The sequence below is a fragment of the Caldithrix sp. genome (assembly GCF_056497305.1).
On sequence record NZ_JBSMDE010000145.1, the window covers coordinates 1 to 40,690 of the forward strand.

The window sequence follows — 40,690 nt, forward strand, 5'->3', positions numbered from 1 at the left end:
AGCCGCAACGTAACTCGAGCTTCAGCTCGAGACGTTGTAAGGGCGAAGCATTTTTTGCAAAGTCTTTCTCAAGAGCGATTTTAACTTTTACACAAAGAGGTTGCGCTAATTGGAACAACCTTCAGGAAAATGCTTCGCCCTTACGCCTAACGACGATTTCTCCGTTTTGTCCCGCCATTGCAGAATAGATCTTTTAATGGAAGTATTCTAAGGCAGCAAAGCCGCAACTAATAGCGTAGGAAGCTTTTTTAAACGTAAACCGTTAAAACGGTTTCCTATCTCGTCCTGACATGACGATCCATGTTTTTTGTGTTTTTGCTTTACCCACCGCTGACGCGGTGGGCTAATTTGTTTCGTCCCTACGGGACTTCTTAATTTTTTAGTGTCTCAGCATTAGCACAACCAACGTTTTATGTAGGAAGTTCAGGAGGAATATTTCCAAAGTAACATAGCCGCAAGCAAAAACAACCACAGAGAGCACAAAGATTTCGAAAAAAATAAAATTTATTGACATGTAAGGCTAGGACTCATCAAAGCGGCGCAATTTGCTCCCCCTTCCCTTTATTAAAAGAAGGGAAGGGGGCCGGGGGTTAGGATCTCCAACACAAAAATTTTCGCATCCCGCTGTGGCGGGAATAGATCTTTTAAGGGAAGTATTCTAAAAATTCATTTTTTCGTTTGGAACAAGTTGTTTTGTTTATTAAATTTTTTCTTTAACAAATGAGTCATTACGTAACGCAAAAGGAGATAACCATGAAACCTATTGAACGACGCCTGTTCTTAGATCGCTTTTTAAACTATGTCAAATTCGATACACAGTCTAGTGAGGAATCGGATACCTATCCCAGTACCGAAAAGCAGAAGGAACTGGGGCGCTACCTGGTAAAAGAATTGACCGAACTAGGTTTGCAGGATGTGGAAATGGATGAACACGGCTATGTGTTTGCCACCTTACCGGCAAATGTAGATTACCCAGTGCCCACCATTGGTTTGATAGCCCACATGGACACTTCGCCCGAAGTGAGCGGGGCCAATGTCAAACCGATCATTCACAAAAACTATCAGGGCGGAGACATTGTATTGCCCGGCGATCCGGAACAAGTATTAAAGCCGGAAATGAATCCAGCTCTGAAAGAATGCATTGGTCAGGATATTATTACCTCCGACGGCACCACCCTGCTGGGCGCGGACAACAAAGCGGGCATAGCTGAAATCATGGGCGCTTTGCAATATTTAATTGAAAGCCCCGACATCAAGCACGGCAAAATCCGCGTAGCTTTTACCGTGGATGAAGAAGTTGGCACTGGCACTAAATATTTTGATGTTAAAAAATTTGGCGCCGATTACGCCTACACCATCGATGGGGAATCGGCCGGCGAAATTGAAGATGAAACGTTCTGTGCGGATACGGCTAAAATAACCATTAAAGGCGTTAACGTTCATCCGGGTTACGCCAAGGGCAAGCTGATCAACGGCATTAAGATCGCCGCTGAAATTATCGAGCGTCTGCCCAAAGACTCCATGTCGCCCGAAACCACCGAGGGGCGCGAAGGTTACCTGCATCCGCACGCCATTAAAGGCGGAGTGGAGTTGACCGAAATCGTGTTTCTGGTGCGCGATTTTACAGTGGAAGGGCTCAAAGAGAAAGAGGCCTTTTTACAACAGCTTTGCGATGAAATGAATGAAAAATATGCTCCGGCCACTGCCACCTTAACCGTCGAAGAGTCCTATCGTAACATGAAGTACAAAATCGACGAAGACCCCAAAGTGGTAGAATACGCCATCGAAGCGGTTAAAAGAGCCGGTTTGCAACCCAAACAGAGCTTAATCCGCGGCGGCACCGACGGCGCCCGACTCTCTTACATGGGATTGTTAACGCCCAATGTGTTTACCGGCGGACACAATTTCCACAGTAAAAAAGAATGGATTTGCATCCACGACATGGAAAAAGCGGTGGAAACCATTGTGCATCTGGCTCAAATCTGGGCGGAAAAAAGCAAGTAAAAAAGTGTAGAAAACAATCTCGTTTCGTGGAAACTCTGCGAAACGGGATTGTTTTTATTAATAACCAAAAATTCATTCAACGGTCTGTGAAATTACAAACGGATCACAAAGCGTTTTGCTTTAATCACGGGGAATAAAAAGATGTTACAACCCATAGAAGTGGCGCTGGTTAACGATCAGTCCCTCACCATTCGTTGGAACGATAGCCACGCTTCGGTCTACTTTGCCGGGCACCTGCGTTTTAACTGCCCCTGCGCTGTTTGCGAAAAGGCCAGAAAGAGCGATCCGCAATCAACAGAATACCAGGAGCTGGTAAAAATAAGCCAGGGTGTGCGCTTTCAAAACTTCCGGATGATCGGTCGATATGCCATTGGTATTGAATTTAGCGATGGGCACAACCTGGGAATGTATGCTTACGAGTACCTGTATTCGCTCTGTCAATGCGACGCCTGCAGAAATGATGTGATTCGCATTCAGGGACCGGTAAGATAAAATCAGCATTTTGCAGCCATTAATGGTTGCAAAATGCCGAATTTTGTTTTAAATTTGGCCACTTCAAGCAATAAGCCACCGTAGCTCAGCTGGTAGAGCAACTGATTCGTAATCAGTGGGTCGCAGGTTCAAATCCTGTCGGTGGCTCACCATTTGGAATCCCGTCTGCCTGAAGCGACGGGATTTTTTTTTTTTGCCTTTTTTAATGGATCAGCTGCCTGGTTTGTGAAACAGCCTGACCTTTACGCTTTTGAAAAATCTTGTAATTAATGCTATCGCTCAGGGCTTGCAGACTGGCTTTAATGATGTTGTGCGACACGCCGACCGTGGACCAGCTCTTCTGTCCGTCGCTGGTTTCGACCAGCACGCGCACGCGCGCGCCTGTGCCGTCTTTTTCGCCCAGAACACGTACTTTGTAATCCACCAGATGCGTGCTGACAATTTCCGGATAAAAACGAATAATCGCTTTACGCAGGGCATTGTCCAGCGCATTCACCGGGCCATTCCCATCCGAAGCCGTGTGTTCAACTTCTTCGCCTACTTTCACTTTTAAAACGGCTTCCGAGTAATCGGTCTCTCCCTCATCCAGCATGACGTTGATCTTGGCGTAGGTTATTTCAAAGAAAGGACTGTAAGTGTTTAACTCCGAACGCAACAACAATTCAAAGGAAGCTTCCGCTCCATCGAACTGAAATCCCTGGTATTCCAGCTTTTTAATGTACTGCACAAATTTTTTACTGAATTCCCGATCATTGGCAATATCGATGCCCAGCTCCCGGGCCTTGTAGCGGATATTGCTCTGACCTGAAAGATCGGAAACCAGCACATGCCGGCGATTTCCAACCTGTTCCGGTGCGATGTGTTCGTACATGCGGCTGTCCTTTAACACCGAACTGACATGGATACCGCCTTTGTGCGTGAAAGCCGCTTTGCCCACAAAGGCCGCCCGATTGTTCGGCGCCAGGTTGGCCACTTCATACACAAAGTGCGAAAGATTGGTCAGACCTTGTAACTGCACCTGGCCCCTGGTTTGCATTCCCATTTTCAAGAGCAAATTGGGAATGATACTACACAGGTTGGCATTGCCACAGCGTTCGCCAATGCCGTTAATCGTTCCCTGCACATGTACAGCGCCAGCCTGCACGGCCATCAGGGAGTTGGCCACCGCCAGCTCGCCATCGTTGTGGGCATGGATGCCCAGGGGCGTTTTAAATTCCTGCTTAACATGCTGAACAATCTCGTGCACCTCAAAAGGCAGGCTTCCACCATTGGTATCGCACAACACCAGCACATCGGCGCCGGCCTCTTCTGCAGCCCGTAGCATGCTCAGGGCAAAGGCAGGATCATCTTTGTAGCCGTCGAAAAAATGCTCGGCGTCAAAGGCCACGCGCCTTCCACGTTCCTTTAAAAATTGCACAGATTTAAAAATCAGGGCTTCGTTCTGTTCATCGCTCAAGCCCAGGGTGACGCTGGAATGGAAACGCCAGGTTTTGCCAAAAAGGGAAATCCACTCGGTTTCGGCGTCTAACAACATATTTAAATTTCGATCCTCCTGCACCTTATCCGGAAAACGGGCCGTGGAACCAAAGGCGCAAATTTTGGCATGCTTTAAGGGCAACGAGCGCACCTGTTTAAAGTAGGCCTCGTCTTTGGGATTGCTGCCCGGCCAACCGCCTTCAATAATGTCAATACCAAAATCATCCAGGCGCTCGGTAATCTGCAACTTGTCATGGATGGAAAGATTAACGCCTTCGGCCTGCGTGCCGTCGCGTAAGGTGGTATCGAATAGTTCGATTACTGGAAGTTGTTTCATAATGGTTCCCTGCTTTTAATAATACTTCAGGAGATCATGCCCGATTTACGGGCAAATTCAAAAAGTCCGCCGGCTTCAATAATGGGCAACACATCGCCTGGATGCTTCAGTTTAAAACGTTGCCCGTCGCGTAAGCGGGTAATGCTCTGCTGGTCAATATCGATTTCCACCTGCTCGCCGGTCTCAAACTGCTGATTCAATTTGCCCTCGGATTCCAATGGCACCAGAAAACCGCCATCCACTGCGTTTCGGTAAAATATGCGGGCATACGATTCAGCCACGACCACCTGCACGCCGGCCACCTGTAAGGCAAAAGGGGCGTGTTCGCGGGAAGAACCGCAACCAAAATTGGCTCCGGCTACAATGATCGTAAAGCGCGAGCGATGTCCGTCCCCCTCAATAAAAGGAATGTTTCCCCTCGGCAGACCGGCCTCTTGCAGAGGAACTCCGGAAAGAGCAAAGCGCCCGTATTGTTTGGACTCTTCCGGATCGCTTAAGCTGTACACCAGATGCTCGGCCGGAATGATCTGGTCGGTGTCTATGTTATCGCCCAAGACATAAACCTGTCCTTTAATGATCTTTTGCATAGTGCTCTCCGTTTGGTTGAATGGTTGAATAGTTGGAGGGTTGAATGGCTGCAGTCCCAATTCCGCCTTCTCCCCCAACTTCAATTGTCAATGGATATGCTTCCCCACTCTCTGAAAACTCCCACACATTTCGGGTCCAGCCTCTCCCTCTGGCGGGCTAATTAAAAATTAAGCCATCGCTTCCCGCGGATCCGTAATCACTCCCTTAACAGCCGATGCCGCCACAGTTAGCGGAGATGCCAGGTAGACTTCTGATTTTTTGCTACCCATCCGGCCCGGGAAATTGCGGTTGGTTGTAGAAATGACCACATCTTTATCCACAGAGCGGCCGATGGTATCCGCCGGGCCGCCCAGGCAGGCCGCGCAGGAAGAAGGCGCAATGACACAGCCGGCATCCAGCAGAATTTCCTCAATGGTCGAACCGTTCAGCGTTTCTTTGCGCAGACGACGGGCCACATCCGTGCTGGCGGGCACCACAAAGGTGGGCACCTTCACCGTCTTGCCCTGCAAAATTCTGGCTGCATTGTAAAAGTCGGTGAATTTACCGCCTGTACAGGAACCAATGTAACATTTGGTGAGTTTGGTGCCGGCTACCTTGCGCACCAGCTCCCGATTGTCCGGGCTGTGGGGCATGGCCACCACCGGTTCCATCTTTTGCACATCATAACGAAAGACAGAATGGTAGCGGGCGTCAGGGTCGCTTTCAAATTCTTCATATTCAAAAATATCTTTTTTAGCCAGATAGGCGCGCACGATGTCATCCACCGCAATGATGCCGTTCATGCCGCCGGCTTCTACAGCCATGTTGGTCAGGGTCATGCGCTCATCGATATTCAGATTGTGCACGGCCGGACCGTCAAATTCCATGGCCCGGTAGGTAGCGCCATCCGTAGTGATTTCTCCCAGAATTTGCAGAATCAGATCCTTGGCCGTCAGGTATTCCGGCATGGTGCCCTCGAAGATGAACTTCATCGATTCGGGCACCTTTTCCCAGATTTTTCCCGTGCCCAGCACAAAGGCAGCATCGGTGTTGCCAACCCCGGTGGCGAACAGACCAAAAGCTCCTGCTGTACAGGTGTGTGAATCGGTCCCGATTAAGACCGTACCCGGCCGATCGTAGCCTTCTTCTGCCAGGGCAATGTGACAAACGCCTTTGTAACGCTGACCGCCCACATCGTAGTAGTTGGGCAACTGATATTTTTGAGCGTATTCCCTCAGGATATTGACATTGCGATTGGCGTGGGGATCGGCTGTAAAGATGTAGTGATCCGGGAAGATCACCAGTTTATTCTTATCCCACACCCTGGCTTTCTCTCCGAATTCTCGCTCCCAGATCTGGAAGGTGGGCGGACCGCACACATCATGGGTCATTAGAACATCCACGTTCAACCACACGTTCTCGCCCGGCGTTACCTCTTTTTTGCCGGCTGATTTAGCCAGAATTTTTTCGGTTATGGTCATGGGCATTAAGAAAGGTCCTCCTGTTTTTTTGGTTACAAGGCTCAGGCTAAAGCTTGAGTTACAAGTGCTTACTGTTTGAGTCTCAAGCTGAAGCTTGAGTTACGGGGCCGGTGGTCAGGCCGTTGATTCCAGTGCATCTTGTACGCGCTCGCGCTGTTTCAGAATTTCATTAATGGCCTGAAGGTACGCTTTACCGCTGGCTTCGACGATATCCGTAGAGTGGCCGCGGCCGTGTGCCTGGCCCAGGCCGTTTTGAATGCGTACAAACACTTCGCCCATGGCATCCCGGCCCGAAGTTACCGAGCGAACCTGGTAATCGGTCACTTCAAAATGCGTCTTCAGGGCGCGGTCAATGGCGTTAAACACAGCATCCACCGGGCCGTCGCCGGTGGCCGATTCCTCTACCGTTTGTTCATTCTTTTTCAAGCGAACGGTAGCCGAAGGGATGGCATTGGTGCCTAAAAAGACATGCAAATACTCCAGCATGTAGGTGGGCTTTTCTGAAAACACCTCATCGCCCATCAATGAGCGCAGGTCCTCGTCGTACACCTCTTTTTTCTTGTCAGCCAATTCAAGAAATAATTTGTACACATGATCCAGCTCTTCCTCGCTTAAATGATAGCCTAACTCGCTCAGGCGGGCTTTAAGGCCGTGGCGTCCGGAATGGCGCCCCAGCACGATCTTGCTGGAGGGCACGCCCACGTCTTCGGGTTTTATGATTTCGTAAGTGTTGCGATCTTTTAACACGCCATCCTGATGGATGCCCGATTCATGGGCAAAGGCGTTTTTCCCCACTATGGCCTTGTTAGGTTGCACCACAAAACCGGTAAAGGTCGATACCATCCGGCTGGCATTGTAAATTTCGCGCGTATTGATCCTGGTGTAAAAAGGCAGCAAGTCTTTGCGCACATTGAGCGCCATGACGAATTCTTCCAGCGAAGCGTTGCCGGCCCTCTCGCCAATGCCGTTGATGGTACACTCCACTTGTCGGGCTCCGGCCTGTACGGCCGCCAGCGAATTGGCCACAGCCAGCCCCAGATCGTTGTGGCAATGCACACTGATCACCGCCTGTTGAATATTCCGCACGCGTTTTTTAAGCTGCCTGATCTTTTCGGCAAATTCTTCCGGAAGCGTGTAGCCGGTGGTGTCCGGAATATTGACCGTGGTTGCGCCGGCTTCAATGGCAGCTTCGATGACTTCAGCCAGGTAGCCGATATCTGTGCGTCCGGCATCCTCCGCCGAAAATTCCACGTCATCACAAAAGGTGCGGGCATATTGCACGGCATCGATGGACATCTTAATCACGGTTTGTCGTTTTTCGGCCAGACTCCTTCCGTAACGTGAACTGCCAAACTTTCCCAGAATGTGAAAGTCGGAGGTGCTGGAAAAGGTGTGAATGCGTTTGCGGGGCGCCTCTTTTAGCGAATCATAAGCTGCTTTAATGTCCACTTCCTTGGCCCGCGCCAGCCCGGCAATGATGGCATCCACTTCGCCGGCAATGCGCTTCACAGCCTCGAACTGCGCCGGGGATGAAACCGGGAATCCGGCCTCGATCACATCTACTTTCAGGCGCGCTAACTGACGGGCAATCTCGATCTTCTCGGCAATATTTAACGATGCGCCAGGCGACTGCTCGCCGTCGCGCAGGGTCGTATCAAAGATGATAATTTTTTCAGGCATGACTTCCTCGTTGTTTTATTATTTAAATTCTCTCTCTGTTCTTACCTGCATCGGGCTCAACGATTACAGGGTAAAAACCCCAAGCCCTTCTTCATGGTACAAAATGTCAAAATTCTGCACGATTTGGTCCGTCATTTCCTGGGTAGAAAGCAGTTTATCGCCAGGCTGGTAAATATCTGCCGTACGGCAACCTAATTCCAGCGTTTTTTCGATGGCCCTTTCGATTATTTCCGCCGCCTTGGTCATCTGAAAGGAATAGGCAAACATCATAGCTACCGAAGCAATAGCGGCGATGGGATTGGCTTTGTTTTGTCCGGCAATATCCGGCGCGCTGCCATGAACGGGCTCATACAGAGCGTATTTTTCTCCCAGACTGGCCGAAGGCAGCATGCCCAGACTACCGGTAATCATGCCCGCAATATCGGACAAAATATCACCAAACAAATTGGAGGTGACAATCACATCAAACTGTTTGGGATCGCGTACAATTTGCATGGCTGCGTTGTCCACGTACAGGTTGTTCAATTCCACATCAGGATAGGCTTTGTGCACCTCGGCCACCACCTCGCGCCAGAACTGCGATACTTCCAGCACATTGGCTTTATCCACCGATGTAACGCGTCTTTTTCTTTGCCTGGCGATTTCAAACGCCCGACGGGCAATGCGCTCAATTTCATGACGCTGGTAAACCATGGTGTTCCAGCCTTTTTCTGCGTTGTAGCCCCGCGGTTCTCCAAAGTAGATGCCGCCGGTCAACTCGCGAAAGACGACAAAATCGGTTCCCTGCAGCACTTCTTCTTTTAAAGAAGAAGCCTTTGTAAAAGCCTGGTACACTTTGGACGGCCGAATATTGGTGAACAAGCCCAGCTCTTTGCGTAAGCGCAACAAGGCGGCCTCTGGTTTTAATTGATGAGGTAAATTTTCCCATTCGTAACCGCCGACCGCACCCAGCAAAACGGCATCCGCCTGAAAACAGGCCTGAAGCGTTTCCTCGGTTAAGGGCGTGCCGTATTTTTCAAAAGATGCGCCACCGATGGGCCGTTCGCTTAACTGCACCTCAACCTGGAACTTTTCTGCCACATGTTTCAACACGCGGAGGGCGGCCTGCACCACTTCGGGACCTATGCCGTCCCCGGGCAGCACTGCAATCTTTATCTCCATGGTTCCTCCTACTTCTTTTCCTTTAACCAGGGCATCATGGCCCGTAATTGTTTGCCTACTTTTTCGATCAGATGATTGGCGTATTCCTGACGCAATTGTTTCAGCGTCGGTTGGCCTTTTTCGTTCTCTTCGATCCATTCCCGGGCAAAGGAGCCATCCTGCACTTCTTTAAGGATTTCCCGCATGTTCTGCTTGGTCTGTTCGGTAATCACGCGTTTGCCGCGGGTCATGCCGCCGTACTCGGCCGTATCGCTCACCGAATAGTTCATGAACGACAAACCGCCCTCATAGTAGAGATCCACAATCAATTTCATCTCATGCAAACATTCAAAATAGGCCAGTTCCGGCGGGTAGCCGGCTTCAACCAGCACTTCAAAACCGGTTTTGATTAACTCTTCCGATCCGCCGCACAGCACAGCCTGTTCTCCGAACAGATCGGTCTCGGTTTCATCTTTGAAGGTCGTTTCGATTACTCCGGCCCGCGTTCCGCCAATGCCCTTTGCCCAGGCCAGCGCCTTGGCTTTGGCCTGACCGCTGGCATCCTGATGTACGGCAATCAGACAGGGTGTACCCACTCCGCTCTGGTAGGTACGACGCACCATGTGTCCGGGGCTCTTCGGAGCAATCATGATCACATCGACAAACGCCGGAGGCACAATCTGTTTGTAATGAATATTAAATCCATGGGCAAAGGCCAGGGTGTCCCCTTCCTTCAAATAAGGAGCAATATCCTGTTCGTACACTTTTTTCTGCGTTTGATCGGGTAACAGGACCATGATGACATCGGCCCATTTTACGGCCTCTGCCGTCTCCTTTACCGTTAATCCCGCTGCTTCGGCCTTGCTCCAGGACTTACTCTCTTTTCTTAGTCCCACACAAACATTCAAACCGCTGTCTTTTAAATTAAGGGCGTGGGCGTGGCCCTGGCTGCCAAAACCCAAAACGGCTAACTGTTTATCTTTAAGCACTTCCAGACTGGCATCCTGATCATGATATACTTTCATTGTCTTCCTTTCTGTTTTTAACGGATACATTTTTACATGGGCTCTATTTCCAGATTGAAAGGAAAAACAGAGCCTTCATTTCCAGCGGCCTGCTACTCGTTTTGCTGGCCGATTTTCTTTCCAACTCCCATTTTTAAGCCGGTTCCAGATCGGGTTTCGAAATATTGAGCTGTTCACCGCGCTTCAGGGCAACGGTACCGGTACGGGCCATTTCCTTGATCCCAAAGGGCATCAGAACATTAACCGCAGCATTGATTTTAGCCGGTGGGCCGGTAATTTCCAGCATGAGCGATTTGTTGTTGATATCCACGATTTTGCCGCGAAAAATATCGCAGATGTTTTTCAGTTCCTGTAGATTGCCCTTCTGGTAATTGACCGTGATCAGAGCCAGTTCGCGTTCGGTACGCTCATGTTCTGTAAGGTCAACGACTTTTAAGGTATCTACCAGGCGATTCAATTGTTTCAGTACTTGATCGATAATCTGGTCATTGCCAGAGGTAACAATGGTCATGCGCATGACATCTTTGATCTCTGTTTCGCCGATGGTAATACTGTGCAGATTGAAGCCTTTACCGCTGAACAGATTGGCCACGCGGTCAAAGGCTCCAAATCGATTTTCCAGCAAAATACTAATGGTGTGCTTCATTTTACAACATCCTTTGTGGGTTTAACCGTTCCAGGATCATTTCCGAAACCGACGCACCGGCCGGCACCATCGGAAAGACCATCTCTTCTTTTATCACTCTGAATTCAGCGAACACCGGACCTTCGTTATAATTCAACATTTCGTCCAGTACGGCATCCACCTGATCCGGGCTGTTTACCAAAAAGCTTTTAATGCCCATGGCCTGTACGATTTTAACATAATCGGGATTGTGTTCGCTCAAATCCGTAAAGCTGTAGCGTTCTTCGAAAAACAGCTCCTGCCACTGGCGCACCATGCCTAAAAAGCTATTATTGATAACCATAAACTTGATGGGCAGCTTATTGGCTCTGGCAGTAATTAATTCCTGCATGTTCATGGCAAAGCCGCCATCGCCGCTGATGGAGATGATGGGGCGATCTTTCACCGCAAAAGCTGCTCCGATGGCTGCCGGCACTGAGAAGCCCATGGTTCCCAGCCCTCCGGAAGAGATATGGGAACGCGGGTGGTTGAATTTGTAGTATTGTGCAATGAACATCTGGTGCTGGCCTACATCGCTGACCACCACGGCTTCGCCTCTGGTCTTTTCACTCAAACGTTCCAGAATAAACTGAGTACGTAATTTGCCATCGTTTTTTTTATAGGTTAAAGGGCATTCCTGCTGCCACTGCCTGATTTGCTTCCACCATTCCGAGGTGTCCGGTTTTCCGGGCATAACCTGGCGCAATACCTTTAACACGCGTTTCACATCGCCTACAATGGGTACATCCACTTTGACGTTCTTGTCGATGCAACTGGGATCAATATCTACATGGATTTTGTAGGCATTGGTGGCAAAGGTATCCACCTTTCCGGTAACGCGATCGTCAAATCGGGCGCCCAGAGCGACCAGCACATCACAGTGGTTAATGGCCTGATTGGCCCAGTACATGCCGTGCATGCCCAACATGCCCAGCGACAACTCGCTGGTACCGGGAAAAGCGCCAATACCCTGCAGGGTCATGGTTACCGGTAAATGGTTTTCGATGGCAAAGGCGCGCAATTCCTGACTGGCGCCGGCCATGATTACCCCTCCGCCCACATACAATAGCGGCCGTTTGGCCTGGGCAATGGCTCTGGCTGCTTTTTTGATCTGATTAATGTGTCCTTCGTAATTGGGTTTGTAGCCGCGGACTTCCACCTTACCCGGATATTCAAATGAGCTGACCGCGCTGATGACGTCCTTTGGTAGATCAACAACCACAGGCCCTGGCCGCCCGCTTTGGGCGATGTAAAAGGCTTTGCGGATGGTAGGAGCCAGGTCTTTAACATCACGCACCAAAAAGCTGTGTTTGGTGATAGGACGTGTGATGCCAATAATATCGGCTTCCTGAAAAGCATCGTTGCCAATCAGGTTGGTGGGCACCTGGCCGGTAAACACCACGATCGGTGCAGAATCCATGTAAGCCGTAGCAATGCCGGTCACTGTGTTTGTGGCGCCAGGGCCGGAGGTTACCAGCACCACCCCGGTTTTTCCGGAAGCGCGGGCATAGCCGTCGGCCATGTGCGTAGCGCCCTGTTCATGACGCACTAAAATGTGTTTAAGGAAATTGACATCGTACAGTCGTTCATATATTTGAATGGTTGCCCCGCCGGGCATGCCATAAATGTATTCGACGTTCTCTCGTCGCAGACATTCAAAGAAGATTTCTGCACCGTTGTACATGTTTGAAGGGGACATGGCATTCTCCTTGTTTTGTTAAGCCCATGGATTTTTCAAAATGGCACCTTTGCTGGCCGAGGTCACATTTTGCTGATACCTGGCCAGGTAACCTTTTTTAATTTTTGGTTCAAAAGGCGGCAAGTCGCTTAAGCGTTGTTGCATCTCTTTTTCAGAAATTAACACATCCAATCTGCGGTTAGGGATGTCAATACGGATGCGGTCGCCTGCTTTCAGAGAGGCAATGGGTCCTCTATCTGCTGCTTCCGGGGAAACATGCCCAATACATGCACCACGCGTTCCGCCAGAAAAACGGCCGTCGGTAATCAGCGCCACCTTATCGCCCAGACCCATGCCCATGATGGCGCTGGTCGGCGAGAGCATTTCCGGCATGCCGGGCCCGCCGCGCGGGCCTTCGTAACGAATAACCACCACATCGCCGGGTTCAATTTCCTGGCGGGCAATGCCTTCCAGGGCTTCGGTCTCGGATTCGTAAATTCTGACCGGACCCTCGTGCACCATCATTTTGGGATCAACAGCGCCGGTCTTAACAACGCCTCCTTCTGGAGCCAAATTACCGAACAACACCACCAGCCCGCCGGTCCTGGAATAGGCCTTTTCCAGAGGGTGAATCACGCGTTCGTCTTTTATGGTTGCCCGGGCAATATTTTCTCCCAGGGTTTGACCGGTTACGGTTAATTGATCGAGATGCAAAAGCCCGTCTAAGCGGCTAAGCTCTTTTAAAATCGCCGAAATGCCTCCGGCCCGATCCACATCTTCCATGTGCACAAAAGGCGTCGCCGGACTAACCTTACACAGATAGGGCACCTTATCAGAAATTTGATTGATCCTTTGTAAATCGAAAGGGATACCGGCTTCGTGCGCTACGGCCAGGGTGTGCAGAACCGTGTTGGTACTGCCCCCCATGGCCATATCCAGGGCAAAAGCGTTCTCCAGGGCAGCAGGCGAAAGAATATCCGAAGGCTTTACATCGTCCTTAACCAGTTGAACGATCTGTCGTCCCGCTTGCTCTGCCAGTTCCTGGCGCAGCGGATCAACGGCTAAGATCGTACCATTACCGGGCAGGGCCAAACCCAGCGCTTCCAAAAGACAGTTCATGGAATTGGCCGTAAACATGCCGGAACAGGAACCGCAGGTGGGACAACCATGATTTTCCAGCGCTTTGAGTTCTTCATCGTCAATCTCATTGCGCAAGCGTTTACCCACGCCTTCAAACACGGAGATTAAATCCACGGTGTCTCCGGAAGGCAGTATTCCGGCCTTCATGGGCCCGCCAGAAATAAAGATGGTGGGAATGTTCAAGCGTACTGCCGCCATGAGCATGCCCGGTACAATCTTGTCGCAGTTGGTAATGCAGATCAAGCCATCCAGTTGATGGGCCTGAACCACCGTCTCCACACTGTCGGCAATCAGCTCGCGGCTGGCCAGCGAATAGCGCATGCCGATGTGTCCCATGGCAATACCATCATCCACGCCAATGGTGTTAAATTCAAAGGGGACTCCCCCGGCCTGCCGGATGGCCTGTTTGACCACCTGCCCCAACTCATGCAGATGCACATGACCGGGGATTAAATCCGTGTACGAATTAGCCAGGCCAATGAACGGTTTTCCAAAATCTTCATCCGAACGAATGACGCCCGTGGCCTTTAGTAAGCTGCGGTGCGGTGCCCTTTCGATTCCCTTTTTGATTCGGTCCGAACGCAATGTGTCTTCCTCCTGCTTCATGTCCATTCAGATAAACTTCTGCTTCCCGGGAGTCAATCCCGAAATCCGTTTTAAATTTTATGGGGGAGTTATGGATTTATTTGATCTCGGGATTGACGCTCTCATTAGCCAATAATAAGAATAAGGCTAATTATAATAATCCCGAGAAGGAGGAGGTTATCTAAAATGTGAAGGTCTAAAGTGGACAAAATGCACACATGTGCTTCCCGTAAATAGAAAGCCTGGCCCTGGTAACCTATTTTTTGTGTCGCATTTTGCATATTTATTCAACTCGTTAAATTAATTTCCGCCAAATATAAGGGGATGATCCGGATTTGTCAACAAAAAATTTAAAAAAAATTTAAATTACTCTATATTTACAAAAACAGATGCGTAAAATGGCATTCATCAGAACAATTAAAAAGGCAAATCTGTAATGGGAAATCGAACTTGCGAGGTAAATATTTCTTAGTGTTTCATTAGCAAAATCTCTTTGCGCAATTTTAAAAGTAGGATAAGAGTAAAGCGATCATTATTCTCTCCCAGTACAATATGACACCTTGCGTAAAACGACCAATAGAAATAAATTTTGGTGTTTTGCGTTTTAAAATAGAAAACAAAAGGGAAAAATATGGCCTACTCGATTCATTACCATGAAGGGAAAAAATGCATCATGGTAAAAGTCGAAGGAAAATTAGATGCTGAGCTTTTGCAGCAGCTTGCAGCAGAGGTCTCTAAGTTGATCAGCCATAAAGGGTGTAAATGTGTTTTGAATGATTTACGCCAGGCCATTCCCACGCCCAATCTATTGGAAATCTACCGGATGCCTAAACTGGCCCAAAATACGGGAGTAAACGGAACCTGCAAACGAGCCTTAGTAGTAGGCGACCGCACTGCCGAATTTCATTTTCTGGAAACGGTTTTTTTAAACCAGGGCCACACGGTAAAACTGTTCTCCACAAAAGAAGAAGCCGAAGCCTGGCTGTTGTCTGTCAAATAAAATCCTGGCCTCTCTCACTTTTCCCCAACGGTATTCCCAAGAAATTTAAGATGCGCTCCGCAATGCTTGCGGCAATCGCTTGCACCAAAACCCGGTACCAAAATTTTACCCGGTGATGTTTGATTGATCGCACACTCTTCTTCTTTAAAAGTTTTCACACCAATTATTTTTACCTGTGGTTGGACGGTTAAATAATCGATATGCCAGCGCAATTTTTTGGATTTTTTAAAATGTCGATTTAAACGCTGTTCCAGGTTTTTGCGGGCGCTGCCAGTGTAGAAGTACTTTCCTGCAGGGAAAATAAACTCGCCCAGCGCTCCAACCTTCACGGTAATGGTCTCTTCAATCTGCAAAATCAACTGATAGGTAATTTCTGCGTTTTCTTTCATTGACGTGTCAATTGTTCAATGATCTTTTTGTGCTGAGGGAAAGCCTTCAACAGCATCTCCCTCTGGCCTAATTCGAAATCTTCAAACTCAAAACCGGGGGCCACAGTACAACCTACCAGAGCATAAGCCTTTTTTTTATTTACGCGGGCGGCAAACCAGACATCATGGGGCACCACGATTTGAAATTGTTCACCCTGCTCCGCATCAGGGCCCAATAGTTTTTGCTGCAATGAACCATCGGGAAATAGAAGAAACAGGGTTATGGCATGCCCGCTGTAAAAGTGCCAGATTTCATCGGATTTTAAGCGATGAAAGGCAGAAAAGCTGTCACCAGGCAGCAAAAAATAGATGGCCGTGCTGAAAGCGTGTTTCTTTGAAAAACGCGGAGCAAGCGCTTCTGCTGAAATTGTTTCCTTGTTGCGGTACACTTCACGGTAATAGCCGCCTTCCGGATGGGGCCGCAAATCCAGATGTTTGACCCAGAATTCCATTGGTTTCATGTTAACCTCAAGCGATGATTCGTCTTTGGGCAATTTCCTAAAGAAAAATATGGAATGCAAATCAGAAAAACTAAAGCAGCAGAGCCATAACCTTTAAAAAGCCGCTAAGGGCACAAAGAATTAATTTTAATTAAAAATTACGAATTATGAATTATTTTGTGAAACGGCAAATCATGCCCAGGCGGTGAGGGCCCGTGTCGGCATGTCATTCTGAATCCCGCTTTAGACGTAACTCGAGCTTTAGCTCGAGACCTCCCCTGGCAGACACAAGCGTGCAAAAGTGTATGTGTGTAAGAGTTTAAATTAGAATACTTCCTTCGTAGGATATTGCGCTTTAGCGTGCGAAAATTTTTGTGCTGTGTGAGGAAGTAAAACCGTTGAATAGTTGATTTGTTGAATGGTCGAATAAACATCAGGCTGACATTCCCAATTCCCATTAATCGTGAATGGTGTTTCCAACACAGGTGAGAAAATTTCCCACACAAGCCTTCCCCCTCTCCAGGATTTTTATTCTGGGAGAGGGGGATCGAGGGGGTGAGGGCAAATAATTTCTTTGTGCTCTTTGCGGTTAGTTTTGGTTGCGGCTATGCTGCCTTAGATCTTTTAAGGGGAATATTCCTAAATTCAGGACTCTGTGCAAAGTTTATTTGGGAATCAAAAAAAAACAACCTATATTAAGAATGGAATTAAACGAAGTTTCTGCAGTGCATTTTAAAAATCCTGAACCAGGTCGAGGTTAGGATACCTGCCCGTTTTGGCAACCATTCTCCAATGACTCCCGGGATTAAAAATCACCGTTGAATAAACCCAATCACTTTGCTGTACGGAGCGTTCCGCAACGGTTCTTTTCGTGCAATTGAGTACGACACCTATTGAAAGGGAGATTATGATGGGAAAGACCCCGCGATTTCATGATTTTGGATTATCAGCCCATGTGCTAAAGGCTATTGACAAGAAGGGCTTTGAACATCCCACCGACATTCAGACTTTAACCATTCCTTTGATGATGGAAAACGAAATCAATATCATTGCCCAGGCTCAAACCGGAAGCGGTAAAACTGCAGCTTTTGGATTACCTCTTATTGAAATGAGCGACCCCAATTCTCCAACAGTACAGGCTTTGATCCTGGTGCCCACAAGAGAGCTGGCATTGCAGGTAGCCCAGGAAATTGACTCATTAAAAGGCGACAAGGACTTAAAGATTGTACCCATTTATGGCGGGCAGGCCATTGAGGCTCAATTAAAAAAACTCAAACAAGGCGTGCACATTGTAGTGGGAACGCCGGGACGAATCATCGATCATCTGCACCGCAAATCATTAATACTGGATCAAATCGACCAGCTCATTTTGGATGAAGCAGACGAGATGCTCAATATGGGCTTTATTGAAGACATGGAAGAGATTATGCGTCACACCAATTCCCAGAAGCGCACTCTGCTCTTTTCGGCCACCATGCCACAACGGATTCAGGACCTGGCGCGTAAATACATTAAGCATTATGAACTACTCAAAACCGAAAAAGAACAGTTAATGCCTAATCAAACAGATCAGCTTTATTACGAAGTACGCGTTTCAGAAAAGTTACGCGCTCTGACTTTGATTATGGATTTTGAGAAAGAGTTCTATGGGCTGGTTTTCTGTAAAACGAGAAAAGACGCAGCCGATCTGGCCGAAAAATTAATCGAAAAAGGCTACAATGCCGAAGCCATTCACGGTGAAATTTCTCAGGCCCAGCGGGAAAGAAGCCTCAAACGATTCAGGCAACGCAAGGTAAAGATTCTGGTGGCAACCGACGTGGCAGCTCGTGGGATTGATGTGAACGACTTAACCCATGTAGTCAATTACGCCTTACCACAAGATCCGGAATCGTACGTGCATCGTATTGGCCGAACCGGACGAGCAGGTAAAAAAGGCACGGCCATCACCTTTGTCACACCTGGCGAATTCAGACGTTTTAAGATCATTCAACAGATGAGCGGTAAAAAAATCTACAAAGCCAAATTACCCACACCTCAGGAAATCATTCAATCAAAAATCGAAAAAATTAATGCCGACCTGGAACGGATGCCTGCTGGCAAGAGCGAGGCCGTATTTGTAGATTGGGCCAAAAATTTATTGGAGGGCAACGATGCTGTGGAAGTTCTTTCTTCGGTGCTGCAGTACAATTTTCAGCATCTGTTACAGCCCCAAAATGTCAAAGATGTTGCTTCCGGATCTAAACCAAAAGACAGGGGACATAAAGCCCGTCTATTTATTTCACTGGGGCGGCAGCATGGTTTAACGCCCAGGAAATTGGTAGCCCTGGTGGCTGCTAAAACGCAAACCAAAGCATTTCACATCGACGATGTGAAGGTTAAGGACGAATTTTCATTCATTACCGTGCCTTTTGAGCGGGCCATGAAAATCATCAGCCAGTTTAGAGATCGTAATAATAAACAGCTGGCCACATTTGCCCGGAGTGCACATTCTGCATCGTAAAAATGAGTTCCAACTTTTGAGAAAGTTTAAGGATGTGGAGGGGCTTGGGTCGGTTGGTAGGGTTTTACCCACCCCTTAGTCTCCTCCGGAGGAGGGGAAACTAAATCTACGTGCCAGGAAAGATGTTCTTTAAAAATGGTTTGCTGTGCAAAGTTGAAGAGCAAAGTCCCTCTCCTGGGAGGGGTTAGGGGTGGGTTTGCTTGCAAAGTAAAAAGGAAAAAGATTAAAGGATGTGGGGGAATCGATTCGCAGGATATGAACAATTCATTAGTTCACGAGAATCTCAGTAAATCCTTGCGTGTTATTCCCCCTGCTCCCATATCACAATTCGATTGCGTCCCTGGTTTTTGGCCTGATACAGGGCCAGATCTGCCTTCTTGATTAAGTCCTGCGGGCTTTCAGCCTGAAAAACATCAGCCACGCCCGCACTAAAGGTAAATCGGATTTCAAAATGGTCCCAGGTAACAACCCGATTTCGGACGATATTCAAAAGTCGTTCTACATATTTAACCATGCTTTCTTTTTTGATCTCAACAGAAAGTAGAGCAAATTCTTCGCCGCCCACCCGAAAAGCAAAGTCCTGTTCGGTACGCATATTTGTATTCAGTATCTCGCCCAATTGTTTAAGCACTTCGTCTCCGGCAGGATGGCCGTATTTATCGTTGATCTTTTTAAAATGATCAATATCGAGCATGGCCAGCGAAAAAAACTGTCGTTTTTTTAAAAAAGCATGCCACAAATTTTCAATAGACACATTGAATGAACGGCGGTTCAACAGTCCGGTTAATGCGTCTTTTTGAGATTCATCTCGAAAGCGTTGATTATCTTCCAGCAGATCTATGGTTACTTCGCTCAAAGCTTCAAATTTGCTTAGCGGGCCAATTAAACTCTTAAAGCGACGATTGGCCTTGATCAGGTAAACGTAAAATTCATTCTTTTCCAGGGGTAAATGGAGAAAGTAATTGACATGGGCTCTGTTAATGGCAGATTCTAAAAGTTGCGCTTCCGGTTTTTCCGCTAACATAATTCTTTGCGTCCAGGGATAATAATGCATGATCGCTCTTAGAAATTCAACTCCTTTTTGATCCTCAATAATGGCCAGAGCGCAGGGGCAATCTTCAATAACTTGCGGATCCTGGATCTGCGCAAAATACTCGGCTTCAATGATTTTAATCTTCCAGTCATTCAAATATTTCTTGAGGATTTTTTGATAAGGATTAGCCGACTGAAATAGAATAATTTGCTGTGGTAGATTCCCTTTGTGCATCACTAAACACTCTTTTTAAATATGAAAACGTGCGCACCTTTTGACGCAAACACTACCACAAATATTCGGCTGGCTAAATGCGATCTTTACTTTAATGTTCTTGACTGAACTTTAATGCTGCGCCTACAAAATCCCTGAATAAGGGATGGGCCCGCTTTACGCGCGACTTCAATTCCGGATGAAATTGGCAGCCAACAAACCAGGGATGGTCCTTCAATTCTATCATTTCTACCAAATCGCCATCCGGTGAAAGCCCGCTGATGATCATGCCCACCTCTTCTAATTCCAGACGGTAGCTATTGTTAAACTCATAGCGATGGCGGTGCCGTTCTTCGATTAAGGATTGCTTGTAGGCCATGTAAGCTTTGGTACCACTACGTAATTTACAGGGATAGCTCCCCAGGCGCATGGTGCCTCCCATGCGTTTAATCGATTTTTGCGTTTCCATCAAATGAATGACCGGATCGCTGGTTTGGGGATCGAACTCGGTACTATTGGCTTCAACTTTCCCCAGCACATTCCGCGCATATTCAATCACTGCACATTGCAATCCCAGACAGATGCCGAAAAAGGGAATTTTGTTTTCGCGGGCGTAGCGAATGGCTGTTAATTTGCCTTCAATGCCGCGTTCGCCAAATCCGCCAGGGACTAAAATGCCACTGACATCGGCCAATTTTTTGGCAACATTTTTCTGCGTCAATTGCTCACTATTAATCCATTTCAATTCCACCCGAACATCGTTTTCCATGCCGGCATGTTCAAAGGCTGCAACGATGCTCTTGTAAGCATCGTGCAGTTCCACGTATTTTCCACAAACCGCAATCTTAATGGCGCGCTTTACTTTTTGATATCTCTCCACTTTCTGGCGCCATTCATCGATATTCAGTTCCCTTTTTTCCAGTCGCAATTTGTCCAGAACCAATTCATCAAATTTTACCTCAGCGTATTGTAAAGGAACCTCATAAATCAGGGAAACGTCCAGCGCATCGATGACCTCCTGCGAAGAGACATTACAAAAAAGCCCGATTTTCTGTTTTACATTCTCAGGCAAAGGCCGATCGGTACGGCACAAAAGGATATCCGGTTGCAAACCAATCTCACGCAAGCGCATTACAGAATGTTGCGTGGGTTTGGTTTTTAGTTCATTGGCGCCGGCAATAAAGGGCACCAGAGTCAGATGGATTACCAGGGTATCGTGGCGTTCATCTTTTAAGCGAAATTGTCGGATGGCTTCCAGAAAGGGCTGGCTTTCAATATCGCCTACTGTTCCGCCTATTTCCACAATGACAATATCGGCATCTGTTTTTTCGCCCACATTGATTATTTTCTCATTAATGGCATCCGTAATATGGGGAATTACCTGAACGGTGGCCCCTAAATAGTCGCCTTTGCGTTCTTTCTGAATGACTTCAAAATAGATCTGTCCGGCCGTGGCGTTGTTGTCGCGCGTCATGTTTTCATCTAAAAATCGTTCGTAATGCCCCAGGTCCAGATCGGTTTCAGCGCCATCATCGGTCACATAAACCTCACCATGCTGATAGGGACTCATGGTTCCGGGATCTACATTAATGTAAGGATCGAGTTTTAATATCGTAACTTTGTACCCTCTCGATTTCAACAATAAGCCCAGAGAAGAACAGGCAATTCCTTTGCCTAAAGAAGAGACAACGCCACCGGTAAGAAAGATGTACTTTCGATTTTTCATAGCAATCCTTCATTTTGATATTTTACTACGATCTGATTTAAACGACTCAAATCTTCCGGCGTATCGACGCTCAATGAGTCGTAGTCTGTTTCAATGGTGTAAATTTTGTGACCATATTCCAGGATGCGCAGCTGCTCCAGTTTTTCGGCCTTTTCCAATGCGCCCTGTTGAAGTGCGGTAAGCTCCAATAAAAATTCTTTGCGATAGGCGTAAATGCCCACATGTTTAAAAAAGGGAAATGTACGTAGCCAGTCTTCCTGACGGGGCACATCCCGTAAATAAGGAATGACACTGCGTGTAAAATAGAGTGCAAAATCTTGCCGATTTCGTACCACGCGCACCAGATTGGGATCGGTAAGCTCCTCCATACGCGTTATCCTTTTCACGGGCGTTGCTACTTCAACCTCAGGCCTATCCCTAAAAACCTGTACCAAACGATCTAACAATTGAGGATTGATCAGCGGTTCATCGCCCTGCAAATTAACCACCACATCAGCCTCTAAATCTTTTACCGTAAATGCCACCCTATCCGTCCCAGAAGGTAAATCAGTCGGGGTCATGAACACCTGGCCTCCGAACGCCTGAACAACCTGCGCAATGCGCTGATCATCAGTAGCCACCAACACATTTTGAAAGTTTTTGGCCCTGGCGGCCCGTTCGTACACCCATTGTATCATGGGCTTGCCCTGAATTTGGGCTAATGGTTTTCCCGGAAAACGTGTAGACCCGTAACGCGCAGGAATGACGCAAATAGCGTTCATTTACGCACCACCTTGGGAACGCTAAAATAGGCCCCGGCCTTTCTAGGCGCATTCTTTAGAGCCTCTTCCTGAGAAAGTGATTTTTGAGGCTGATCTTCCCGGAAGACATTGTTCATCTCCAGAGGATGGGCCAGAGGTTCAACCGAACTCGTGTCCAATTCATTCAAGTGGTTGACATATTCTAAAATTTTATTCAACTGTTCGGTGAGTAAAGGAACTTCCTCTTCCTTCAATTTCAATTTGGCCAGAGTAGCAATGTAAGCCACATCCTTTTTTGAAACAGACATATGAATTCCTTTAAAATTTGATTTTTTGAACATTCAATGTAAAATGCAATTTTAACATGTTAAACCGATTATTTCAAATATTATTCATGCCTTTTCCGATCTGAGGCAAAGACGATTTCGGTCTTCGGGATTGGATTCCGTGGAAATCAGGGGTCCGTTCTTTCCAGCGGTTGCCCAGTCCAGCCTGCGTAGCAAGGATTTTGATTCAGAACCTCGCCTGTTTAAGGCCATTCGACCAACGTTGGCAGGTAGGGATGGCATGATTTTTTCCGCCATCTTTAATAATTTTGGCGTTCTTTTGTGCAGGCCAGAGCAGTTCGCGCTACTACTGTGCTCCGGAATCGGGTATGGCCGACCAACTCAGATCCGTTTTAGCCTTAATGGTCATACGTTTTTAAGAGCACGGGCTTTGCCGAATTAATATCTGGAACCGATTGCATCTCTGTTAGCGGGCTTTGATCAAAAATTTCCGAATACTGTTTCAGGTTTTTAAGCACGGTATCGCGTCGGGCGCCGGTTAAACGGAATGGCTGCCAGTAGCGAGTAGCCACCGGGATCATTTCGATGTGCCAGTTGGCAACGGTTTTTACAGGGATAATGACTTTGAGCACGGCGCTTTCTTTGTAAATGCGTCGGTTGCCGCCGAAAATAAAATCTCCTAGAGAATAGACAACGATCCCTTGCTTGTATTTTTCAACGCCCTGCAACACATGGGGGTGATGTCCCACAATCAAATCGGCGCCATAGTCAATCACGCGATGCGCAAACCAGATCTGATCTTTCTCTGGAAAATGTTTCTTTTCCTGCCCCCAATGAAAAATCACAGTGATAAAATCAACCTTATTTTTTAGTTTGTGAATATCTTCTTTAATGAATTTTAAGTTACGCAGAGCCGTGCCGGCTTCTGTCTGACTGGCCGGATGCGATTCTTCGTGAGCCGTAAGGCCGTAATAGCCCAGAAAAGCCAGCTTAATTCCTTTAATCGTAAATAGGGCTGGTTTACGGGCTTCGTGGAGATTTCTTCCTGCCCCTACGTGAGCAATGTTTGCCTTATCTAAAACGGCGAGGGTTTGCAAAAGCCCTTCTGCACCGTAATCATAGATGTGATTATTGGCCAGATTCACCAGGCCCACATGGGCTTGTTTTAAAATGGCAACATAGTCCGGTCGCGCCTTAAACACATAGGGTTTTTCCATAGCTTGCTGGGCTGTGGTCAGTGGAGCTTCCAGATTAATTATAGACAGGTCGGTTTGTTTAAACCAGGGGATTTTGGCGAATGGGTATTTAAAATCGTTTTTAACATAGCGCTCAAAATGGTGGGCCAGTTGAACATCGCCCGTAAAAAGAAGTTCAACCTGTTGGGCAGACAGTCCATGAATTAAAACGAGGGCCAGAAGCCCTCGTTTTAAAAAGGAAAGTTGAGTAATCACCATGGCCACCACATGTGTAGCGCTCGCAATTGACAGCTAATTGGAGTTTGCTACAATGGAGCGATTTAAATTTTGATCATCAAAGAAAAAGAGTTCGGGATCGAGATGCCGGCCATGTAACAGAACCTCGTAATGCAGATGAGGCGCTGTGCTAATGCCTGTATTGCCCACTTCAGCAATTTTTTCACCGCGTTTAACGCGTTGTCCTCTGCGTACCAATATTTTGCTCAGATGGCCATATCTGGTCTGGAAACCGTATTTATGGTCCAGCATGATCATTTTACCATAACCGCCATTGTAACCGGCAAATTTAACAATTCCGTCGGCAGAGGCATAAACCGGTGTGTGGGTTGGCGCGCTGATGTCGATCCCTTCGTGGAAACGTATTACTTTAAATATGGGATGAAACCGTTTCCCGAACCCGCTGGAAATGACGCCATGAATAACCGGACGGAGCGCCGGCAAATATTTCACAGAATCCTGCTTTTTGTAAACCGTACTCAACAAGCTCTGGTAACTCTCTATCTCCAGCTTAACTTCACGCTCCAGCTCGTTGATCTTTTTTAAGGTCGATGAGAGATCAATTTTTGATTCAAATCCGCTAACCTGATCTAATAATTCGTAGTTGTAATCAGAACCACCAATACCTACCTTACGCACATCTTCGTTCAACTTGGGCAAGCCTAAAACCACGCGTAACTGATCGTCTGTTTCTGCAATCTTTTGAATTTGCTGAGTGAGTTGCTTGTACTTTTTACTCATTTCCAGCAACCGATCCTGCAAAACAAGATTGGTACGGCTCAGTTTTTTCATTTCACTGTTCAGGCTGAAATCAACCAGCATATCCATACCCAGCTTACCCAGGATCAGAAAAACGATTAAAAAGAGAGAAATCGATGTAAAGAGTTTCCAGCGGGAGATTTTGAATTCTTTTACTTTACGTTGATCTCGAGAAATAAAGATAATACGAGATTCATCGTTCATACTAAGGGCCCCTGAATTAAGATTAAATCCGTTTACCATTTAAATGTGACTCAGATCAAAATATAAAAAAAAATAACTCTGCTAGCAAGCAGAGTTATTAAAAATATTAAAAAAAACACAAAAAAAAGTACATTAGCCCAGATAATAGCGCAAAACTTTACTGCGGGAACTGTGTCGTAAGCGTCTCAGGGCCTTTTCTTTAATCTGACGCACGCGTTCGCGGGTCAGTTTAAATTTAACTCCAATCTCTTCCAGCGTGTGAGGTTTTTCGCCATCCAGCCCAAAGTAGAGTTTCAAAATTCGGGCTTCACGGGCTGTTAAAGTAGACAGAATGTAATTGACTTCTTCTTTTAGCGATTCGCCCATCACTTCCGCATCAGGTTCCGGGTCTTGCTGATTCTGAATAATATCGATCAAACGGCTGTCGCTGTTTTTCTGCAAGGGGGAATCCATGGAAACTGAGCGCGTGGCCATCTTAATGGTGTCTGTAATGTCACCCGAATCGACTTCCAGAACATTGGCGATCTCTTCCGGAGTTGGTTCCCGTTCGTACTCTTGCTCTAACTGACTATAAACTTTCCCGATCTTAGTCAGGGTACCGACTCTGTTTAAGGGTAAGCGAACCAACCTCGACTGTTCGGCAATAGCCTGTAGAATGGATTGTTTAATCCACCATACGGCATAGGAGATAAACTTAAAGCCGCGGGTTTCATCAAACCGGTAGGCCGCCTTCATTAAACCTAAATTACCCTCATTGATTAAATCTTCGAGCGAAAGGCCATAATTTTGGTACGACTTAGCCACGCTCACCACAAAACGCAAATTGGCACTCACCAATTTTTTCAGGGCCCGTTGATCGCCCTGCTTGATACGTTTGGCTAACTCAATCTCCTCATCAGGAGTCAACAAAGGGACTTCGCCGATTTCGCGCAGATAATTCTCTAAAGATTGGTTTTTGCTGATAAAGAAATCGCTCACTTAACCTACCCCATTTTATTTGGTTAAACTTTTAATAAAAAATGTCAAACGTTGTTTTCTAAAAAAAAATTTCATCCGGGCTGCTGATTTGTTTTGTTTTTGCTATTAATTGCCTTTAATTGACGTAATTCCAGTTCCAATTCCTTAATCTGCTCTATTAAATGTTTTATGATCAAATCTTGTTCAAAATTCAGGCTATTTTTTTCGGTGGCCTTTTTGTAAACCAGACCGCCTACCTCCAATAGCTTTTCTTCAATCTGTTTTTTAATTCCCAGCTCGTTTATTTTAACCTTGCTCTGTTTCGAAATGCTTTCGGACGTTGCACTGGCAATTTGCGCACCTCTGGCTAATCGCTTTTTAACTTTTTCCCACAAACCACTCTTTTGAAACATCATTTTTATTTTGATTTAAAATTGAGCTATTTGGGACAGAAAACTTTTTCCTTTCCCGGTCCCGGGTACTCCGAAATATTCGCTTAATGTGGCCTGAACATCGGCAAACGTGCTACGCACCCCTAAATTGACATTCTTTTTAAATCCTGGCCCCAGAACCAGTAAAGGCACATATTCTCTGGAATGATCGGTGCTGGGCATTGTCGGATCGTTCCCATGATCTGCGGTAATTATTACCAGATCATCTTCCTGAAGACGCTTTTCTAACTCAGGCAACCAACTATCAAACTCCTGCAAGCCCTGATAAAATCCTTGAGGATTATTACGGTGGCCCCATAACATATCAAAATCTACCAAATTGGCCATGATTAAACCACGCCGGGTGTCATTTAGTTCCCCGAGGATGGCCTGCATAACTTCCTGATTGTTTTTTGTCTTAATACTTTTTTCAATGCCACTGTGCGCATACAGATCGTTGATTTTACCAATGCCCACGGTTGGCCAGCCTTGTTCCTGTAAAATTTTTAATATGGTTTTGGAAAAAGGCTTTACAGAAAAATCCCTTCGGTAGGGTGTGCGCACAAAATCGCTGGCCGATGTCCCAATGAAAGGGCGGGCAATGACGCGCGCTACCATGTGTTTACCGGTTAACATCTCGCGGGCGGTTTCGCAAATTTGGTACAATTTTTCCAGCGGCACCACATCCTGATGGGCAGCAATCTGAAAGACCGAATCGGCAGAGGTGTAAACAATCAATTTTCCACTACGCAGGTGTTCTTCCCCCAATTCCTTGATGATTTCAGTTCCCGAAGCCGGTTTGTTACCTATCACCTGGTAGCCCGTTCTGCGCGTAAACTCCTCGATGACTTCCTCAGGAAATCCATCGGGGTAAACCGGAAAGGGTTGCTTTAAAATCAGTCCGGCTAATTCCCAGTGCCCGGTAGTAGAATCCTTACCTGCAGAAATTTCGGCCATTTTCCCGCAATTGGCCTGAGCTGGCAAATCACTGCGCAAACCCTGGATGGGATGAATCTTACCCAATCCTAAACGTTCAAGGTTGGGTAAGTGCAAACCGCCTAAAACGCGGGCTAAATTGGCCAGGGTATTGCTTCCCTGGTCATGATATCGGGCTGCATCTGGCAATTCACCAATCCCCACTCCGTCGATGATGATTACAATCGCTCGTTTCATGCCTGCCTCAAATACCAAATATTTTCTCCTTTAAAGAATATAGCCAGCCGGAACGCTGTTTAATCTTCTCTTTTAATAAATCAATATTTTGTTCGACTACCGCCTCACCTTGTTGAATAAAATAATCAATAGCCTCAAAATCCGTCCAGGTTTTTTCTCCTATAAGCGGTTTCAGGACAAAATCGGCCTGCTTCAACAATTCTTCATTTAATCTGTGCACCACCGCCCGATGCGATCGGATAAAGATATCGAGAATATTATTGAACTGTTGAACCATTCCCATTCCCGGCGAAACATCGCAAACAATGGTAAAATCGGCGCCCAATTCTTTACAGAGTTGTACGGGAAAAACCATTGATCACGGCTCCATCAACAAATTCCCCGCTATAAGCCCGAACTGGAGGCAAATAACCAGGAATTGAAGAGCTGGCTACCAGCGCTGTGTGCAAATCTCCTCTTCTAAAAACATATTCACGACCATCAACCAGATTTAAGGCCGAACAGGCAAAGAGAATGGCTGTTTCTTCAATATTTGCTCTGGGAACTAAATATTGCACAGCCCTACGCAAGCGCCGGGCATCGACCAGCCCACGGCGATTCACGGCCAGATTGATCACAATGCTTTTTTTGACAATTTGGGTAATAAAATGGAAAAAGCCCTCGGGTTTCTCTGCAGAGCTCAGATCAATGGACTCGCCTTTTAGTTTCTTAAATTTATCGCTAAATATGAAATTCTTAAAATTGTGCTCAACCTTCTGAATATCGGCCAGAAGGGCAAAAGCAGCTCCGACAATGGCGCCCATACTCACACCGCTAATACAATGCACAGGAATCTGGTTTTTAAGTAAGCCCCTGATCACACCAATGTGCGCCAGTCCCCTGGCCCCTCCGCCACCAAGCACCAAACCAATTTTCAAATTTTTCATGAATGCGACTTCATAAACTCCCGACTATTCAGAAAAGGCCGCTAAATATACAAATAATTTGGGATAAATTCTAATTAAATATTTGCCTTCATTTAAAATAAGGCATCTCTGCTGAATTTCACTGCCAAATGTCTATTGTTTTGGTTTAAATGATTTATTATTGCAAATTAGAGAAGTTACTGGCTCTTCTCTACTTAACTGATATCTTTTTCGTAACGCCAGAACACGCGCTCCACAACCGCGTTAACATGATAGGAGTAAAAGCGAATGGGGCCCACCCAGGGAATGATTGACTTTTCCAGTCCCCAATCCTGCATATCCTTAAGGCACCGTTTGAGCAATACCCCTCCGATGCCCTTTCCTCTCAAATCAGGATGGGTTCCCATAGGGCCAAACCAGCCGGTTCCAAAATTATTGCCATTATGGGCTGAAAAGGCGCGAATTTTCCCATTAAACAGCGCAATGTGTATGGCAACAGGGATAGAATTAAAAGCGTTAAGCACCTCGTAACGCCATAAAGGGAAATATTCATCAATAAAGGTCAATAATTCCTCCCGGTCATCGTAATCGGCTCGTTTGATGACGATGCCCTGGCCTAACAAATTTTTTTCTTTATTTTCGGTGTCAAAGGACTGCCTGGCCAGATCAACCGTCATGTTTGACGTGTCGGCAAATCTTTTAAATCCCAAGGTTTCAAAAAAAGCCAGTGCCGGTGTGTAGCGGGGATCAATGCCCGGCATGAAGTAGTTGAAGGGCACATCGTAAACACGCACTTTTTGCATGCCCAGGGCCTTTAATCGTTTTTCCAGTTCCAGATAAAGCTGCCTGCCCAGACCTTGCCGCCGATAGTTTTTTTCCACCGCCATTAATTTTACATAGCCAATTTTGTCCTTGCCGATGGTTCTGGTCACCCCATCCACAAAGCCCAGAATCTGGTTATCTTCCTGATAAATCAATACCAAGTCCGCAGAGAAGGCAGGATCTTCCAGAATTTTTTCTCGCAATAAAGGCTCCGTAAACTGATCGTAGGCCATATTACGATTGCAGAAATTCAATAGGGGGATGACATCGCTCTCCTTGAATGTTCTGATCTCGCCCATAATCCTCCAACCCTTTAGTTAGTTCAATGAATTAATTAATCTGAAATCTAATAAAAATGATTTTAATTACAAATTTTTTTGGAAGCGGTTTCAGGAGCTTTGAGGGACAGGCAAAACAGAGAACTCCAGGGACACACAAAGGGCGTAAAAAGATCTTTCAAACATATGAATATTGCGCATCTATATTGGAGCCTTACCACCGGGCCGGCCTGACCAATAAACCATTCAGCCGTTCAAAAAATTCATCAATTTACTTACAAATCAAGTAAAAACGTTGGCCGTCAAAAGCATTCGATTTTAATGGAATTCTGCTAACTCCCTGAAGAAAACGGATTTCCGTCAATGGCTTTTGCAACTGCTTTTTTCACGGCCTGTAAGGTTTTTCAGGCCTACCTTAATAGTACCATCTTTTTCATCATGGAAATATGACCGGCCTGTAATTGATAAAAATAGATACCTGAAGCCACTGCATCGCCTGTTGCGTTTGTGCCATCCCATTCAAACTGATGGAAACCAGGAGGTAAATTCCCTTCAAACAACACGCGTACTTCCTTGCCCAGAACATCAAAAATCTTTACAGAAATTTTATCTTTATTTCCGGTTTCAGGCACGCCAATTTTAATAGTGGTTGTTGGATTAAAAGGATTGGGAAAATTTTGGGCCAGGGTAAACTGTAAAGGAATGATCGACGGTTTAAAATTTCTGTCTTTGCTTACATACAGCCTGAAATGGTAGGTATTCTCCTGTGGCGTAAAAACATATTCATCGTTTTCCCATAGCTTAATGACTGTTTCTTTGTCTAAGTCCACCAGGTAAGCAAAAAGATCCTCATTTTGACCGGAAACCTGCTGCCAGCTCAAATGGTGTTCTTTCTGAACAGCACTGGTCGTAACAGACAGGTCCCAGTAATCGTAAGATTTTGCCCCATTGTCCCGAGGTTTGAAATATTGACAATACCGGTGATCGCCTTCTGTGACCGTCAGGGAGGCAAATTCATTAAAAACCGGAGGTTCAAAAATAGGTTGAGCAGGACGATCACTCAACCCAATCAGATTGTACTCATCTTTCAATTTATTACATTGTAATGAAAAATTAATGCTCCACTCGTTTTCATGTTCATTGATCTGCCTTTTGGCAAAACCTTTTGGCACTGCGGCGGTGATTTCCGTTTCTGAAGGGAATTCAGGCTCATTATCCACAAACATAGTGGCTTCGGTGTTGGCATAAAGCCAGTAGCCAAACCAGGGTCTGGCAAAAGAGGCCGAATCGAAGTTTTCAACATGATAGCCGATAAAGTCATCGCGTTGTTCAAACCAGAAAGCAGCCGGTTGAATCAAGGTATCGTTAAGGGCTTCTTGCAAATTTAACTGAACGGTGGAATTGGCTCTGGAAAAGCGTAAATTGGTCCAATGTTTGTAATAGGGCCAGGGCAGCCCGATTTGATTCCAGCCCTTTTTCAAATGAATTGCAACGCTTTGCACTTCAGGGCTCATGGCTACGGGAATGGAATTCAAATCAAAGTTTAAATTTTGCAGGGGCATTAGCCAGAAAGCCATGCCAGGTTCGATTTTTTCTTCCTTATTCAGGGAAAAATATTTTTTTTCACTGGCATCCCAGCGGAACAGGACGGCGCTGGAATCGGAATAATTGAATTGGCTCCAGTCGATTGGCTCTTGACGTGGAAAAGCCATCATGTGCCATGTAAAACGGGTAAAACCTTTTAACGATGCGCGAATGGCAAATAACAATTCCTTTTTCCCTTCTACCAGTCGGCCATCAGCCAGCCCCTTGGTTGCCAGAATACGGCAGCGATAATCACCGTCTTCTAAAGGATAAAAATAGAAATTGCGAACTCCAGCGGTATCGATATTCTGAAGGGGCTCGGTTTCTCCCTTTTTAAATAATTGAACAATCAAATGGTAGGATTGGGTGGCTTCTTTTAATTGGGTTTTGCTTGAATCCCAGACGGAAACAACAATATTAATTGCGGCCTGTTTGCTCAAGGCTCCGCCCACGGCATGGGCTTTAATAACAGGGAAAATTGCAACTGGTTGGCTCTGGCTTACAACGTCAATAAAAAAGCGCAGACTATCCTGCCCCCCATGCTGATCACTGAAGCGTAAGCGGACTACATGTCGGCCGGTGTCTGCCGGCGCGGGGCTGCCCAGTAACGCTTGCTGCGTGGTCAGTTTTAACCAACCCGGCAAAGTAGGCGCTTGAACAACAATGGAATCTCCATCCAGATCGGAGAACAATGGTTTAAAGTAGTAAACGCTATCTACAAAGGCGATGGTAGGCGGTTCATTGAGCAACACCGGTTTGGAATTTAAACATTCGCCCTGTATCTGCATTACATATCTGCCGGCCAGTAAATGGGGATCGTTGCACAGGATGATCAGGCTATCCTGATAGATCCCCCGTTTAGGCGGTCTGAAGCGTACAGGAATAACCATACTGTCCTGGGCAGGAATGATCGTTTTACTCTGGAACCCTAATCTAAACACAGAATCCTGAGCGCCTGCTTTCAGAACCAGGCTATCTATGTTCAGTTCAATGTATCCCCAGTTTTTGATTACAAGATCGGTAGAATCTTTTCCTTTGGCAAAAGTTTTTAAATCGGTTTTAAGGAATCGGGCTGCAATGCGGGGTTGCAAACTGGGAAGGGCCATGGGCGTTCCCCCCAGGGTACCCTGATTGATTCTACCGCCATTGGGTTGGGGCTCAAGATCATAAGGATCGTCCGGATCTCCGGCGTCAATCGTAGGCGACATGGTACTGAGGTTGAAGGGATCACTGCTGTTTTCCCCTTCAAATACAGGGGCCAATTTTGAAATGTGCTGGGTAAAGACGCGTTGGCCAATGTTATCAATCGTAGAATACGAGAGAAAAATTTTGGCGCTGTCTGCGGCCGTCAAGGGCCCCAGGTTGTTCCAGATGATGGCATTTTTGATATTTATTATGGAATTTCCCGAAGCAAACACACCAAAATCACGCGCATGAAACAGATTAATATTTTTAACAAAACCGTTCACATCATCACTGGCTCTAATTCCAGCGTACACACTATCGATAAGAAAATTTTGCATCCAGAAATCGACCTGGTTTAACTGCAGAGCAACCGGGCAGCCTATGATACCTCCCAGTTTGATTTGCAGGGGACGCGTTTCGGCTGAAATCGCGGTTTGCGCTCCGTGAATCGCAAACCATTCAAAATAGGCGGTATCCGGATTTTGTTTTAGAACGATACCTTTCCATAACGAATCGGTTTCGTACAGCTCGACCATTTGCCCGTCATGATTGCCTTTAATTACTAACGAGCCTTCAACATTCAGACCCGTATTGGGCAAAAAGGCCAGATCCACGCCATTCAAAAGCTGTAAAGAATCGCCGGCAGGGACAATTAAATCATCAAGCACCAGATAGGGTAAGGTAGTGTCGGATAGAACGCCGTTTAAAATACCGCTCAATTCGCGATAGGTTTTAACATGAACGGCATCAGACGAACTGGTTATTTGCCCTCCATTGTAATAGGCCTTTACTCGATACCAATAATCCTCAAATGGCCACACATCGTGATCAATAAAGAAGGGTTCATTACTAATATATGTCGTAAAGCCATCAATAAATGCGGGATCATGACTTCTTTCCAATTCATAATAATCGAGTGTGCCCAAATCTGTTGGGAACGGGCTCCAGGAGAGCTGAATTTCGTATTGTTTTAGCGAATCAACCGTTAGTTCTGGAGTCCATGACAGGCCTTTTTCCCAAAATTCCAATAATCCCTCCGTGCGATTAACCATAGCCAGTTCCGGCAGTCCATCGGCCCCATAATCAACCGTAAATAACTGATCGTGGGGTTGCGTTAAACTGGCCTGAAATATAGGAACTTCACTAAAGATAAATTCGCCTGGAACAGTGGTCATGTTCTGGTAAATGAGTAAACTATCGTTCTTAAGCAGAGAGATATCCAGTTTAGGCCCAAGTCCATCGGTCAGATCGCCTCCGAACTCATCAATGGACATACGAATATTTGTAGCCGTGGGATTAGAAAAAGAGAACAAAAAACGCAGATAATTGGCTTCATTATGATAGCGTTCCGGATAGGAAATAGCTTCTACGCTCTGGGGTCTCAAACAGATAATTTCTTGTGGGGGCATATTATCAATATTGGCCAGTAAGAAATCGGTGTAATCACTTACCAATAGCGTATCGTTATAATAGGAGCCTGTAAGACCGTATTGGGAATCTCCTTTGCGATAAAGGATGGTGCCATTATCCAGAAAGACCAGATCCTGGATCCGATCTCCATCGATGTCTCCGATTTGCACACGCGAAACGGTAGAGGCATCGGAAATTAGGATGGATTGATTCGCCGGATCGATCAGATTTTCATCAATATCTTTAATGATTGAAATATCATCATCCAGAAGCAACAAATCGATTTGAGAGTTATTATCTTCATTAAAAGGGATAACGTCCTTTATGTTATTACCGGAATAGAAGCCATCTCCCAGTCTAAAATCTACATCCGTACCAAGGGAGTTGTTGACCAGCAGATGCAAATTCACTGTGTCAAACAACAAGAGGTCTGGGAGGATGTCATGGTTAAGATCAACAATTTTTAACTGATTTTTAATGTTGATATCAGGATTAATTCCAGGCACATAGATTTTTTTCAGGGTTCTTTCGATCGAATTTTGAGACATTAAAATAATCAGTGAATCTTGCGTGTAGGTCACCAGATCTAAATAGCTGTCTGAGTTAAAAAATCCGGCCACCCAGTTGGTTGTCGTTTGGTTTAGATGGATAGAGGGCCAGGCGGCGGGTACATATTCAAACGAGGAGGGCTGACCTGAGAAAAAACCATATTCAAAATGAAAAGGCGTTAAATTCTTTAAATAAAGGGAATCTACCCCGCTGGCATGGATGCCTTTAGCAAATGTACATTGCCATGTTTCTCCAGGAACACCCGTCTTAACGGTTAGCGGAGAGACAGTAAAATTAATCTGGTTGGCTACACCGGGTTCGGGATCAACCGTAAAGGGTAAAATGCCCGATAAATTGCTCTTAATGAAGGTGTTTTCTGCCAGTCCAACAAGATCGGGAATGTTGGAAAATTTGACGCTGAATTGATTAATAGGACCGGATATTAATTCACCCGGGTGGGGTATTATTTCCAGAACAATGAAGCCGTTAAAAACCGTTATTCCTCCACTACCCAGGACAACGCCGTTTACGGCGTCTTCAACGTCATTATAGTAATCCGTGTCTGAAGGGATAATCGGTCCCAGAGCCCGATTTTGCGCATCCTGAAATTGCAGAACCCATGTCATGTCCAAACGATTAAGTTTCCAGATTTGTCCCTGGGCTGTGCTCACCCAGATTTCCGAATGTCCGGAAGCGTAATCACTCCACAGGGCCATGCCCGTAGGATCTGCAAAAGAAAGATCAATCTGTCTATAGTAATTAAAATTGGGGAAATCATAAACGTTATAACTCCACAGAAGCGTAGAATCATTGGGAGATCGCGTAATAAAATAGCTTTCTGAGGAATATTCGCCTCCGGCACGAGCTTGGGTCACCAGAACCTGATTGGGGATCGTATCTGTACCTACTTCTCTGACATTCTGATTTATGTCAATACTTAATTTTTTCAGGTAAGTATCCTGGCCATCATCGCCCATTAACAAAAGGTAAGAGTAATCATAATCAATTTTTTTGATATTAAAGCGCGGAGGATTCAGGTTAAAGCGGTGCCATGTTTCGCCGTCATCTTCCGAAAAAGCGAAGAAACCATTCTCTCCTGCCAGCCAGTATTTATTTCTGAAAAAATCGAACACAACCGTGTTCAAATTTTCGCTGGTCAGGGTGTCGATAAAGGTGGCCTCTTTGCTGTCAAGATCGAATCGAACCAGAGTGCCAGAACTGCCGCAGATTATGGCAATACGTTGAATGGCGATTAGCTGTGAGGGAGAATTTTTGTTGATTTGCTGTTGGTTTTTGCCCTGGGCCGAATAGCTGTAGCGGTAGGCAATCTGCTTTAAATCCTGGTTTGTTCCTATATTGAGCGTATTCCATGTGTATCCGTGATCGCGTGATTCAAAAAACATCCCCTGATCGCCCACGGCGTACAGGTCTCTCAGATCTGGATTTAAGGCCATGGCGCTACGCATGGGGACAAAATCGGAATTTTCATGGATCACATACCATGGAGACTGCGCTCTTAAATTTCCCAAGGCCAGATTAAAAACAAAACATACTAAAAGCCTTTGCCAGGTTTTCATGCACTGCTCTCCCTCTTTGATCTATTTAATTATATTCAAATATTGATTGATTATCAATATTTTTCGTCATTATTTCCATAATTATTAATTGAAATTAAATAAATCATTTTGAAAAAACTGTGATTAATGATAAATTGTTCTATTGTTAAGTAACTTGGGATGAAGAATGATCGATTACGCGCTACTTTTCATGGCTTTAACCTTTTGGGCAGCCATCCTCTACTTTTACCGCGGTCTGGCGCATTTGCCAAACCAGAAGCGGACCATGGCCAGGCCCTTTGTAACAGTAATTGTCAGCGCGCACAATGAAGAGCAAAACCTGCCCGATTGTCTTAAGAGGCTTGCTCGCCAGACCTATCCCCGGGATAAAATCGAATTCATCATCGTCAATGATCGCTCCACTGATGGCACGGCTCAGATTATAAATCAATATGTTTTGCGTGATCAACGGTTCAGGTCGATCACACTTCACAATCGTGTAGCGGATTTTGCCCCTAAAAAACGGGCCATTGACCATGCGATTCGTCAGGCCAGGGGCGAAATCATTTTATTAACCGATGCCGACGGCCGGCCGGGATTTCGCTGGGCAGAGACTGTTGTTTCTTACTTTACCCCAGATACGCACATGGTCATCGGATATGCGCCGTACCGCATCAAGCCCGCGCGACACTTTATTAAACGCTTGCTGGCCCTGGAATACCTTTCTCATGCTGCGGTTGCCGCCGCTTCAACAGGACTGGGCTGGCCTTTAACCTGTGTGGGAACTAACATGGCCTACCGAAAATCATTGTACTTTGCGATTGGCGGTTTTGGCCCCTACCGCGCCCATATTTCCGGAGACGACGACCTGTTTTTAACACGCGTACGCGAAGCCGGTTCGTACAAAATCAAATACGCAGCCGATTTCCATGCCCATGTTTTCAATAATCCGCCGCGATTATGGTCCAGGTTTTTACACCAGCGGTTACGCTATGCCAGCAAAGGATTTGATTATCCTCTAAAAATAACGCTTGGCTTAATGTTCTATTACCTTTTTAATCTGCTGTTATCCATCAAAACCATGGAGGCTTTGTACACACTGGATTTTTCAGGCCTGTTAGGTTTGAGCTGGCTTTTGAAGATGAGCGCTGAATTTTTGTTCATCGGCCAAGCGGCTCGCTTGTTAAAAGATATGCGTTCGCTGATCGTCCTACCTATTGTTTCCATTCTACATCCTTTTTACGTGGTTGTGTTTGGTGCTTTAGGACAAATAGGATATTTTAAATGGGCCGAAGAAAAAATTGAATCGGCCGTCCAGAATCCGGTAATGAATAAAAAATGAGCGCAATGGATTGTTTTTTTTGGGTAACATCTGGATTAGCTGTACTTTACTTTCTAATCGCTTTCTTACTCAGCCTGTGGCCTGAGCCAACGCCAGCCACACTATCCTCCCCAAAGCCGCGAGTTGCAGTTTTGATTGCCATGCGCAACGAACAGAATTACATTGAAGCCTGTCTTACTGCCCTGGAAAAGCAGACCTACCCGAATCATCTTTTCGACGTGTTCGTGCTCAATGACCAATCGACCGACGCTTCGCCTAAAATAGTGGAAGCCTTTACCAAACGTCATGCTAATTTTTTCCAAATACATGTTACATCCACTCTGGCCAACCTGAAAGGAAAAATGAATGTTCTGGCTCAGGGTTTAAAACAGATCGATCATGAACTCGTTCTGATTACCGATGCCGACTGCCTGGTTCAGCCGACCTGGATCGAAAGCATGGTGCGTTATTTTGGACCGCAGGTGGGAATGGTAGGCGCTTTTACCAGTCTTTTCCCTTTTGGAGAAATAAATCCCGGCCCGCTAAAAAACACGCTTTTTAGCCGGGTACAGGCTCTGGACTGGGCCTATCTTCAAACTATGAATGCCATGAACAGCAACGCAGGAAAACCGGTGAGTATTTTGGGCAATAACTTTGCCTTTCGCCTGCAAGCTTACCGGGAGGTAGGAGGTTTTGAAGAAATTGGTTTTTCTGTTACCGAAGATTTTGCCTTGATGGAAGCCATTCGACGCAAGACGAATTGGAAAATTGTCCACACAATCGATAAAGAGACGGCCATTTACAGCCATCCTCTGCCCGATTTAAAAAGCTTTTTCCGACAGCGCCTGCGCTGGATCCAGGGAGGCAGAACCATGCGACCCTGGGGCTATTTTGTGGTGTTCTATTCGCTGGTCACCCATGTTGCTCTGCTCATCTATTGGCTGCTGAACGGATCCTCCTTTGCCGCTTACCTGCCCTTTGTTCCACTTTTCGGCGCAGACCTGTGGGTATTATTAAAACCACTCAAACGCTTAAAATCAACGAAATTATTAAAAGATTTCTGGGCTTTTCAGATCTTTTATTTCGGCTACCTGATAATTTTCAGTGTGTTGGGCCTGCTCCCTTTAAAAGTCAACTGGAAAGGCCGAAAACTTTAATTTTTACGCTGGAATCAATCCCCAAAAAGGAAGAACATGAGAGTCGCCAGATTAAGCGCGACGCCTTAGCGAGCTTTGAGCATTAGCAAAGCCTGGATCACCGTCACGCCGTCTACTTTTTTCTGCGCTTGAAAATGATCCAGAGGCAGCAACCGTTGCTGCCGTGCAAAGTGCACAGCCTGCTCCAAAGGCCTGGCCAGCGTTGCAATCTGAACATTGGCCCAGGCCTGATCTATAGCCAGCGCAATGCGCTGCAGAGAGACGACCAACTCACCGTTGGTCAGATAATCGCCCGGATAAAATCGGCGATCCGGATAGGCCCATAAAATGTGATGGTCGAGCAAGAATTTAATGGCCTTTGCCTGGTTACGATCAGAAGGCACATCTTTAATTTGCTGCCAGGGAATCTCAGGATCAAATTGCCATAAGGCTTTAGGTGGGCTGTTCAAGGGATTAAACATTTTGAACACCAAAACGGAAAACTCTGCTCGTGTAAGCACTTTTTTAAAAATAAATGGACTACAGGAAGTCGGAATCTGTGCCATCAATTCTTCCAGTTGTTGCGCTCGGCCGGCAAAATCCCTTAATTGGTCATCATTTAAATGGCCATTGGTCTGCAACTGATCAAGCAAATCCTTTGCTTGTTGCCATCGATTTAAATGGATCAAATTACGTAGTTTCAAAATTTTAATCTCGGTTAACAGGGAGTCTGTCTGTAAGGCCTGCAGGGATGTTTCGGCCAGGGTTAACAGCTGCAGGCTCTTTTCGAACTCTCCTTGATAAAAGGCCATTCGGGCATGAGTTAAATGCACTAAAGGCCACGTCCCCTTAGAATCAGATATTTTGGTCAGCCAGTTTTCAGCCTGTTTTAGCCGGCCGCGTTTTAGAGCTATCTGAGCCAGTCCATCAAGCGCAGGAACAAAATCCGGCTTCTGCTCAAGCGCTTTGTGAAACTGGATTTCTGCCTGTACCAGCTCATCATTCTGCAAAAACTGCATGCCTTTTAAAAATAATCGATCGGCGCGTTGAACAGGGGAATATCGTTGATGAGTAGTTGAACAAAATGAAAGCAATAAAGAGAAAATAATAAGAAATGGTAAGATGTATTTCATACAAAACTCTTTTTCCGGAAAGACAGAGTAATAAAAAAAGAGCGGGAGACGGGAGTCGAACCCGCGACGTCAAGCTTGGGAAGCTTGCATTCTACCACTGAATTACTCCCGCTATTTTATTACAAATATAATGGTTTTATAACTTGTTGTCAATATGTATGTTATGGTAGCTGGAAACAAAACGTATATTTTTTTGAAACTGAAGTGTGCCAAAAGTGTGCCAAGAAAACAGACTGTTTGCGCATATTGATTCTTTTGTAATGAATTATTAACTTACATTATGTAAGATAAATATTATTGGGAGGTGATATGAAAAACATAAAGCTAAAAAGAAGAAACAATGGTGTTTACTATGTTGATTACATAGATGTAACTGGAAAGAGGGTCAGGAAAAGTTTAGCAACCAAAAACGCCAGAGAAGCTAAAGAAAAATACAATCAAATAAAATTCAGTGACGATGGTCACATAACACCGATAAAATTTGGTGAATTAGTTGACGAATTTTTAAAAAATTCTTATTTTAAAGATTGGACAAAGAAAATGATGAAATATCAATTAGATCGTTTTTTAATCGATCTAAATCTGTTTAATCAATATGTTCACACTTTTACAATAAGACAGTTTAATCGATATATTGAGCTTTTAAAAGCAAATAATTTAAAACCAACAACAATTAATAAATATATTATAAATGTAAAAAAGATATTCAAATATGCTTATAAAAATGGATATATTAAAAAGAATATATTAAGAGATGTTGAGTTGTTGAAAGAGCCTAAATTTGAAAAAATTGTTTTTAGTGATGATGATCTGAAGAAAATTTTTGAATATATAAAAGGAAAAAAATACGAAGCAATGTTTTACATTTTGTATTACACAGGATTGCGTATTAATGAAGCGGCTAAGCTGAGGGTTTGTGATATAGATTTTGACAAAAATATTATCAAGGTTGGTGCTAATGAGTTTGGGACGATCAAAACAAAACGTGATAGCTATATTGTATTATTTGATCAATTAAGAGAATATTTAATAAATTACATAGAAAGGAGGGAATTAAAAAAGAATGATTTTATTGTTTTAAAAACAGAACCTGTTAGGACTAAAACATTTTATCAGTATTTCTTAAAATTATGGAAACGTTTAAATCTTAATAAAGGATACTCACCATATACATTCCGT

General features: G+C 45.6%; 32 protein-coding genes and 2 tRNA genes. 8 read left to right on the forward strand and 26 right to left on the reverse strand.

What is annotated here, in order from left to right:
- The first annotated feature begins 753 nt into the window (after positions 1-753).
- The 3 genes from pepT to ACWB0I_RS12155 all read left to right on the forward strand — a co-directional run bounded on the left by pepT (position 754) and on the right by ACWB0I_RS12155 (position 2,643).
- Positions 754-2,004, forward strand: coding sequence for a peptidase T (gene pepT / locus ACWB0I_RS12145; RefSeq protein WP_479388334.1), 1,251 nt, complete (start codon positions 754-756; stop codon positions 2,002-2,004).
- 141 nt (positions 2,005-2,145) lie between these two features.
- Positions 2,146-2,496 (forward strand): gamma-butyrobetaine hydroxylase-like domain-containing protein, encoded by a 351-nt coding sequence (locus ACWB0I_RS12150; RefSeq protein ID WP_479388335.1) that lies wholly within the window; start codon positions 2,146-2,148, stop codon positions 2,494-2,496.
- Between the two features lie 74 nt (positions 2,497-2,570).
- Positions 2,571-2,643 (forward strand) — tRNA-Thr (locus ACWB0I_RS12155).
- A 55-nt stretch (positions 2,644-2,698) separates the two neighbouring features.
- Here ACWB0I_RS12155 and cimA read toward each other — a convergent pair.
- The 9 genes from cimA to ilvD all read right to left on the reverse strand — a co-directional run bounded on the left by cimA (position 2,699) and on the right by ilvD (position 14,269).
- Positions 2,699-4,309: a citramalate synthase gene (gene cimA, locus ACWB0I_RS12160; protein ID WP_479388336.1), complete on the reverse strand. Its 1,611-nt coding sequence runs from the start codon at positions 4,307-4,309 to the stop codon at positions 2,699-2,701.
- A gap of 26 nt (positions 4,310-4,335) precedes the next feature.
- Positions 4,336-4,896: a 3-isopropylmalate dehydratase gene (locus ACWB0I_RS12165; RefSeq protein ID WP_479388337.1), complete on the reverse strand. Its 561-nt coding sequence runs from the start codon at positions 4,894-4,896 to the stop codon at positions 4,336-4,338.
- 168 nt (positions 4,897-5,064) lie between these two features.
- A complete protein-coding gene (locus ACWB0I_RS12170) occupies positions 5,065-6,363 on the reverse strand; it encodes a 3-isopropylmalate dehydratase large subunit (RefSeq protein ID WP_479388338.1) in 1,299 nt (432 codons plus the stop codon).
- A 108-nt stretch (positions 6,364-6,471) separates the two neighbouring features.
- On the reverse strand, positions 6,472-8,037 hold the full coding sequence (locus ACWB0I_RS12175) for a 2-isopropylmalate synthase (RefSeq protein ID WP_479388339.1): 1,566 nt from the start codon (positions 8,035-8,037) through the stop codon (positions 6,472-6,474).
- Between the two features lie 63 nt (positions 8,038-8,100).
- Positions 8,101-9,198 (reverse strand): 3-isopropylmalate dehydrogenase, encoded by a 1,098-nt coding sequence (gene leuB, locus ACWB0I_RS12180; protein ID WP_479388340.1) that lies wholly within the window; start codon positions 9,196-9,198, stop codon positions 8,101-8,103.
- Positions 9,199-9,206: 8 nt separating this feature from the next.
- A complete protein-coding gene (gene ilvC / locus ACWB0I_RS12185; RefSeq protein ID WP_479388341.1) occupies positions 9,207-10,202 on the reverse strand; it encodes a ketol-acid reductoisomerase in 996 nt (331 codons plus the stop codon).
- A gap of 133 nt (positions 10,203-10,335) precedes the next feature.
- On the reverse strand, positions 10,336-10,848 hold the full coding sequence (gene ilvN / locus ACWB0I_RS12190; protein WP_479388342.1) for an acetolactate synthase small subunit: 513 nt from the start codon (positions 10,846-10,848) through the stop codon (positions 10,336-10,338).
- Position 10,849: 1 nt separating this feature from the next.
- Entirely contained in the window at positions 10,850-12,565 is a 1,716-nt protein-coding gene (gene ilvB / locus ACWB0I_RS12195; protein ID WP_479388343.1) for a biosynthetic-type acetolactate synthase large subunit, read from the reverse strand.
- 18 nt (positions 12,566-12,583) lie between these two features.
- Positions 12,584-14,269: a dihydroxy-acid dehydratase gene (ilvD, locus tag ACWB0I_RS12200; RefSeq protein ID WP_479388363.1), complete on the reverse strand. Its 1,686-nt coding sequence runs from the start codon at positions 14,267-14,269 to the stop codon at positions 12,584-12,586.
- A gap of 631 nt (positions 14,270-14,900) precedes the next feature.
- Here ilvD and ACWB0I_RS12205 point away from each other — a divergent pair.
- On the forward strand, positions 14,901-15,269 hold the full coding sequence (locus tag ACWB0I_RS12205; RefSeq protein WP_479388344.1) for a SpoIIAA family protein: 369 nt from the start codon (positions 14,901-14,903) through the stop codon (positions 15,267-15,269).
- 14 nt (positions 15,270-15,283) lie between these two features.
- Here the strand turns inward: ACWB0I_RS12205 and ACWB0I_RS12210 are convergent, their stop codons facing one another.
- Positions 15,284-15,658, reverse strand: a complete 375-nt coding sequence (locus ACWB0I_RS12210) for a GIY-YIG nuclease family protein (RefSeq protein ID WP_479388345.1) — start codon at positions 15,656-15,658, stop codon at positions 15,284-15,286.
- Positions 15,655-16,158 (reverse strand): cupin domain-containing protein, encoded by a 504-nt coding sequence (locus ACWB0I_RS12215; protein ID WP_479388346.1) that lies wholly within the window; start codon positions 16,156-16,158, stop codon positions 15,655-15,657. The genes ACWB0I_RS12210 and ACWB0I_RS12215 overlap by 4 nt, the downstream gene beginning before the upstream one ends.
- Positions 16,159-17,044: 886 nt before the next feature.
- On the opposite strand from ACWB0I_RS12215, the gene ACWB0I_RS12220 reads away from it, so the two are divergent.
- A complete protein-coding gene (locus ACWB0I_RS12220; protein WP_479388347.1) occupies positions 17,045-18,637 on the forward strand; it encodes a DEAD/DEAH box helicase in 1,593 nt (530 codons plus the stop codon).
- A 301-nt stretch (positions 18,638-18,938) separates the two neighbouring features.
- On the opposite strand, the gene ACWB0I_RS12225 is transcribed toward ACWB0I_RS12220, so the two are convergent.
- From ACWB0I_RS12225 to ACWB0I_RS12285, 13 genes are all read right to left on the reverse strand, one after another.
- Positions 18,939-19,904 carry a GGDEF domain-containing response regulator gene (locus ACWB0I_RS12225; protein WP_479388364.1) on the reverse strand — a complete coding sequence of 322 codons (966 nt, stop codon included), beginning with the start codon at positions 19,902-19,904 and terminating at the stop codon, positions 18,939-18,941.
- A 91-nt stretch (positions 19,905-19,995) separates the two neighbouring features.
- Positions 19,996-21,609: a CTP synthase gene (locus tag ACWB0I_RS12230; protein WP_479388348.1), complete on the reverse strand. Its 1,614-nt coding sequence runs from the start codon at positions 21,607-21,609 to the stop codon at positions 19,996-19,998.
- Positions 21,606-22,370 (reverse strand): 3-deoxy-manno-octulosonate cytidylyltransferase, encoded by a 765-nt coding sequence (kdsB, locus tag ACWB0I_RS12235; protein ID WP_479388349.1) that lies wholly within the window; start codon positions 22,368-22,370, stop codon positions 21,606-21,608. The genes ACWB0I_RS12230 and kdsB overlap by 4 nt, the downstream gene beginning before the upstream one ends.
- Positions 22,367-22,657: an Asp-tRNA(Asn)/Glu-tRNA(Gln) amidotransferase subunit GatC gene (gatC, locus tag ACWB0I_RS12240; RefSeq protein WP_479388350.1), complete on the reverse strand. Its 291-nt coding sequence runs from the start codon at positions 22,655-22,657 to the stop codon at positions 22,367-22,369. The genes kdsB and gatC overlap by 4 nt, the downstream gene beginning before the upstream one ends.
- A 377-nt stretch (positions 22,658-23,034) precedes the next feature.
- The gene (locus tag ACWB0I_RS12245; RefSeq protein ID WP_479388351.1) at positions 23,035-24,090 is read right to left on the reverse strand and encodes a CapA family protein; all 1,056 of its coding nucleotides are present in this window, start codon (positions 24,088-24,090) and stop codon (positions 23,035-23,037) included.
- A 33-nt stretch (positions 24,091-24,123) separates the two neighbouring features.
- A complete protein-coding gene (locus ACWB0I_RS12250; protein WP_479388352.1) occupies positions 24,124-25,071 on the reverse strand; it encodes a M23 family metallopeptidase in 948 nt (315 codons plus the stop codon).
- A gap of 132 nt (positions 25,072-25,203) precedes the next feature.
- Complete coding sequence (locus ACWB0I_RS12255; RefSeq protein WP_006929188.1) at positions 25,204-26,049, reverse strand: sigma-70 family RNA polymerase sigma factor; 846 nt, start codon at positions 26,047-26,049, stop codon at positions 25,204-25,206.
- A 71-nt stretch (positions 26,050-26,120) separates the two neighbouring features.
- Positions 26,121-26,444, reverse strand: a complete 324-nt coding sequence (locus ACWB0I_RS12260) for a hypothetical protein (RefSeq protein WP_479388353.1) — start codon at positions 26,442-26,444, stop codon at positions 26,121-26,123.
- Between the two features lie 12 nt (positions 26,445-26,456).
- A complete protein-coding gene (locus ACWB0I_RS12265; RefSeq protein WP_479388354.1) occupies positions 26,457-27,632 on the reverse strand; it encodes a phosphopentomutase in 1,176 nt (391 codons plus the stop codon).
- Between the two features lie 7 nt (positions 27,633-27,639).
- Entirely contained in the window at positions 27,640-27,987 is a 348-nt protein-coding gene (locus tag ACWB0I_RS12270) for a hypothetical protein (RefSeq protein ID WP_479388355.1), read from the reverse strand.
- A complete protein-coding gene (locus ACWB0I_RS12275; RefSeq protein WP_479388356.1) occupies positions 27,962-28,558 on the reverse strand; it encodes a patatin-like phospholipase family protein in 597 nt (198 codons plus the stop codon). Before ACWB0I_RS12275 ends, ACWB0I_RS12270 begins: the two co-directional genes overlap by 26 nt.
- A gap of 194 nt (positions 28,559-28,752) precedes the next feature.
- On the reverse strand, positions 28,753-29,658 hold the full coding sequence (locus ACWB0I_RS12280; RefSeq protein WP_479388357.1) for a GNAT family N-acetyltransferase: 906 nt from the start codon (positions 29,656-29,658) through the stop codon (positions 28,753-28,755).
- Between the two features lie 389 nt (positions 29,659-30,047).
- On the reverse strand, positions 30,048-35,942 hold the full coding sequence (locus ACWB0I_RS12285; protein WP_479388358.1) for a FlgD immunoglobulin-like domain containing protein: 5,895 nt from the start codon (positions 35,940-35,942) through the stop codon (positions 30,048-30,050).
- A gap of 166 nt (positions 35,943-36,108) precedes the next feature.
- Here ACWB0I_RS12285 and ACWB0I_RS12290 point away from each other — a divergent pair, with 166 nt between their 5' ends.
- Positions 36,109-37,263 carry a glycosyltransferase gene (locus ACWB0I_RS12290; RefSeq protein WP_479388359.1) on the forward strand — a complete coding sequence of 385 codons (1,155 nt, stop codon included), beginning with the start codon at positions 36,109-36,111 and terminating at the stop codon, positions 37,261-37,263.
- A 5-nt stretch (positions 37,264-37,268) separates the two neighbouring features.
- The gene (locus ACWB0I_RS12295) at positions 37,269-38,399 is read left to right on the forward strand and encodes a glycosyltransferase (RefSeq protein ID WP_479388360.1); all 1,131 of its coding nucleotides are present in this window, start codon (positions 37,269-37,271) and stop codon (positions 38,397-38,399) included.
- Between the two features lie 65 nt (positions 38,400-38,464).
- On the opposite strand, the gene ACWB0I_RS12300 is transcribed toward ACWB0I_RS12295, so the two are convergent.
- Both ACWB0I_RS12300 and ACWB0I_RS12305 read right to left on the reverse strand, forming a co-directional pair.
- A complete protein-coding gene (locus ACWB0I_RS12300; protein ID WP_479388361.1) occupies positions 38,465-39,511 on the reverse strand; it encodes a tetratricopeptide repeat protein in 1,047 nt (348 codons plus the stop codon).
- 40 nt (positions 39,512-39,551) lie between these two features.
- Positions 39,552-39,623, reverse strand: a tRNA-Gly gene (locus tag ACWB0I_RS12305).
- A gap of 197 nt (positions 39,624-39,820) precedes the next feature.
- On the opposite strand from ACWB0I_RS12305, the gene ACWB0I_RS12310 reads away from it, so the two are divergent.
- On the forward strand, positions 39,821-40,690 hold an 870-nt coding region (locus ACWB0I_RS12310; protein WP_479388362.1), incomplete at its 3' end, for a tyrosine-type recombinase/integrase.

Bases quoted from the DNA above. Each gene is read 5' to 3' on its own strand.
- ACWB0I_RS12265 (WP_479388354.1), bottom strand. From the start codon at position 27,632: ATGAAACGAGCGATTGTAATCATCATCGACGGAGTGGGGATTGGTGAA.
- ACWB0I_RS12210 (WP_479388345.1), bottom strand. From the start codon at position 15,658: ATGAAAGAAAACGCAGAAATTACCTATCAGTTGATTTTGCAGATTGAA.
- gatC (WP_479388350.1), bottom strand. From the start codon at position 22,657: ATGTCTGTTTCAAAAAAGGATGTGGCTTACATTGCTACTCTGGCCAAA.
- ACWB0I_RS12215 (WP_479388346.1), bottom strand. From the start codon at position 16,158: ATGAAACCAATGGAATTCTGGGTCAAACATCTGGATTTGCGGCCCCAT.
- ACWB0I_RS12225 (WP_479388364.1), bottom strand. From the start codon at position 19,904: ATGCACAAAGGGAATCTACCACAGCAAATTATTCTATTTCAGTCGGCT.
- leuB (WP_479388340.1), bottom strand. From the start codon at position 9,198: ATGGAGATAAAGATTGCAGTGCTGCCCGGGGACGGCATAGGTCCCGAA.
- ACWB0I_RS12270 (WP_479388355.1), bottom strand. From the start codon at position 27,987: ATGGTTTTTCCCGTACAACTCTGTAAAGAATTGGGCGCCGATTTTACC.
- ACWB0I_RS12275 (WP_479388356.1), bottom strand. From the start codon at position 28,558: ATGAAAAATTTGAAAATTGGTTTGGTGCTTGGTGGCGGAGGGGCCAGG.
- ilvC (WP_479388341.1), bottom strand. From the start codon at position 10,202: ATGAAAGTATATCATGATCAGGATGCCAGTCTGGAAGTGCTTAAAGAT.
- ACWB0I_RS12285 (WP_479388358.1), bottom strand. From the start codon at position 35,942: ATGAAAACCTGGCAAAGGCTTTTAGTATGTTTTGTTTTTAATCTGGCC.
- ACWB0I_RS12175 (WP_479388339.1), bottom strand. From the start codon at position 8,037: ATGCCTGAAAAAATTATCATCTTTGATACGACCCTGCGCGACGGCGAG.
- ACWB0I_RS12295 (WP_479388360.1), top strand. From the start codon at position 37,269: ATGGATTGTTTTTTTTGGGTAACATCTGGATTAGCTGTACTTTACTTT.
- ACWB0I_RS12300 (WP_479388361.1), bottom strand. From the start codon at position 39,511: ATGAAATACATCTTACCATTTCTTATTATTTTCTCTTTATTGCTTTCA.
- ACWB0I_RS12290 (WP_479388359.1), top strand. From the start codon at position 36,109: ATGATCGATTACGCGCTACTTTTCATGGCTTTAACCTTTTGGGCAGCC.
- ACWB0I_RS12245 (WP_479388351.1), bottom strand. From the start codon at position 24,090: ATGGTGATTACTCAACTTTCCTTTTTAAAACGAGGGCTTCTGGCCCTC.
- cimA (WP_479388336.1), bottom strand. From the start codon at position 4,309: ATGAAACAACTTCCAGTAATCGAACTATTCGATACCACCTTACGCGAC.
- ilvN (WP_479388342.1), bottom strand. From the start codon at position 10,848: ATGAAGCACACCATTAGTATTTTGCTGGAAAATCGATTTGGAGCCTTT.
- ACWB0I_RS12165 (WP_479388337.1), bottom strand. From the start codon at position 4,896: ATGCAAAAGATCATTAAAGGACAGGTTTATGTCTTGGGCGATAACATA.
- ACWB0I_RS12205 (WP_479388344.1), top strand. From the start codon at position 14,901: ATGGCCTACTCGATTCATTACCATGAAGGGAAAAAATGCATCATGGTA.
- ACWB0I_RS12170 (WP_479388338.1), bottom strand. From the start codon at position 6,363: ATGCCCATGACCATAACCGAAAAAATTCTGGCTAAATCAGCCGGCAAA.
- ACWB0I_RS12260 (WP_479388353.1), bottom strand. From the start codon at position 26,444: ATGATGTTTCAAAAGAGTGGTTTGTGGGAAAAAGTTAAAAAGCGATTA.
- ACWB0I_RS12250 (WP_479388352.1), bottom strand. From the start codon at position 25,071: ATGAACGATGAATCTCGTATTATCTTTATTTCTCGAGATCAACGTAAA.
- ilvB (WP_479388343.1), bottom strand. From the start codon at position 12,565: ATGTCCCCTTCAAACATGTACAACGGTGCAGAAATCTTCTTTGAATGT.
- ACWB0I_RS12150 (WP_479388335.1), top strand. From the start codon at position 2,146: ATGTTACAACCCATAGAAGTGGCGCTGGTTAACGATCAGTCCCTCACC.
- ACWB0I_RS12220 (WP_479388347.1), top strand. From the start codon at position 17,045: ATGATGGGAAAGACCCCGCGATTTCATGATTTTGGATTATCAGCCCAT.
- ACWB0I_RS12230 (WP_479388348.1), bottom strand. From the start codon at position 21,609: ATGAAAAATCGAAAGTACATCTTTCTTACCGGTGGCGTTGTCTCTTCT.
- ACWB0I_RS12280 (WP_479388357.1), bottom strand. From the start codon at position 29,658: ATGGGCGAGATCAGAACATTCAAGGAGAGCGATGTCATCCCCCTATTG.
- kdsB (WP_479388349.1), bottom strand. From the start codon at position 22,370: ATGAACGCTATTTGCGTCATTCCTGCGCGTTACGGGTCTACACGTTTT.
- pepT (WP_479388334.1), top strand. From the start codon at position 754: ATGAAACCTATTGAACGACGCCTGTTCTTAGATCGCTTTTTAAACTAT.